The sequence below is a fragment of the Streptomyces sp. NPDC096339 genome (assembly GCF_044762985.1).
GTDB lineage: Bacteria > Actinomycetota > Actinomycetes > Streptomycetales > Streptomycetaceae > Streptomyces.
In genome coordinates, this window is sequence record NZ_JBIWFI010000007.1 from 55,359 (window position 1) to 109,744 (window position 54,386).

The following is a 54,386-nucleotide window of genomic DNA, read 5'->3' on the forward strand; positions in this document are numbered from 1 at the left end:
CGGTGCGCTGCTCGGTTTCGCCGGAGCCGGTCTCGGCGAACCGGCGGTGCCCGCTGATGCACACGGCGGGGACGGCCCGGACCTGGTCGGACCGGCGACAACTCGGACACTCCAGCCGGCGCGCGCCCCCGCCCCCGTCAGGACTCTCGTCGGGCCTCCCGGCCGCGCCCTCGACCTCGCCCCGGTCCGCACGCCCGTCCCTACGACCCGCCGCACGACCGGTCTGGGCCTGCGTCCGCGCGTCCCGCTCCGGTCTGTTGTACTCGATGCCCGCCATGGCTCCCCCATCGCCCCGTGCCGAGTTCGCCGAGCGTAGCCGGACAAGTCCCTTGCGGACAGGGCGATTTCGTCACCGCCCTGTCACAGCGCCGCCTTCGTGGCCGCCGGCCGGCTCAGGCCGTCGGCTCGCGCCAGGTGCCCGTCGTCAGGAGCGTGTCGATGGTCTTCGCGTACGGGGCCAGGTCGAGGCCCTGTTCCGCCAGCCACTGGTCGGAGTAGTACTTGTCCAGGTAGCGGTCGCCCGAGTCGCAGAGCAGGGTGACCACGCTGCCCTTGCGGCCCTCGGCCACCATCTCGGAGACGATCTTCAGAGCGCTCCACAGGCCGGTACCGGTGGAGCCGCCCGCCTTGCGGCCGATCGCCTGCTCCAGCGCACGGCAGGCGGCGACGCTCGCCGCGTCCGGGACCTTCATCATCCGGTCGATGGCGCCCGGTACGAAGCTCGGCTCCATCCGGGGCCGCCCGATGCCCTCGATGCGCGAGCCGCAGTCGCTGGTCGCGTGCGGGTCGTTGTTCGTCCAGCCGTCGAAGAAACAGGAGTTCTCCGGGTCGGGGACACAGATCCGGGTGTCGTACTGCATGTAGTGCACGTAGCGCGCGATCGTCGCGGAGGTGCCGCCGGTACCGGCGGTCGCGACGATCCAGGCCGGTTCGGGGAACGGCTCCAGGCGCAGCTGCTGGTAAATCGATTCTGCGATGTTGTTGTTGCCTCGCCAGTCGGTGGCCCGCTCCGCGTACGTGAACTGGTCCATGTAGTGGCCGCCCGTACGGGCGGCCAGCTCGGCCGACTCCTCGTACATCTTCATCGAGTCGTCCACGAAGTGGCATTCACCGCCGTGGAATTCGATGAGCCGGCACTTCTCCGGGCTGGTGGTCCGCGGCATGACCGCGATGAACGGGACGCCGATGAGCTTCGCGAAGTACGCCTCGGAGACGGCGGTCGAGCCCGAGGAGGCCTCGATGACCGGACGGCCGGGGCGGACCCAGCCGTTGCAGAGGGCGTAGAGGAACAGCGAGCGCGCGAGGCGGTGCTTGAGCGAGCCCGTGGGGTGCGTGGACTCGTCCTTGAGGTAGAGGTCGATGCCCCACGCCTCGGGGAGCGGGAAGCGCAGCAGATGCGTGTCCGCCGAACGATTGGCGTCCGCCTGGACCTTGCGAACGGCTTCCTTCAGCCACGCGCGGTACTCGGCGTCGCTGTGGTCCACGTCGACGGTCGTGGCGGTCGTGACGGTGGCTCCGCTCGTGGCGGTCTTGGCGGCTGCGCCGGTTGTGCCGGTGGTGCTCATGCGCCGTGCTCCTTCGTGCCCGTATCTCATGCCCTGTGCTTTCGCAATGTACCTCGCTCACCTGCGCAAACAGTCGCTTTGGGTTTCCATGCGGATCGCTTTCGGACGCGTTCGGTTGCACTGTGGCGCACCGTGGGTGACCCTGGTGGAGCATTACCGAGGGTGCAGCACCCGTAACACTCATGTCGGGGAGTCGCAGCCGTGATCAGTCATTCCCGCAGGCACTGCGTCGTCGAACTGCAGGCCTTGCCGTCGCGGATCGGCCAAATCCGCAGGATCGTCTCCGCGCAGCTGCGCCACTGGCAGCTCGATCCGCTCATAGACCGGGCTGCGCTCGGCGTGACGGAACTGCTCAGCAACGTCCATCGCCACGCGCAGCCGGACAAGACCTGCACGGTGGAGATCGAACTGCGCCTCGGGCGCCTGACGGTTTCGGTCATCGACAGCGATCCGCGGCTCCCGGTGCTCCGCGATACCCTCCCGCCGACACCGCAGCCACCGGAGGCGCTGGAGACCTGCGGGCGCGGGCTCGCGCTCGTGGCGGCGGTCAGCGAGGCCTGGGGGGCGCGGCACCGGCCCGACGGCCCGGGCAAAGCGGTGTGGTTCTCCCTGCGGGCGGCGCCCGCACCGCAGGCTCCGTCGCAGCCGAGGCGGATCAAGACCATGCCCGTACGAGAGCCTTCGCGAGCGGTGTCCCTCGCCGCGGACCCCGGAACCGTACCGGCAGCCCTGCCGGTGGCGGCCTCGGTCGGCACCGGGCCCGGGTAACGCCCCGCCGCGACACCCCCGCACTCGGCCCCGGGCACTCGGCCCCGGGCACCGCCCCGGAACACCCGCCCCGGGACACCGCTGCCGGCCGCCTCTAGGCCAAGGCTCCCAGCGGGTCGTCGAGCACCGGCTGCCACGCCAGTTCCGCCGCGCCGACCAGGCTGTTGTGGTCGAGGGTGCACGGCAGGATCGGGACTCCCCCGCTGCGGCCCCACAGGCTGCGGTCGGCGACGACCGCGCGCAGCCGGTCCGGGTCGGCGTTGAGCAGTTCGCGGTGCAGGCCGCCGAGGATGATGCGGTCCGGGTTCAGGATGTTGACCAGGCCCGCGAGGCCGAGGCCGAGCCGGTCGATCAGCTCCTCGGTGGCGGCCCGCACCCCCGCCTCGCCGGGCTCGTCGCGCAGCAGGTCACGGGCCTGCTGGAGCAGCGACACCTCCGGGCCGGGCGTGCGCCCCGCCGCGGTGAGGAAGGCCAGCGGGTCGGCCTCCACGTCCAGGCAGCCGCGGCTGCCGCAGTGGCAGGCCCGCCCTTCCGGGTTCACGGTGAGGTGGCCGACCTCCAGGGCCAGGCCCGAACTCCCGCTGTGCAGGCGCCCGTCCAGCACCAGCGCCCCACCGACACCGCGGTGCCCGGTGGCCACGCACAGCAGGTGCTGGGCGCTGCGCCCCGCACCGTGCCGGTGCTCGGCCAGTGCGGCGAGGTTGACGTCGTTGCCGGTCAGGGCGGGGCCGTCGATGCCGGCCGCCTTCACGCACCGCGCGAAGACGGACCGTACGGGAGAACCGGGCGGCCAGGCCAGGTGCAGCGGGTTCAGCGCCGTGCCCTCCGGCTCGGCGACGGCCGAGGGCACCGCGAGTCCGGCGCCGATGCAGCGGCGGCCGCTCTCCTCCAGCAGTCGCGCGCCCGCGTCGACCACCGCGCCGAGCACCTGCGCAGGGTCGGCGGAGACGGTGATCTTGCCGGGGGCGGTGGCGACGATGCGGCCCCCGAGCCCGACCAGGGCCGCGCGGAAGCCGTCCGGGTGCACCTGGGCGGCGAGCGCGACGGGCCCGTCCTCCGCGACCGCGAGCCGGTGCGAGGGGCGGCCCTGGGTGCCGCCGCCGCCCGCGCCGCCGGGCCGGGAGTCGACGCGGATCAGCCCGAGCGCCTCCAGTTCCGCGGCGACGGCCCCGGCGGTGGCCCGGGTGACGCCGAGCTCGGCGGTCAGGACGGCGCGCGTGGGGGCTCGGCCGGTGTGGACCAGCTCCAGCGCCGGGCCCAGCGCCCCGCGGCCGCGCTCCAGCTTGGTCCGTGCGGACGTGGACACCGTGGTCACATCCCTCGCATCCCCCACCCCCGCCGGGGCCCCGTTGCCGTTCATGGCAACGATCCTCGCATGATCGGAGGGCGCCGGACGCCGCCCCTACGTCAGGCTCGGGCCGAGGCCGCCGACGCGGAGGGTGATGTTCAGCCTGCCGGTCAGGCCGAGCCCGTGCGGGCCCGTGCCCGGCAGGACCTTCGGCACGCCGTGGTAGGCCAGACGGCTCGAATCCCCGAAGACGAAGAGATCCCCGCTGCGCAGCTCGACGTCCCGGTACGGGCGGCCGCGCGAGGCGGTGTTGCCGAAGCGGAAGACGCAGCTGTCGCCGAGGCTGAGCGAGACCACCGGAGCCCCGGACCTCTCCTCGGCGTCGCGGTGCATGCCCATGCGGGAGTCGCCCTCGTAGAAGTTGACCAGGGCGATGTCGTAGACCACCTCGGGGCCCGGCACCCGCCCGTAGGCGGCTTCGAGAGCTTCCCGCCCCAGCCCGGCCAGCCAGTGCGGCATGGGCTTGACGGGCGCCCCGTCCCCGTCGACGGCGGTACGCGCGTATCCGTACGGGTACCAGTGCAGCCCGAGACACACCTGCCGGGCGGTCATCACCCCGCCACCGGGGGTCCGTACGGTGCGCAGGCCGGCGGGCGGGCGCGCCCACTCCCGGCAGGCGTCGAGCAGCTCGCGCTGACGGCCCGCCCCCAACCAGTCCGGCACGTGCACGGCACCGGGAGCGATCACGGCCCGCTCGCGCGGGAAGAGTTCCCCGTCCATGGCTCCATTGTCGGCTTCGGCTGCGAGACTCCCGGTATGGAGATCATCGAATACGTGAAGACGGTCGCGCGGGAGGGCGAACTGCTCGCCGACGTGGCCGAACGGGCCGGTACCGAGGTCGCGGTGCCCACCTGTCCGGGGTGGCACGTGGCCGATCTGCTGCGGCACACGGGGGCCGTGCACCGCTGGGCGGCCGGATACGTCGCGGAGGGGCAGTTGGAACCGGTCGGGTTCCCCGATGCCCCCGAGCTGGCGGGCGCCGAATTGCTGAGGTGGTTCCGGGAGGGGCACGCCACGCTGGTGCGCACGCTGACCGAGGCGCCGGCCGACGTCCAGTGCTGGACCTTCCTCCCGACGGCCGCGCCCTCTCCGCTGGCGTTCTGGGCCCGGCGGCAGGCCCACGAGACCTCGGTGCACCGGCTGGACGCGGAGTCGGCGCTCGGCGTGGCGTACTCGCCGGTGGAGGCGCGGTTCGCGGAGGACGGGGTGGACGAGCTGCTGACGGGCTTCCACGCCCGCCCGCGCAGCCGGGTCCGTACCGCGGAGCCCAAGGTGCTGCGGATCCGGGCGGCCGACACGGGCGCGTCGTGGACCGTCCACCTGTCCGCGGAGCCGGCCCGCACGGTCCGCGGCACCACGGAGGAGCCGGCCGACTGCGAGGTGACGGGCACCGCGTCCTGGCTGTACGCGGCCCTCTGGAACCGTCTCCCGCTGGCGGGCCCGGGCGTCACGGGTGACCTGTCGCTGACCCGGCTGTGGGGCGAGACGGCCGGCATCTGATCGGGGACCGGCCGGCCCCCGGCCGGGAACCGGCGGGTCACCAGGTCATCGGGTCACCGGGTCACCGGGTCAATCCCCGAGCGTGGCGGCGTAGGCGGTCTGCGCGCGGTACGGCCAGGCGGGCGCCGCGTTCCAGGGGTTGGGCATGGTCCGGTCCGTCGCGTACGCGTAGCCCGCGCCGCGGGTGAAGGCCGTCTGGAGGGCGGTACGCATCGCGGTCGCGTCCGGGACCTCGTGGACGAGGTGCCAGAACGCCGTGCCGCTCGGGTCGAGTTCGGCCCCGGCGCGGTACCCGCCCACCGGGTCGAAGACGTTCCCCCCGAGCCACCCGCCGCCGGTGTAGGCGGCGTAGGTGTCCTCGTACGTGACGAAGACGTCGGCGGTCCGGTGGCCCGGTTCCAGGTAGCAGTCGGCGATGGCGGTGCCCGGGTTGTCGACGACGAGTTCGGGGACGGACGGGTCGACGGCGTCCATGACGGCCTGCACGTAACGGCGCAGCTCCGCGTAGTGGTCGCGGGTCGCGTTGCCGGGGCCGCAGTCGCGGCTGACCACGTCGAAGAAGATGCCGTCGACGTGGAGGCGGCCGTCGCCGTCGGCGGGTCTGAGGTAGTTGTCGACGGAGGCCTTCACGGCGGCGATGTCGCGGTTGCCGTGGTCGGTGTGGACGTAGCCGAGCACCTTGGTCTTCTCGCCGGTCGCCGTGGTGGCGCGGCGCAGGGCGTCGGCGCGGGACCGCCACGGCGCGTCGAACGGGGCGTCGCCGTTGCCCGGGTTGAGGACGACCACCGAGGGGGCCGGGCGGGTGGCCGCGAGGTCGGTGAGCACGCGGTCGTCCGCCCAGACGTAGGCGGGGACGGCGATCTCCAGGCCCCGCACGCCCGATATCCGGGGCGAGGCGGCCGTGGCCTGGGCGACCTCGGTCGGAGGCGTGTCGCGCGCCGACGCGGTGACGACCGGCGCCGGCGCGGCGAGTAACGCGGTGACGACGATGGCGAAGAGGGCCTTCACGGCGCGGGGCATGAACGTTCCTCCGGCGGCGGCAAGGGGTGGGCGGCCCGAGGAACACTAGCCGGGCAGCCCCCTCTTCAGGCCGGAACCGCCCGCATTCATACGAGGAACAGAAGAACGAACGGGCGGTCACCGCGTCACACCGCGGGCAGCCCCACCTCGTGGGCGAGCCGGCCCGCGGCATGCGTGAAGAAGGCGTCCCGGTCCTCGACGACCCGGTTGAACTGGCCGAACAGCTCGAAGGAGACGAGACCGGCGAGCTGCGCCCAGGCGGCGACCAGGGCGGCGGAGACCTCCGGCGGCAGTCCGGTGGCGAACTCGGCGGTCATCCGTTCGGCCTCGGCACGCAGGGTCGCGGGCAGCGGCGGCAGGGCGAGACCGCGGCCCTCGTGGGCGGCCCGGGCAATCCCGATGAGGGTGTTTCCGACCCGGGAGGCGGGCCCGATGGTGTCCACGGGGGCACTGTAACCGGGCACCGGGGAGCCGTAGATGAGGGCGTACTCGTGCGGGCGCTCCAGCCCCCACGCCCGGACGGCTTCGCAGACCGCGACCCAGCGGGCGCGGGGCGGGGCGCCGGCGGCGAGGGCGTGGGCGTCGGCCTGCTCGGCGGCGGCGCCGAGGCTGTCATACGCGTCGACGATGAGCGCGGTGAGCAGATCGTCGCGGCTGGGGAAGTAGCGGTAGAGGGCGGAGGAGACCATGCCCAGCTCGCGGGCGACCGCGCGCAGGGAGAGTTTGGCGGCGCCCTCGTCCGCGAGCCGACGGCGCGCCTCGTCCTTGATGGCGGCGGTGACCTCGATGCGGGCCCGTTCCCTGGCCCCTCGCACGGTGTTCATGCGGGCCAGTCTGCCACGCAGGCGGAGCACTGCCCAAGAATCGGATCCCCGCTCCATTTCGAGAGCACTGCTCTTGCTTTGGAGCGCCGATCCGTGCACACTGGTCTCAAGCGAGAGCAGTGCTCTCCAAAACGCGAGAAGACCCGGAGGTCACCATGAGCAGCACGCCCACCCCGTACTACTTCCAGGCCGGCCCGGTCGCCACCCGCCTCAACGCCCTCATCGGCAAGCTGGCGCGCCTCGGCATCAGCCTGGCCGGCACCGCCGAGATGTCGGTCCGCGGCCGCAAGTCCGGCGCGATGCAGCGGATCCCGGTCAACCCGCACACGTATGAGGGAGCCCAGTACCTGGTCTCGGCCCGCGGCCACTCCCAGTGGGTCCGCAACATGCGGGTCGCGGGCGGCGGCGAACTGCGCGTGGGCCGCAAGCTGCGGACCTTCACCGCGACCGAGATCACCGACCCGACGGAGAAGGTCGCCATCCTGCGGACCTACCTGGAGAAGTGGGGCTGGGAGGTCAACCAGTACTTCCAGGGCGTGACGGCGAAGTCCTCCGACGCGGAGCTCCAGGCCGCCGCCGACGACCACCCGGTCTTCCGCATCACGGTGTCGAAGTGACCCCCGCGCGGTGGAGGACTTCCAGCACGGCCAGCTCGTCCTCGGACAGGCGCAAGGCGCCCGCGGCCACGTTGGCGGCCAAGTGGTCCGGGTCACCGGTCCCAGGGATGGCCAGCACGTGCGGTCCGCGGTGCAGCGTCCACGCCAGTCTGACCTGAGCAGCGCTCACCCCGCGCTCCCGGGCCACGGCCAGTACCTCCGCGGGCTCGGCCCCGCTCGCGCCGACCGTACGCCCCGTGCCGGCGATCGCGTAGAACGGCACGTACGCGATTCCCTGTTCACCGCAGCCGCGTACGAACGCGTCGTGTTCGGGCCGTACGCCGATGCCGTACGGGTTCTGGACGCAGACCACCGGCGCGATGGACCGGGCCTCGGCGAGTTGGTGGGGGTGGATGTTGGAAAGACCCAGGTGGCGGATGAGTCCCGCCTCGCGCAGCCGCGCGAGGGCGCCGAAGCGCTCGGCGATCGAGTCGGTGCCGACCGTGCGCAGGTTCACCACGTCGAGGTGGTCGCGACCGAGCTGGCGAAGGTTCTCCTCGACCTGGCCGCGCAGCTGTTCGGGAGTGGCGTGCGGCAGCCACTGACCCGAGGGACCGCGACCGGGGCCGACCTTGGTGGTGATGACGAGGTCGTCGGGGTAGGGGGTCAGTGCCCGGTTGATCAGTTCGTTGGCCGAGCGCAGCGGCGAGAAGTAAAACGCGGCGGTGTCGATGTGGTTCACCCCGAGCTCGACGGCGCGGCGCAGCACGCCGATCGCCTGATCCCGGTCACGTGGTACGGCGTCGGCGATGAGCGCCTCCCCCGTCTGCGGCAGGCGCATCGCGCCGAAGCCGATCCGGTTGATCTTCAAGTCTCCGAGCGTCCAACTACCCGATGCCGCTGCGGTGATCGTCTTTGAGGTCATGCCCGGGATGGTCTCCTTCGCCTAGGCTGGCGGCAATTGATTCGGGCATGCGTGAATCCTCGGGGTGGCCGTGGCGGCGGAGCTGGCGTTCTCGACGAGTGACCTGGCGCAGATGCGGTTCGCCGTCTCGCCGATGTGGGAGGTCGGCCCCAGTTTCCGACTGCTCGCTTCCGGCTCCGCGCACCCCGTCCACCGGCCCTGGATCGAGCAGGTGCGACCGCGGGTCGCCGCTGCCGGACTGGACCGGGGCCTGCTCGCCGAGCTGATACCGCCCTCGGGTTACGTGCCCGACTTCCTCAACCCGTCGCCCACCGGCCCGGCCCCCACCCTGGCGGAGGAGCTGGCCGGGATCCTGGCCGCTCCCGACGCCCGCGTACGCCGGGACCTCGACCGCCTGCGGGAGGAGCAGGGGTGCCTGGGTCCCCGGCTACGGGGTCTGTACGCCGAGCCGCAGGCCCGTCGGCAGCGGATCGTGGAAGAGATCGAAACCTACTGGGAGCTGGCACTCGCCCCGTACTGGGCGCGGATCCGGGCCGTGCTCGACGCCGATGTCTTCCATCGGGCCCGCCAGGTCGCCGAGCAGGGTCCCGGCCGCCTGCTGGACGGGCTGCACCCTTCGCTGAGCTGGGACGACAACGCGCTCCGGCTGGCCTGGCGGCAGCGGGAGCTGTCCCGGAAGGCGGCGGGCGCCGGGCTGGTGCTGATTCCCTCGGTCTTCACCGCGCGGGGCCCGTTCACCCGGGTGACCCCGCCGGAGCCGCCACAGCTGGCCTACCCGGCGCGCGGCATCGGCGCGCTCTGGGAACCCCGTACCGCCACCAGGACCGAGGCCGTCGCAGCGGTCCTCGGCCGCTCACGCACCCGACTGCTGGCCGAACTGGAGACGCCCGCCTCCACCACCGAACTGGCCCGCCGTACGGGCCTCTCCCCGTCCGGGGTGTCCCAGTACCTGACGGCGTTGCGCGACGCGGGCCTGGTCAGCGCCCACCGAGCGGGGCGCTCCGTGCTCTACGCGCGCACCTCGGTCGCGGAATCCCTGCTCGCCGGCGGCAGCCCGTAGCACCCGGCCGCCGGCGCCGACCGGCGGGCACGCCGGTCGGCCTGCCCGACGGGCCGGGGCCCGGGAGGCCTGGAGGCCCGGAGGCCCGGAAGGGAGGCCACGGGCCCATCCCGATCCCGGCAGACGGGCCCGCGTGCCCGGCGTCGCGGGGCCGCCCTCCGGGCGACGGCGGGAATTCGACGACGGACCCTAGCCCCGGCCGCCTCCGCGGGCCGCCGCCTGCCTCGCGTCCAGTGCCTGCAGCCCCCGCCGCGCGAGCGGGTGCGTCCGTACCAGGTCCGCCAGCGTCGTGGAGCCGCGCGTGATCCGCGCGAAGGCCCGCCACGCCGGGCGGAAGCCCGTGATCGCCGCGTGCAACAGACCCGGCTTGGCCTCGAACACGGTCAGCATCCGCTGCCCGACGCCCATCTCCACACCCAGCCCGGCCTTCACCGCGAAGGCGTAGTTCAGGGCCTGGCGTCGCGCGTCCACCGCGTCCTGCGCCTCGGAGATCTTCGCCGCCCACTCCCCCGCCAGCCGCCCCGAGCGCAGCGCGAAGGAGATGCCCTCCCGCGTCCACGGCTCCAGCAGCCCGGCCGCGTCACCCGCGACCAGGACCCGGCCGCGCGAGAGCGGCGAATCGGGCTTGCGGCAGCGGGTCAAGTGCCCAGAGGAGACGGCCGGTTCGAAACCCGCGAGGCCGAGCCGGGCGATGAAGTCGTCCAAGTAGCGCTTGGTCGCGGCGCCTTCGCCCTTGGCCGAGATGACCCCGACCGTGAGGGTGTCCCCCTTGGGGAAGACCCACCCGTAACTTCCGGGCAGCGGGCCCCAGTCGATCAGCACCCGCCCCTTCCAGTCCTCCGCGACCGTCTCCGGGACAGGGATCTCCGCCTCCAGGCCGAGGTCCACCTGCTCCATCTCCACGCCGACGTGCGCGCCGATCCGGCTCGCGCTGCCGTCCGCGCCGACGACCGCGCGGGCCAGTACGGTCTCCCCGTCGGCCAGCACCACGGCCACCGTGCGCCGGTCGGGCACCGCGGACCCGTGCTGCTCCACGCGCGCCACGGCGGTACCCGTACGCACCGACGCCCCCGCCTTCTCGGCCTCGGCGACCAACGCGGCGTCGAACTCGGGCCGGTTGATGAGCCCGAACAGCATCTGCTTCGAGCGCCGGGTCCGGGTCAGCCTCCCGTCCAGCGAGAAGGTCACCGCGTGGATACGGTCCTTGAAGGGCAGGACGAAGCCCGGCGGCAGGGCGTCGCGCGAGGGGCCGATGATGCCGCCGCCGCAGGTCTTGTAGCGGGGCAGTTCGGCCTTCTCCAGCAGCAGGACGCTGCGCCCCGCCTTGGCCGCCGCGTACGCCGCGGACGATCCGGCCGGGCCGGCCCCGACCACGACCACGTCCCACACTTCGCCGGTTCCCCGACCGTCCCCGGCCTCACCGGCCGCCCCTGCCTCACCGGCCGCCCCCGACACCTCGTCGGCTTCGCCGGCCACCTCGTCGCCCGGCCTCGGTCCGGACCGCTCCGCGTCCGCCCCGGCGCCTGCGCCCATGCCTGCGCCTTCGCCGTCGCCTTCGCCTGCGCCCGTACCTTCGTCGCGTACGTCGTCGTCGCTGCTCACGATGTGCTGCTGCTCCTGATCACCCGTTGCTCCGATGCCGGGCAAATCCTAGCGAGACGCTCCGTCGCCCCGTTGTGCGAGGATCAGGACTGACTTTCGCCGTACCCGGCATACGCGCACCCCCGCGCATGCGGGGAAGCCGTACACAGAGCACAACGTCGCACCCAAAAGGAGCGTGCCCATGTCCCAGAATCCGATCGCCGAGACCGTCGCCTCGCTGATGCCCCGCGCCAAGCAGGAGCTCACCGAGCTGGTGGCCTTCCAGTCGGTGGCGGACTGGGCACAGTTCCCCCGGAGCGAGAGCGAGGGCGCCGCGAACTGGGTGGCCGACGCGCTGCGCGCCGAGGGCTTCCAGGACGTGGCCCTGCTCGACACCCCCGACGACACCCAGTCCGTCTACGGCTTCCTTCCCGGCCCCGAGGGAGCGCCGACCGTTCTGCTCTACGCGCACTACGACGTGCAGCCGCCGCTGGACGACGCGGCCTGGATCTCCCCCGCCTTCGAGCTGACCGAGCGCGACGGCCGCTGGTACGGGCGCGGTGCGGCCGACTGCAAGGGCGGGTTCATCATGCACCTGCTGGCGCTGCGCGCGCTGAAGGCCAACGGCGGTGTGCCGGTGAACGTGAAGGTGATCGTCGAGGGCTCGGAGGAGCAGGGCACCGGCGGTCTCCAGCAGTACGCCGAGGCGCACCCGGAGCTGCTGACCGCCGACACCATCGTCATCGGCGACGCGGGGAACTTCCGCCTCGGCCTGCCGACGGTGACGGCGACCCTGCGCGGCATGTGCCTGCTCAAGGTGAAGATCGACACGCTGGGCGGCAACCTGCACTCCGGCATGTTCGGCGGTGTCGCCCCGGACGCGCTGGCCGCGCTGATCCGCCTCCTCGACTCGCTGCGCGCGGCTGACGGTTCGACGACCGTGGACGGTCTGGCCTCGGACGCGGTGTGGGAGGGCCTGCAGTACCCGGAGGCCGATTTCCGCTCCGACGCGAAGGTGCTGGACGGTGTCGAGCTCATCGGCGAGGGCACGATCGCGGACCGGCTGTGGGCCCGTCCGGCCGTGACGGTGCTCGGCATCGACTGCCCTCCGGTGGTCGGCGCCACCCCGTCGGTGCACGCGAGCGCGGCTGCGCTGATCAGCCTGCGGGTGCCGCCGGGCGTGGACACCGCCGCGGCCGTCAAGCTGCTGGAGGCGCACCTGGTGGCGCACACCCCGTGGAAGGCGCGGCTGGAGCTGGAGGTCGTGGGTCAGGGCCAGCCGTTCCAGGCGGACACGGACAGCCCGGCGTACGCCTCCATGGCCGCGGCGCTGGGTGAGGCGTACCCCGGCCAGGAGATGCAGGTCGCGGGCATGGGCGGCTCGATCCCGCTGTGCAACACGCTGACGCAGCTGTACCCGGAGGCGGAGATGCTGCTGATCGGGCTGAGCGAGCCGGAGGCGCAGATCCACGCGGTGAACGAGAGCGTGTCGCCGCAGGAGCTGGAGCGGCTGTCGGTGGCGGAGGCCCTGTTCCTCGTCAACTACGCGGAGTCCAAGCGCGGCTGACCCCGCAGTGACGTGCGTGTACGCCCAGGGCGCAGTGCGCTCTGGGCGTACCGCGCTCCCGGCGAAGTGGCGTGTCCCGGGCGCCCGGTCGTGCGTACGTTCGCCGTATGGATCTTGTCGAAGTACTTCCGAACCGGCTCCACATGCTCCGTTTCCCCATCGGCCAGGCCTACCTCTGGCAGGACGACGGAGCCCTCACCCTGATCGACTCGGGCAACGCGCGGTCCGCGGCCGAGATCGAGGGGGCGATACGTTCCCTCGGGCTGGAGCCCGGGCGGCTGGAGCGGATCGTGCTCACCCATTGCCACCGCGACCACATCGGCGCGGCCGGTGAGCTCGCCGCCCGCTGGGGCGCGCGGGTCCTCGCGCACCGGCTGGACGCGCCCGTGATCCGGGGCGAGCTGCCGGTCCCCGAACCGGTGCTGCTGGACTGGGAGGTCCCGCTGTACGAGCACGGCCTGACCGTGCCCGAGGCCCCGCCGACCCCCGTCGACGAGGAACTGGAGGACGGGGACGCGCTGGGCTTCGGGGACGGGGCCTACGCGGTCCACGCCCCGGGCCACACGGACGGCAGCATCGGCGTGCACCTGCCCCGCCACGGGGTGCTGTTCACGGGGGACTGCGTCGCCGCCGTCGGCCCGCTGATGCTGGGCGTCTTCAACGTGGACCGCGCCCGGGCGATCGACTCCTTCCGCCGGCTGGCCGCGCTCTCCCCCGACGTCGCCTGCTTCGGCCACGGCGATCCCCTGACCGCGGACACGGCGGCGGCCCTCGCGAAGGCCGCCGCCGACACCCCGGCCTGACGGGGCCCGTCAGCCGACGGGGACGCCCGCCTCCAGGTACAGGGGGTGCCCCCGCTCGCGGGCGCGCAGGGCCCAGCGCAGGCGCTCGTACCGGTGCTGCGGGAGCAGTCCGGCGGCCTCGGCCTCGGTGACGAAGCGCCAGGCGCGGAGCTCCGGGCCCGGCAGCCGGAGCCGCTGCGCCGCCTCCTCGGTCAGCCGGCCGCCGTCGAAGAGCAGCCGCAGCCCCCCGAACCCGGGGGGCTGCGGAGCCTCCCAGTCGACGACGAGCAGGCCCGGCACGTCGTCCAGTACGAGGCCCAGTTCCTCGGCGACCTCCCGTACGCCCGCCCGGGCCGGAGCCTCGCCGGCTTCGACGACCCCGCCCGGGAACTCCCAGCCCGCCTTGTACGTCGGGTCCACGAGCAGCACCCGGTCGTGCTCGTCGAAGAGCAGCACCCCGGCGGCCACGGTCTCGCGCACGGGTTCCGGGGTCTGCACGATGTCGCAGACGGGGGCCGCCTCGGTACGGACGGCCTCGGCGATCCGCTCGGCGGTCTCCCGCACGGTCAGGGCGCCGTTGTCGACGACGTGCGCGTCGGCGGTGAGCCAGCCGAGGGCCTGCTGGTAGACCGGGATGTGGTCGTAGGCCCACTGGCGGACGTGGAGGTCCACCTCCTGCGGGTCCCCCGGCTCCTCGCGGTTCGCGATCCGCTCCCGCAGGATCGTTTCAGCGGGGGCCAGCAGCACATGGCGCACCGGGATGCGGCGCGCCGCGAGGCCGCCGAAGATCTCGTCCCGGTACTCCTGCCGCAGCAGGGTCATCGGTACGACGAGCACTCCGCCCAGTTCGGCGAGCATCGCCGCGGCGGTGTCCACCACCAACCGGCGCCAGCTCGGCAGGTCCTGGTAGTCGGTCACCTCCGCCAGCCGTTTGCGCGGCAGCAGCACGCGCAGCGCGTCCCCGATGAACTCCGGGTCGAACAGGGTGCTGTCCGGCAGGATTCCGGCCAGTTCGCGGGCCGTGCTGGTCTTCCCGGCGCTGAATGTGCCGTTGATCCAGACAATCACGTCTACCCCTCTCCGCATGGCTCGTCCGGAGCCCCCAGTGGCTTGCCCGCACCACCCTGCCACGGAAACCCGTTAATCAGCCGAGTGCTTATCCTCAAGGTCAGAGCGCTGTCCGCTACCTCCGGAGGTTTTGCAGCCGTGGCCACCAACCGCCGCCCGTCCGACCCCCGCTACGGCAACCGGCCCACGATGAAGGACGTGGCGGCCCGCGCGGGCGTGGGCCTGAAGACGGTGTCGCGTGTGGTCAACGGCGAACCGGGCGTGACCCCCGAGACGGAGAATCGCGTCCAGGAGGCCATCGAGGCGCTCGGATTCCGCCGCAACGACAGTGCGCGCGTGCTCCGCAAGGGCCGTACCGCCACGGTCGGCCTGGTCCTGGAGGACCTCGCCGACCCCTTCTACGGCCCGCTGAACCGGGCGGTGGAGGAGGTGGCGCGGGCGCACGGGGCGCTGCTCATCAACGGCTCCAGCGCCGAGGACCCGGAGCGGGAGCGGGAGTTGGCGCTCGCGCTGTGCGCGCGCCGGGTGGACGGGCTGATCGTGATCCCGGCGGGTGACGACCACCGCTACCTGGAACCGGAGATCCGGGCGGGCGTGGCCACGGTGTTCGTGGACCGGCCGGCCGGCCGGATCGACGCGGACGTGGTCCTCTCGGACAGCTTCGGCGGCGCCCGGGAGGGCGTCGCCCACCTGATCGCGGGCGGCCACCGCCGGATCGGCTTCATCGGGGACCACCCGCGCATCCACACGGCGACGGAACGCCTGCGCGGCTACCGGGATGCGATGGCGCGGGCGGGCCTGCCGGTGGCCGATTCATGGGTCTCCCTCGGCTCCACGCACCCGGAACGGGTGGCGGCCGCGGCCCGCGCGATGCTCGGGGGTCCGGAACCGGTGACGGCCTTCTTCGCGGGCAACAACCGGGTGACGGTCACGCTGGTCCGGGTCCTCGCCGCGCCGGCGCACCCGGTGGCCCTGGTCGGCTTCGACGACTTCGAACTGGCCGACCTGCTGAACCCGGGCATCACGGTGGTCGCCCAGGACGCGGCGGCCCTGGGCCGCGTCGCCACGGACCGCCTCTTCCAACGCCTGGCCGGCGCCGCCCTCCCCCCGACCCGCATCGAACTCCCGACCCGCCTGATCCCCCGCGGCTCGGGGGAACTCCCGCCCACCGGCGCTGTGTGAAACGCCGCGGGGCCCGGCCGGAGGATTCCGGCCGGGCCCCGCAGGGGTGGATCAGGCGGTCGCCGTCAGGGTCGCCGAGCGGCGCGGGATCGCGAAGGCGTCCAGTTCGGCACGGGTCAGGCCGGTGAGGGCGGTGACCTCGTCGGTGCCGACCGCGCCGCAGTCGAGGCCGCGGACCAGGTAGCCGGCCAGGGCCTTGGCGGTGGCGGGCTCGTCCATCACGTCGCCCTCGATCTTGGCCACGTACGCCTTCAGACGCGCGGCGGCGGCTTCGAGGCCCTCGCGGTAGAAGGTGAAGACGGCCGCGTAGCGGGTCGGGAGGTGGCCCGGGTGCATGTCCCAGCCCTGGTAGTAGGCGCGGGCCAGGGCGCGGCGGGTGAGGCCGTAGTGCAGCTTCCAGGCCTCGTGCACCTTCTCCGTGGTGCCGATGGGCAGCACGTTGGTGGAGCCGTCGGAGACGCGCACGCCGGTGCCGGCGGCCGCGACCTGCATGATCGCCTTGGCGTGGTCGGCGGCGGGGTGGTCGCTGGCCTGGTAGGCCGCGGACACGCCGACGCAGGCGCTGTAGTCGAAGGTGCCGTAGTGCAGACCGGTGGCGCGGCCCTTCGAGGCCTCGATCATGCGGGCCACGGTGGCGGTGCCGTCGGAGGCCAGGATGGACTGGCTGGTCTCGATCTGGATCTCGAAGCCGATGCGGCCCGGGCGCAGGCCGCGGGTGCTCTCGAAGGCCTCCAGCAGCTGGACGAAGGCGGTGACCTGCTCGGCGTACGTCACCTTCGGCAGGGTCAGGACCAGGTTGTCCGGGAGGCCGCCGTGGGCGAGCAGGCCGGACAGGAAGACGTCCGTGGTGCGGATGCCGCGGTCGCGGACGTTGGACTCCATGCACTTCATGCGGATGCCCATGTACGGCGCGTTGGTGCCGTTGGAGTACGCCTCGGAGATCAGGCGGGCGGCGCGCGCGGCGGCCTGGTCCTCCTCCTCGTCGGAGCGGACGCCGAAGCCGTCCTCGAAGTCGACGCGGAGGTCCTCGATGGGCTCCGTGGCGAGCTTGGCGCGGACGCGCTCGTAGACCGGTACGGCCAGCTCGTCCGGGATGCCGAGTACCTTGGCGAAGGTGGCGGCGTCCGGGGCGTGCTCGTCCATGGCCGCGAGGGCCTGGTCGCCCCAGGAACGGATGGTGTCCGCCGCGAAGACGTCACCGGGTACGTAGACGGTGTGAATGGGCTGACGGGTGCCGGGGTCGCCCGGGTAATGGCGCGCGAGTTCCGCGTCCACCGGCGCGAGGGAAGCGCTGATGCCCTCGCTGACCGCGCCTGCGAGGCTCGTCGCCACCTTCTCCTGCTGACCCATCGTGCACTCTCCTCTTTTCCGCTTCACGGAAGCTTAGATCCGCATAGCAGAATTTAGTCACGGGGTTCCGCTCCGTCAATGGTCCCTCGGTCGTCCTGGACAAACGACTCGGGGCCGCGCGGTGACAATCACCACACGGCCCCGGAGAAGTGGAGCTTCGAAGAGAAGCGCAGGTCAGGCGATTAGCCCTTGCGCGCCTTGATCTCCTCGGTCAGCTGCGGGACGACCGCGAAGAGGTCGCCGACCACGCCGTAGTCGACCAGGTCGAAGATCGGGGCCTCGGCGTCCTTGTTGATGGCCACGATGGTCTTCGAGGTCTGCATGCCAGCCCGGTGCTGGATCGCGCCGGAGATGCCGGAGGCGATGTACAGCTGCGGGGAGACCGACTTGCCGGTCTGGCCGACCTGGTTCGAGTGCGGGTACCAGCCGGCGTCGACGGCGGCGCGCGAGGCACCGACGGCCGCACCGAGCGAGTCCGCGAGGTCCTCGATGATGTGGAAGTTCTCGGCACCGTTGACGCCGCGGCCGCCGGAGACCACGATCGCGGCCTCGGTCAGCTCGGGGCGGCCGGTCGACTCGCGCGGGGTGCGGGAGGTGACCTTGGTGCCGGTGGCCAGGGCGCCGAAGGTGACGGCGAGCGCCTCGACGGCGCCGGCGGCCGGAGCGGCCTCGACCGGGGCCGAGTTCGGCTTCACGGTGATGACCGGGGTGCCCTTGGAGACACGGGACTTGGTGGTGAAGGACGCGGCGAAGGCGGACTGCGTCGCGACCGGGCCCTCGTCACCCGCCTCCAGGTCGGTGGCGTCGGTGATGATGCCGGAGCCGATGCGCACGGCCAGGCGGGCGGCGATCTCCTTGCCCTCGGCGGAGGACGGGACGAGCACGGCGGCCGGCGAAACGGCCTCGTACGCGGCCTGGAGCGCGTCCACCTTCGGTACCACGAGGTACTCGGCGAACTCGGGGGCGTCGGCGGTCAGGACCTTGACGGCACCGTGCTCGGCGAGCGCGGCGGCGGTGTCGGCGGCGCCGGCGCCCAGCGCGACGGCGACGGGCTCGCCGATGCGGCGGGCCAGCGTCAGCAGCTCGAGGGTGGGCTTGCGGACGGCGCCGTCCACGTGGTCGACGTAGACGAGAACTTCAGCCATGGGACTGCTCTCCTGCTGTTGCGAAGTGTCTGGGGACTGTGAGGGGTTGGCCGAAGCTCTTAGATGAACTTCTGGCCGGCCAGGAACTCGGCCAGCGCCTTGCCGCCCTCGCCCTCGTCCTTGACGATCGTGCCGGCGGTGCGCGCCGGACGCTGCGCCGCGGCGTCGACCGCGGTCCAGGAGCCCTCGAGACCGACCTCGTCGGCCTCGATCTCCAGCTCCTCCAGGTCCCAGGACTGCACCGGCTTCTTCTTGGCGGCCATGATGCCCTTGAAGGACGGGTAGCGGGCCTCGCCCGACTGGTCCGTCACCGAGACGAGCGCGGGGAGGGAGGCCTCCAGCTGCTCGCTCGCGGTGTCGCCGTCACGGCGGCCGGTCACGACGCCGTCCTCGACCTTGACCTCGGAGAGCAGGGTGACCTGCGGGACGCCCAGGCGCTCGGCCAGGATCGCCGGCAGCACGCCCATCGTGCCGTCGGTCGACGCCATGCCCGTGATGACCAGGTCGTAGCCGGCCTTCTCGACGGCCTTGGCGAGCACCAGCGAGGTGGCCATGACGTCGGAGCCGTGCAGGTCGTCGTCCTCGACGTGGATGGCCTTGTCGGCGCCCATCGAAAGCGCCTTGCGCAGCGCGTCCTTGGCGTCCTCGGGGCCCACCGTCAGGACGGTGATCTCGGCGTCGTCGGCCTCATCGGCGATCTGCAGCGCCTGCTCGACGGCGTACTCGTCGAGCTCCGACAGCAGGCCGTCGACGTCGTCGCGGTCGACGGTCAGGTCATCGCCGAAGTGCCGGTCGCCGGTGGCGTCGGGCACGTACTTCACACAGACAACGATCCTCAGGCTCACGCCGGCTCTCCTACCGCATCGTCTTTTTCTGATACCGCCTTGTGCAGGCAGCATAGGCGCCTTGTCGGGCGGATCCCGGTCGGGGCGGCCCGCGCTCCGAAGGGAATGTTACTCGTCAGTACACCTTGGGTTCCGCCAACCCGCAAGGCTGGTGAACTGTGATCTGTCCAACGCCGCGCAACTGCTCCCAACAGGGACGATTCAGTCGCGCAACGCGTTGAAGCGTCCTTGGTGGTAGAGGAGGGGCCGGCCCACGCCGGTCGGATCCCCCGCCGGGTCGCCGGCGACCGCCTCCGCGATGATCACACGATGCTCTCCGGCGGGCACGCGTGCCACCACCCGGCACACCAGCCACGCCAGTACGCCGTCCAGCACGGGGACCCCGTGCGGGCCGACGCTCCAGTCGGTGGCCGGACCGAAGCGGTCGGCTCCGCTGCGGGCGAACAGGCCCGCCAGCTCCTTCTGGTGCTCGCCGAGTATGTGGACGCCGAGGTACTCGCTGTCGCGCACCGCGGGCCAGCTGGAGGAGCCCGTGCCGGTCGTGAAGGACAGCAGGGGCGGCTCGGCGGAGACGGAGTTGAGCGAGGTCGCGGTGAAGCCGACCGGGCGCGCCCCGTCCGCGGCGGTGATCACGGCGACGCCGGCGGCGTGCCGGCGGAAGACGGAGCGCAGGAGGTCGGGCGAGCCCGGGAGGGCGGCCGCGAGGCCGGGGGACGGTGCCGTCGGGGCGGTCATGAGTCTTCCTTCTGCCGCGGCGAACGCGGGCACGGGTCGGCGATCAGGGGTCGGGGCGTTCACTGATCCCAACAGAGCGCGCTCGCGTGGCGGACGAGGTCTATGTGGACCCGGCCGAAGAGCAGGAGTTCGTACCGCATGCCGCCAGCCTGGCGATCTCTCGTGTACACAGTCAAGCGAGACGAGACAGATGTCAGGCGCGTCACGCTGCGTGCGGGCGCGTGCACCGGCGCGTCCGGGGCCCTCCGACGCCCCGCCACGGGGTCATACGGCGGCACCCAGGGCCGCGATCACGTCCACCTTGCGGGGCATGCCGGCCGCCCGCCGCACCTCGCGGCCCGCCGAGTCGAGCACGAGCACGGTCGGGGTCTTCTCGATGCCGAGGGCCCGTACGAGGTCCAGCCGCTCCTCGGCGTCGATCTCTATGTGCGCGACCCCCTCGACCATCTCCGCGACCTCGGCGAGGATCCGCCGGGTGGCCCGGCAGGGCTGGCAGAAGGCGCTGGAGAACTGCACCAGGGTGGCCCGTTCCCCCGGTGCCTCGCCCAGCTCCGCCGCACCCAGCATCGTCGGCCCGTCCGTTCGCCCGAGCACGCGCACTCCCGTCTCACGCCCGTCTTCGTCCGCGTACATCATCGCCGTACGCTCGTACGAGGATCGGAGCACTGCCCGGACCTGCACCATTCCCGGCGTGACGAGAATCTCCCCCGGCACGGGCGTCTGGACTGGCCAGCAGGCCGAGTATGGGGCACCATCCCCCATGGCCGCGTACCTACGCTGCCGTAACTTCCGGCCGGGAGCACCTCCCCAGGCAGAAAGCGGGGTCTCCGCACCATGGCTGAGCTCGTCTACCCCCCGGTGATCGGCGCCGCGCACACGTTGTTCCGGGCGCTCGACATCCGCATCGACATGAAGGGCACCGAGAACATCCCGCGCAAGGGCGGGGCGGTCCTGGTGTCGAACCACATCGGATACCTCGACTTCATCTTCGCCGGTCTGACCGCGCGGCCGCAGAAGCGGCTCGTGCGCTTCATGGCGAAGGAATCGGTCTTCCGGCACCGGGTGTCGGGCCCGCTGATGCGCGCGATGAAGCACATCCCGGTGGACCGCGCGCAGGGTGAGACCGCGTACCAGCACGCCCTCGAATCGCTGCGCTCCGGCGAGATCATCGGGGTGTTCCCCGAGGCGACGATCTCCCAGTCGTTCACCCTCAAGAGCTTCAAGTCGGGTGCGGCGCGCATGGCGCAGGAGGCCGGCGTCCCGCTGATCCCGGTCGCGCTGTGGGGCACCCAGCGGCTGTGGACCAAGGGGCGTCCGAAGAACCTGAAGCGCAGCCACATCCCGGTGACGATGCGCGTCGGCGAGCCGATCGAGGCGCCCACCGACCAGTACGCCGGCGCGATCACGCGCAGGGTGCGCGAGCGGGTGCAGGAGCTGCTCGAGTCGGCGCAGCGCGCCTATCCGGCCAAGCCGAAGGACGCCGCCGACTCCTGGTGGCTCCCGGCGCACCTGGGCGGCACCGCCCCGACGGCCGCGGAGGTCAAGGAGCGGGGCTGACCCCGCCGACACCGTGCGCGACGGCCTCCGGGACCAGCACCTGGTCCCGGAGGCCGTCGGCGTGCCGCAGGCCCCGTCAGTTGGGGTTCTCGGCGTGGGTCAGGGTCTCCCAGGCCTCGAAGTGGTTCTCGGTGCCCGCGGGGCGCCGTCCCTCGGTAAGACGGCGCGTGTTCTCCATCGTGACGCCGAGCCGGGTGTGCAGGGCGTTGTAGCCGACCTCGGTGGCCGGGCCGATGCCCTTGGTCAGGCGCCCGCCGCACAGCCAGGAGGGCACGGGCTCGCCCAGTTCGTACTTGGCGTGGAAGCCGAGGGCGTGCCGGAAGCGGTCCTTGAACTGCGGGTAGAGGTCACGTCCCTGGATCCGTGAGGTCTCGGCGACGTGCAGGGCGGCCGCGATGCCCATGCCGGTGTGGCCGAAGTCCCGGCAGGTCTCCTGGGCGAGGCCGTCCACGAAGGTGCTCTGGCCGTGCCAGTAGTCGATCAGCTCGCCGCGGGTGTCGATGCTCGAACGCGGCGGGTAGACGGGCTGCGCGCCGTCCGACGCGAGGTAGAAGTAGGCGGGGACGCGGCCGAGGTAGATGCCCATCGCCTTGTCGTAGCTCGCGCGGTCGTCGAGGTGTACGGAGATGCCGACTGCGGCGTCCATCATGATCAGTTCCCAGTTGCCGTTGCTGTTCGGCTTCCCGCCGATCACCTCGGGCAGGTACACCTCGCGCAGCATGGTGGCGAAGCGCCCCTGGTTCGGCCAGCCGCCGGTGTAGGTGTGCTTCACGATCTCGGCGGCGCGCGGCCAGGTGGAGCCGGCCCAGCCGCTCTGCAGCGGGGCGTTGCTGTTGGTGTGGTCCTTGATGACCGCGGACCAGGCGTCCATCAGCTCGATGGACTTCCTCGCGTGCGCGGGGTCCTTGGTGATGTACCAGGCGAGTGCGTGGCTGTAGGCGGCTATCGCGTCCTCGCGCTCGTCGGAGCAGCCGATGTCCGGGTTCGAGTACGAGCCGCATTCGACGACGGCGCGCGGCTTCGCGGTGCGGGTCGGCGAGGCGTACTCGCTCGCCAGCATCTGGTCGTACGCCGCCTTCCACGGCTGCCGCCCGGCCAGTACCTGGGTGCGTACGAACTCCAACTGGGCGCGGCTGCTGAGCACTCCGGGGTGCGCGAACCGCGCGGGCGCGGCCGGGGCGGGGACCGGGGCCGAGACCGGGGCCGAGACCTGGGCGGGGGGCGCTGCCTGGGTGGGGCCTGGCAGCAGGGTCACGGTCAGGCCGAGGGCCAGGGCGGCGAGTCCCGCGGGGATTCCGAAACGCATGGGGGGCCTTCCGGTGGGAGGGGTTCCGGTGGGCCGAAGATACTCATGCCCATGCCAAGCCGACAACGGCGTCCGACAAGAAAGTTTCCTATCAGCAGGCGGGCCGCCGGGGTCAACCCTCGCGCTTGCGGCGGCGGTGGGCCGCGACCCTCGCGCGGGTGGCGCACGTGGTGGAGCAGTACCGGCGGGTGCTGCCCGGCCCGGTGGCCAGGAAGAACCGACCGCAGCCCGCGGCGGCGCAGGCCCCCCAGGCGATCCGCCCGTATTCGGTGAGCAGTCCGGCGAGGGCCAGGGCGCCGGAGGCCAGGAACCAGTCGCCCCAGCCGGCCCCCTCGCCCCGGTCCACGTGCAGGTGCCAGGGGTGGCCGTCGTGCCGGGTCAGCCGGGGGCGTGTGGCGCACTCCGCGAACAGCGCGTTGAGCGCCTCGGCGGCCCGGTCCTCGTCGCCCTCGGCGAGCACCTCCCCCATCCGCCGTGCCGCGGCGCGCAGTTCCGCCGCGCCCGCCTCGGAGAAGGCCTCCTCGGTGAGGTCGGCCGGACGCTCCCCGTGTGCGGCGAGCAGCTCCGCGAGGCCGGCTCGCGGCAGGTCGGGGGCGGTCCGGACCGCCTCGGCGAGGTCGATCAGCCGCCGGACCGCCGAAAAGCCCCCTCGGGAGTCCACCACGCCTGGATCCTTTCCCCGTACACTCGAATGACGTAACGTCTTGTCCACCTATCACGTTACACAACGCGGGGGGCCGGAATGGGCGGGTTCGGGCGCTACCTGGCGGCGGCGCTGGCCGCACGGTTCGCCAACGAGGGCATGGGCATGGCCGTGGTGCTGCTCGCCCTGGAACGCACGGGGAGCGCGGCGCACGGGGCGTTCGTGCTGACGGCCTGGCTGGTTCCCAACGTGCTGGCGGCCCCGCTCGCGGGCGCCGCGGCGGCACGGACCCGCAGGCCCCGGCTGTTCCACGTGGGCGCGCTGGCCGGGTTCACGGCAGCCGTGGCGGCGCTGGCCGTACTGCTGGGCCGGGCCCCGCAGGCGCTGGTGTTCGCGGTGGCGGTGCTCGGCGGGACCTGCGGACCGATGGTGACGGGCGGCCTGTCCAGCCTGGTCACCGCACTGGTCCCGGCGGGGCCCGGGCGGGACCGGGCGTACGGCTGGGACGCCTCCACCTACAACGCCGCGGCGGTCACGGCCCCGGCGGTGGTGAGCCTGGTCGCGGCGACGGTCTCGGCCGGACCGGCGATGGGGGTCCTGGCGGCGGCCGCGGGGGCCGCGGCGGCGCTGGCCGCGACCCTCCCGTACGAGGACCGGAACGCGGGCGCCCAGCCGTTCGGGCCGCCGGCCGGAGCGGCGGCGGGGCTCGCGGCGCTGTGGCGGGTACGGGAGCTGCGGGCGGTCACCGCGGCGACGACCCTGGCCTTCGTGGGCATAGGCTCGCTCACCACCACCTCGGTACTGCTGGCCACCGGGCTCGGCAGCCCGGGCGCCGGCGGCGTGCTGATGACGGCCTTCGCGGTGGGCGCCCTGGCGGGCTCGCTCACGCTGGGCCGGATGACGTCGGTGGCGCCGGGTCGGCTGGTGCGCTGGGCGATGGTCGGTACGGGCGCGGCCCTGACGGCGGCCGCGTTCACGCCGTCCGTCGCGGTCACGGCGGCGCTGTTCGCGGTGGCCGGGGTGTGCGACGGACCGCTGCTCACGGCGACGCTGCGGATCCGCGCGCAGTACGCCCCGGACGGGGTCCGGACCCAGGTGTTCACGCTGGGGGCGGGGCTGAAGATGACGGCGGCGGCGGCCGGCGCGGCCCTGGTGGGGCTCGCGGCCGACGCGCCCGCGGGATTGCTGCTGGCCGGGATCGCCGGGCTTCAGTTCGCGGCGGCGCTGGTGCACGTACTGACGGTGGGGCGGAGGCCCGCGCCCGCCGGGGCCGTCACAGAGCCGTCGGCAGGTTTCGCCACAACTCCGGCCGGTCGGCGGAGCTCTGGAGCGCCTTGAGGGCGGCCGGGTGCGGGGCGGCGTAGAGCTCGGGGTAGTCGATCTCGCCGAGCTCCGGGCGCACGGGGAAGGCCAGTTGCTCGGCCTCCAGGCTGAACTGGGCGTCCACACCCGGCATGTTGCCCCGCGGGTCGACCCGGGCCCAGCTCTCGCCGCCGGGGAGCCGGAGCGCGACCAGCCCGTGGATCGCGGGGTTCGAGCCGTCGTCGTCGGCGAGGCGCTGGTAGCACAGGCCCGCCGGGATGCCCTGGGCGCGCAGCAGGGCGACGAGGGCGTGGGATTTGGCGTAGCAGATGCCGTTGCGCGTGGCGATGACGTCGGAGGCCTGCCAGGAGACCCGCATGTCACCGGAATCGGCCGAGTGCGGGATGGTGTCGCGGACGAACTCGAAGGCCGTCTTGGCGTATGAATATGCGTCGCCGGTGGCGGACCAGAGGGCGTCGGCGGTTTCCTGCACCAGGGGGTGCCAGTGGTCGATCGCCTCATCCGATGCCAGATAGGCGTGGATGTCGGGGTTCTGTTGGATCAGCTGCATGCGCCGGAGCATAGACAGACCTCCGATCGAAGATCAATAGATTTCCGATCGGAGGTATATCCATGCACCGTTCAGCGGTGAGCTGGGGTCAGCGGGCCATCTCTTCCTTCAGGGCTTGGAGGAAGGCGTCGACGTCCTCTTCCTGGGTGTCGTAACTGCACATCCAGCGGACATCGCCGGCGCTCTCGTCCCAGAAGTAGAAGCGGAAACGCTTCTGCAGCCGTCGGGACACCTCGTGCGGCAGCCGCGCGAACACCCCGTTCGCCTGCACCGGATAGAGGATCTCCACGCCGTCGGTCTCACGGACGCCCGCCGCCAGCCGCTGCGCCATGGCATTGGCGTGCCGGGCGTTGCGCAGCCACAGGTCCTTCGCGAGCAGGGCCTCCAGCTGCACGGACACGAACCGCATCTTGGACGCCAGCTGCATCGACATCTTGCGGATGTGCTTCATCTGCCGGACCGCGTCCGGGTTCAGCACCACCACGGCCTCGCCGAACATCATGCCGTTCTTCGTGCCGCCGTAGGACAGCACGTCCACGCCGACCGCGTTGGTGAAGGCGCGCATCGGCACGTCGAGCGAGGCCGCGGCGTTGGCTATCCGGGCGCCGTCGAGGTGCACTTTCATGCCCTTGGCGTGCGCGTGCTCGCAGATCGCGCGGATCTCGTCGACCGTGTAGAGGGTGCCGAGCTCGGTGTTCTGGGTGATCGACACGACCTGCGGCATGGCACGGTGCTCGTCCTCCCAGCCCCAGGCCTGCCGGTCGATGAGCTCGGGGGTGAGCTTGCCGTCCGGGGTCGGGACGGTGAGCAGCTTGATGCCCGCCATCCGCTCGGGCGCGCCGCCCTCGTCGACGTTGATGTGCGCCGTCTCGGCGCAGATCACGGCGCCCCAGCGGTCCGTCATCGCCTGGAGGGCGGTGACGTTCGCGCCGGTGCCGTTGAAGACCGGGAAGGCTTCCGCGTACGGGCCGAAGTGGCTGCGGAAGACCTTCTGCAGGTGCTCGGTGTACTCGTCGTCGCCGTAGGAGACCTGGTGGCCGCCGTTGGCGAGCGCGATGGCGGCCAAGACCTCCGGGTGCACCCCCGCGTAGTTGTCGCTCGCGAATCCGCGCACCTCGGGGTCGTGGTGGCGGCGGGCGTCGGTCTTACCCGTATCGGTTCTCACGGTTGCGGAGTGAGCCACAGACGCTGTCCGTTCACATCGATTGCGGACCGCTCCCAGACGCCGGCGATGGCCTCGGCCAGCTCCTTCACGTCGGTGAAGCCCGCGAACTTCGCATTGGGACGCTCGGCGCGCATGGCGTCGTGCACCAGTGCCTTGATCACCAGGATCGCAGCCGCGGCGCCGGGGCCGTCTTCCCCGCCGATCTTGCGGAAGGAGTCGGCCATGGCGAGCGTCCACGCCTCGGCCGCCGCCTTGCCCGCGTTGTACGCGGCGTTGTTGGCGACCGGCTTGTGCGCGCCGGACTGGCTGACCAGGACGAAGCGGCCGCGGTCGCTGCGCAGCAGTCCGTCGTGGAAGGCGAGCGAGGTGTGCTGGACGGTGCGGATGAGGAGCTTCTCCAGGAAGTCCCAGTCCGCGAGGTCGACGTCGGTGAAGGTCTTGCTTCCGCGCCAGCCGCCGACCAGGTGGACGAGACCGTCGATCCGGCCGAACTCCTTCTCGGTCCGTTCGGCCCACGCCTTGGTCGCCTCGAGGTCGAGCAGGTCCACGGTGTCACCGATGACGGTGGCTCCGCCGTGGGCGTAGCGCGCCGCGTCCACGGCCTCCGCCAGCCGTGCCGCATCGGCGTCGGAGGCGACGACCGTCGCCCCCGCGTCGGCGAGGCGGAGCAGGGTGGCGCGGCCGGCGGGCCCGCCGGCCCCGGCCACCGCCACCACCGCTCCGTGCAGCTTTCCGTTGTTGCCGTTCCCGGAGCCGTTCATCTGTGCAGCCTCCTGTGGGCGAGCGCTCACGCGGCGACTCGCTCGGCCTGATCGGCGTTGAGGGCGGTGATGCCCTTGGTGGAGGCGATCGTTCCCTTGAGCTTCTTGGCGAGCGCCTCAAAGAACATGCTCAGCGGAAACTCGTCGGGAAGCACGTCGTCGACCAGCTTGCGCGGCGGCTGCGTCAGGTCCAGGGCGTCGGGACCCTTGGCCCACTTGGAGCCCGGGTGCGGGGCGAGGTACGTCGAGACCAGCTCGTACGCCTTGAACCAGTGCACGAGCTTCGGACGGTCGATGCCCGCCCGGTAGAGCTCCTCGATCTCGGCGCACAGCTGGTTGGTGACCTGCGGGGCACGCATCCAGTCGATCTTCAGCTTGTTGTCCGTCCAGCGCACGACGTCGTGCTTGTGGAGGTACGCGAAGAGCAGCTGGCCGCCGAGCCCGTCGTAGTTGCGGTTGCGGTCACCGGAGACGGGGAAGCGGAACATCCGGTCGAAGAGGACGGCGTACTGCACGTCACGGCCGTGCTCGTTGCCCTCGGACTCCAGCTTCACGGCCTCCTTGAAGGCGGTGAGGTCACAGCGCAGCTCCTCCAGGCCGTACATCCAGAACGGCTGGCGCTGCTTGATCATGAAGGGGTCGAACGGCAGGTCGCCGTGGCTGTGGGTGCGGTCGTGGACCATGTCCCACAGGACGAAGGCCTTCTCGCAGCGCTCCTGGTCGGTGACCATGGCGGCGATGTCCGCGGGCAGCTCGACGCCGAGGATGTCGACGGCGGCCGAGGTGACCTTGCGGAAGCGCGCGGCCTCGCGGTCGCAGAAGATGCCGCCCCAGGTGAAGCGCTCGGGGGCCTCGCGCACGGCGATGGTCTCCGGGAAGAGCACGGCGGAGTGGGTGTCGTAGCCCGCGGTGAAGTCCTCGAAGGTGATGCCGAGGAAGAGCGGGTTGTCGTACCGGGTGCGCTCCAGCTCGGAGAGCCACTCGGGCCACACCATCTTCAGCGCGACGGCCTCCAGGTTGCGGTCCGGGTTGCCGTTCTGCGTGTACATGGGGAAGACGACGAGGTGCTGGAGCCCGTCGGCGCGCTCGGCGGCCGGGTGGAAGGCCAGCAGCGAGTCGAGGAAGTCGGGCACCTGGAAGCCGCCCGCGGCCCACTTGCGCAGGTCGCTGACGAGCGCCTCGTGGTACGCCGTGGCGTGCGGGAGCAGCGGGGAGAGCTCCTCGACGGCGCGGATCACGCGCCCGACGGCAGCTTCGGCCGTGTGCTGGGCGGGTGCGCCCTCGGCCTCGAAGTCGATCGACCCGTCCTTGGACTGCCAAGGACGGATCTCCTCCACGGCGGCCTTGAGCTCGGGCCACGCGGGGTGGTCGACCACCCGCGCCCCGGCGGTTATTGCGGCCCCGCCGATGCCCGGCACAAGAGTTTCCGTCATGTCACTTCCTCCACAGGAGAACCTCACGTCAAGGCAGCGTATGCATATGAGGCTCTCCCGTTCAAGAGGTGAAGCGGGAAATTATCCTGCGTCACCCCCCGCTTCACCGGAAGTCTTCCCGTCCGAAAGGGTGGAACGGATAGCTCCGCCCAACCCCTCCAACGCCGCGCGGGCCTCCGGCAGTACGCCGGCCAGTGCCAGGAAGCCGTGGAACAGCCCGGGACGGCCGTCGAGGACCGATGTGATCCCGCTCTCGTTCAGCCGCCGGTGGTACGCGGCTGCGTCGTCCCGCAGCGGATCGCATCCCGCGACGACCACGTGGGCCGGTGGCAGCCCGGCCGGCTCCGCCCGGAGCGGCGAGGCCAGGGGATCGTCCGCGCGGCCGTCCGGCCCGAGGTACTGCGCCCAGAACCAGCGCATGTGCGCGGCGGTCAGGAAGCAGCCCTCCGCGTCGTCCCGGTACGAGGCGCTGTCCTGGGCCGCGTCCAGGGCGGGGTAGACCAGCACCTGGAGCGCGACGGCCGGTCCCCCGCGCTCGCGGGCGAGGAGCAGGGAAGCGGCGGCGAGGTTGCCGCCCGAGCTGTCTCCTGCGACCACCAGGGCCTCGGGGGCGCCTCCCAGCTCGTCGAGGTGGCCGCCGGCCCAGCACAGGGCCGCGTGGACGTCCTCCAGGGCGGCCGGGAAGCGGTGCTCGGGGGCCCGCCGGTAGTCGACGGAGACCACCGCGGCGCCGGCCGCGCGGGAGATGTTGCGGGCGGTGGTGTCGTAGGTGTCGAGGTCGCCGAGCACCCAGCCCCCGCCGTGGCTGAACACCACGGTCGGGCGGGGTCCGGGCCACTGCTCCGGATCCGGCAGGTAGACCCGTACGGGGACCGGCGGGGCCCCCGGCGGGCCCGGCACGCTCCGGTCCTCCACGGCACCGACCCGGGGCCGCGCGGCGGCCGGGCGCGGCGCGGCCGCGAGGATCCGCCGCGCCTCGTCGGCGTCGGTGACGCGCCCGCCGACATCGGGGAAGGCCGCGGCGAGGACGTCCAGGTAGGGCCGCGCGGCGGGGTCGAGGCGCGCGGAGACCGGCCCGGGGCGGACCCCGACGCCCGCGCGACCGACGGCGGGCCCGGCGTCGACGCGGGCAGCGTCGGCGCGGGCAGCGGCAGGCCCGGCGTCTGAGAGGGCAGCAGCCGCAGGCCCGGGGCGGTCCTCGGTGTCCGTGTGGAGAGCGGCGGCGGGGTCGGTCATCACGCCCCCCGGAAGTGCGGGATGACCTTCTCGCCCCACTGCCGCAGGGTCTCCAGGCAGGCCTCCTGCTCCACCGTCCCCATCTGGATCAGGCACATGATCTCGTCGGCCCCCGCCGCCCTGAGCCGCTCCACGTACGCGATGGCGTCGTCCGCGTTCCCGTAGGCGTGGTCGGCGTTGAAGGTGGCCGTGGAGGTGGGTCGCACGGGGATGTCCAGCTCGTGCAGCCGGGCCACCACCTGCTCCGCCGCCCGGCGCATCTCCGCGGCCTCGTCGGCGCCCGCCACCACCGCCTCGTCCGGGATGCCGGCCCCGCCGTACCAGTGGCCGATGGACTGCGCGAAGAACCGCTGTCCCCGGATGCCGATCCGCCGCGCCTCCTCGCGGTCGTCGAGCACGATGGTCGGGCAGAGCACCGAGAAGTGGTCGTTGACGACGGTGGACACGAACCGGCCGCCGTCCCGCCCGGCGATCGCCGCGTCGTAGACGCTCCGCATCCCCGCGATCGACTCGGGTCCGGCGAAGCCCATCACCAGGGCCCCGATCCCCAGCTCGGCCGCCTGCACGAGGGTCTCGCCCCGGCTGCACGCGAGGAACAGCGGCGGATGCGGCGTCTGCTTCGGCCTCGGCAGGATCGGGTGCGGATCGATGTCGATCAGCTCGCCGTGGTATTCGAGCTCCTCCTCCTGCCAGGCCTTGCCGATGATCCGCAGGGCCTCCTCGACCTCCGCAGTGGTCCGGTCCCGGTCCACCCCGCAGAGCGAGGTCTCCTGCTCGGTGCCCCCGCGCCCGGCCCCGAGGTCCAGCCGCCCGCCCGAGAGGAGGTCGAGCATGGCGGCCCGCTCGGCGACCCGCGCCGGGTGGTTGAAGTTGAAGGGCATGCACACGACGCCGTGCCCGATGCGTATGGTGTTCGTCCTGGCCGCGACCCAGGTCAGGAAAATCTCGGGAGCACTCATGTGTGCGTACCACTTGAGCGAGTGGTGCTCCACGGCCCAGATCCGGTCGAAGCCCATGCGCTCGGCGAGCACGGCCTGCTCGACGCAGTCGTGGATGACCTGGTGCTCCCGTTCCACCGTCGGGTCCGCAAGCTGAGCTTCGAAGATCACGGAGAATTTCACTGTGCCTCCAGGGTTGCGTCCGGTGCCCGGCCTCACTTCAATTCGAAATATGACTAGTAGTCAGGAGTCGAAGAAGCAAGAGCTGCCGCCTACCGCGTGGGCCATGCTCGGCCTCCTCTCCTTCCCGGGGGAGCGCACCGGCTACGAGCTGAAGAAGTGGGCGGACTCCTCCCTGCGCTTCTTCTACTGGTCACCGGCGATCAGCCAGATCTACGCGGAACTGCGCCGCCTGGAGGATCTGGGGTACGCGTCCTCCGCGCGCTCGGGGCCCGAGGAGGCGCGGGCCAAGCGGCGCTACGCCATCACCGACGCGGGCCGCGAGGCGCTCGCCGGCTGGGCCGCCGACACGGCCGAGGCCGGGCCGCCGGTGCTCAAGCACGGGCTGATGCTGCGGATCTGGCTCGGTCACCTCGCCGAGCCGGAGCGGCTGCGCACGATGGTCGTCGAGCACGTGGAGCGCACCCGGGGCGAACTGGCCGCCGTCCGCGAGGCCATGGAGCACGCGGCCGACGTACCGGAATGGGCGTTCCCCGCCCTCGCGCTGCGCTGGAGCGAGCGGCAGCACCTCGCGGAACTGGACTTGGCCGAGGCCCTGCTCACCGACCTGGCGGAGCTCGACGCGGGCGGTCCGGCGGCCGGCCCGGCCGTTCGTCAAGCCGGCGGGGACTCGCCCACGCCCGGGTGACGCGATCACGCCACCGTCGGCCTCGAAGGACCGTACGACCCGTGCGGGAAGCGGCCGGAGCGCCACATTCAGGGCGCTGCACGGGCGGTCCCTTCGCACCGCGGGCGCACTAGCATGCGTCCTCAATCGCGCGGGGCCGGTCGGGACACCGCGACCGCGCGGGGAGCCGCCGTCGACGGAAGCGAGAGAACCTTGACTTTCCTCACCATCGGTCACCGCGGGGTCATGGGTGTCGAACCGGAGAACACCCTGCGGTCCTACCTGCGAGCGGAACGTTCGGGCATGGACGTCATCGCCCTCGACCTGCGACTGAGCAAGGACGGCGCCCTCGTCGCCCTGCACGACCCCGAGGTGGACCGGACCACCGACGGGTCGGGGGCCGTCGTCGACCTAACCCTGGCCGAACTGCGCGGGCTCGACGCCGGGCAGGGCGAGCGCGTGCCGGTCTTCGAAGAGGTCCTGGACGCGGTCCGGGCCCCGCTCCAGGTCTCCGTACGGGACCACGGGGCCGTCGGGGCGCTCGCGGAGCTGCTGCTGCGCCGCGATCTGACCGCGCGGGTGGAAGTGGCCTCGTTCGACGACGAAGTCCTGGGCGAGGTGGCCCGGCTGGCGCCGGGGGTGCGGACCAGCCTGTACGCGGACCGGCCCGAAGCGGCCCGCAGGCCCCTCGTGGACCGGGCCCTCGCCGTCCGCGCCGGCTCCGTCGCCCTGGACATCCGCCGGCTCACCCTGGAAACCGTCGAGGACGCGCACGAGGCCGGTCTGCGGGTCATCGGCAGGGAGGTCAACACCCTGGACCTGCTGCGGCTCGCGCGGGCGCTCGGGCTGAACGGCGTGGTCACCGACTTCCCGGAGATCCGCAGCACGGGCCGCTTCACCGCCTGACGAGGCGACCTGACACCTGACGAGACGACCTGACGAGGCGTCCTACAGCGGCTTGACCAGCAGCTCGAAGGCCAGGTCGTCACGGAGCGGGACGCCGAAGCGCTCGTCACCGTAGGGGAAGGGGCTCAGTTCGCCGGTGCGCCGGTAGCCGCGGCGCACGTAGTAGGCGATGAGCTCCTCCCGTACGTTCACCACCGTCATCCGCATCTCGCGGACGCCCCACGTCTCGCGGGCCCGGCGTTCGGCCTCGGCCAGGATCTCCTTGCCGAGGCCGCCGCCCTGGAGGCCGGGGCGGACGGCGAACATGCCGAAGTAGGCGTGGTCACCGCGGTGTTCGAGGTGGCAGCAGGCGACCATCTCGTCCGCGCGCTCGACGACGAGCAGGGTTCCCTCGGGCGCGTCGACGATCTGGCGGACCCCGTCCTCGTCCGTGCGCTGGCCCTCCAGGTAGTCGGCCTCGGTGGTCCAGCCGCCGCGGCTGGTCTCGCCGCGGTACGCCGACTCGACGAGCGCCACCAACTCGGCCACGTCCGCCTCCCCGGCGTCGCGGAAGCTGAGGGGGGCGGGCTGGGCGGTCGACATCGGGCGCTCCGTTCTGTACGACGTGCTGTACGGCGATCTGTGCTGCGTTCTGTACGACGTTCATGCGATGGCATATGACATGCCGGTCAGTGCACCGAGAGCCTAACCCGGGACCGCGTGAGGATGCCGTGAAGCGGGAATCCCTTCCCCTGACCGTCTCTTCGGTGACGCCGGAGAGCGCCGACATCCCGGGGGCCCCGCCGTGCACGGTTCCGCCATGTCCCTCTCCGCATCCGTCTCCGCGTGGCTGCTGGTGCTCCTGTGCGCGGTGAGCGGCGCGTACTGCCTGGGACGGGTGCGCAGAGCGGGCGGCGCCGCGGCCGGGGAAGCCGTGATGGGCTTCGGCATGGCGTTGATGGCGGTTCCGCTCGGGCACGGCGACGGGTGGCAGGCCACGGCCCTGGGGCTGGTGTTCTGCGCCACGGCCCTGCACGCCGTGTGGCTGCTGCGCGAGGGGGCGCACCACGCCCACCACCTGGTGGGCTCGCTGACGATGGTCTACATGGCGGTGGCGGCCGGGTACGGATCCGGGCACGGCGGCGGGCTCCCGCTGCTGACCGGGGTGCTGCTCCTCTACTACGCGGGCTACGTGGTCCTCGGCGGGGCGCGCCTGATCACGGCGGGCACCACGGCGGGCGCCACGATCCGGCACCCGGCCGGTGCCGCGACCGCGAGGCCGGCCGGCCCGGCGGGGTCCGCCGAGCTGACCCGGGCCTGCCGACTGGCCATGGGAATGGGGATGTTGGCCATGCTGCTCGCCATGTGAGGGTGCGGGCCCACGTGTCCTGCGTCACCAATGTCCCGAGGCCGTACCCGCAGGTAGCCACGGCTCATAGGGTGAAGACCATGATGGTCCCCGCCGCACTGCTGCTGCTCGGCGCCCTGACCGCGGTGCTCGCTCCCCGCCTGCTGGCCCGGGCCCGATGGCCCGAACGAGAACCGGTCGTCGCCCTGTGGGTGTGGCAGTGCGTGGTCGGCGCGGTGCTGCTGTGCTTCGGGCTGTCAATGCTGCTGAGTGCGGCGGCCGCCTGGCAGGCGGTCCGGGGTTGGCTCTTCGCCTCCGCCCCGCACGGGGTGGCCGACGCCTACGCCCTCGGCTCCTCCGGCGGCCCCTGGGCTGCCGGTACGGCGCTCGCGCTGGCGGGAGGCGCCCTGTGGACGGGGGCGATGCTGACGCGGGAGGTGCTGCGGGCTCGGGCCCGGCGGCGCGCGCAGGACAGCCAACTGCTGGTGCGGGCCCCGCTGCTGCCCGGGGAGGACCCGGTGGGCGCTCGGCTCGTCGTACTGGAGGGCCCGCGGCCGGACGCGTGGTGGCTGCCGGGGCCGGCGCCGCGGCTGGTGGTGACGACGGCGGCGCTCGGGCGGCTGAAGGGGAGCCAGCTGGACGCCGTACTGGCGCACGAGCAGAGCCACACGGCGGCCCGGCACGACTGGCTGCTGCACTGCTCGCGGGCACTGTCCGGGGGGTTCCCGCAGGTGCCGGTCTTCGCGGCGTTCGAGGCGGAGATGCACCTCCTCGTCGAGCTGGCCGCCGACGACGCGGCCTCCCGTCGCTACGGGCGGCTCACGGTGGCGCTGGCGCTGGTCGGGCTGAACGAGGACCGGGGGGCGTTCGGGCCCGGCGCCACGCCCGACGCGCACGTCCATCAGCGGGTGCGGCGGCTGCTGACGGCCGAACCCCGCCTGCCCGCCGGCCGCAGGCTCCGGCTGACGGCACTGGCCACGCTGCTCCCGGCGGTACCGCTGCTCGTCGCCTTCGTACCGGGGCTGACCGCGCTGGCCTGAGGCGTTGAGGACCCCCGGCGTGCGCGGGTGCGAGGATCACCCGCATGCGGAACGATCACTTGCGATGGGCGGGCATCGGCTGCGCGCTGCTCGCGGCAACGCTGACGGTGCTGGTGGTGCTCGAGTGGCCGCCGCTCCTGGCCCTCGACGAGCAGGTCGCGCGGGACCTGCACGCCCATGCCGTCACCCACCCCGGTGTCACCCGGCTGATGCTGGTGCTGACCGACTGGCTTTGGGACCCCTGGACCATGCGTGCGCTGGCCGCCCTCGCGTGTGCGTGGCTGTGGTGGCGCGGCGACCGGGAGCGCGCATGGCGGGTGGGCCTGGCGACGGTGGCGGCCGCGGCGGTGAACCAGGGGCTGAAGGCACTGGTGGGCCGGGAGCGGCCGGTGTGGCCGGACCCGGTGCACTCCTCGCAGTACGCGGCCTACCCGTCCGGGCATGCCATGACGGCCGCGGTGGTGTGCGGGCTGCTGCTGTGGCTGCTGCCCCGCTCGACGGCTCCGGCGGCGGTGGCGGCCGCCTGGGCGCTGGCCGTGGTGTCGGTGGCCGGGGTCGGATTCACCCGGATCTACCTGGGGGTGCACTGGCTGTCGGACGTGATCGGGGGCTGGCTGCTGGGCGTGGCCCTGGTGGCCCTCGCGGTGTGCCTGCCGGTCCGCCGGCCCGGGTCCGGCGCCGTCCTGCGGTGAAGGTGCGGGTGTGCCTGCCCTGGGCGATCCCCCGTGTCACCCAGAGCAGGCCGACCCGTGCGCTGAGTATATTGGCTCCGAGCCAGTCAACGCAGGAGTAAGCATGTCCCCGCGTAGCCCATCGGTCAATGAAGAATTGCGCAGACGTTCCCGGGAGCGGCTGCTGCAGGCCACGGTCGAGCTCGTCGCCGAACGCGGGTACGAGGCGACGACGCTCGGCGACATCGCGGACCGGGCGGGTGCGGCGCGCGGCCTGGTCTCGTACTACTTCCCGGGCAAACGGCAGTTGCTGCAGTCCGCCGTGCACCGGCTGATGCACCTCACCCTGCACGCGGCGCTGGAGCGGGAGCCGCGCAGCGACGACGGGCGGGAGCGGCTCGCGCGCGCGATCGACGCGATCCTCGGGCTGGCCCGGGACCGGCCGCTGCTGATGCGCACCCACATGGCGGGCATCCTCACGGCCGAGGGTTTCGTGCAGTGCCCGGAGCAGCAGCGACTGGCGGAGCTGCTGCGGGACACGGTCGCGCGGTACGGCTCGCGGGACGTGGACGCGGACTACCCGCTGCTGCGCGCACTGCTGATGGGTGCGGTGGTGGCGGTGCTGCTGCCGGGGGCGCCCATGCCGTCGGCGAGGCTGCGGGCGGAGCTGTTCCAGCGCTACGGTCTGGACTGGGAACTCGGTGTTCCGCCGGCCGGCGGGCCGCCCGGCGGAACGATTCGCTAGGTCACGGCCGTCAGTGGTACTCGGGCTGGCTCTGCACGTTGAGCCGGTCCAGCCAGACCCACTTCGCGCTCTCGGTGCGCCAGTCGTCGAGCCGCAGCACGTCCAGGCCCTTGGCGATGTCGTTCGAGTAGACGTGCCCGTTGTAGTAGTACGCCGACCAGGAGCCGCCCAGGCCGAGTTTGTCGGTCGTCAGGGGTCCGCGCTCGAAGTACGCGATCTCCTTGGGCCGTGCGGAGTCGGTGAACTCCCACACCGAGATCCCGCCCTGGTACCAGGCCTGCACCATGATGTCGCGGCCGCCGCCGACCGGGATCAGCGAGCCGTTGTGGGCCACGCAGTTCTCGGTGTCGGCCTGGTGGCGCGGGATCTTGTAGTAGCTGCGGAAGACGAGCTTGCGCTGGTCTCCGCTGCCGGTGATGTCGTAGATCCCGTCCGCTCCCCGGTTGGGACCGGTGGCCTCGTTGCAGGTGGCGGCGCCACCGCCGCCGAGCTCGTCGGTGAACACCACCTTGTTCGCCTGCTCGTTGAAGGTGGCCGAGTGCCAGAACGCGAAGTTGACGTTGTCCTGCACCCGGTCGATGACCCGCGGCTGCTCGGGCTTGCTGATGTCGAAGAGGATGCCGTCGCCCATGCAGGCTCCGGCGGCCAGGTTCTTCGAGGGCAGCACGGTGATGTCGTGGCAGCCGGTGGTCTTGGAGACGCCGGGGTTGGTGGGTGCGCCCGGGTTGCCGCCGTCGGGGAAGAGGACCGGGAAGGCGACGACCGCGGCCTGGGTCGGCGCCTTCTTCGGGACCTTCACCACCGAGATCCCGTCGTGCGGCGGCTTGCAGTCGGGGAAGGCCTCGTTCGGGGAGTACGAGGCGACGTAGAGGTAGATGTCACGGCCGCTCGGCACCAGGGTGTGGGTGTGGGAACCGCAGGCCGTCTCGACGGACTTGATGTACTTGGGGTTCTTCTTGTCCTTGATGTCGAAGATCTTGATGCCCTCCCACGAGGACTTCTCCGTCGCGGGCTGCGAGACGCTGTTGCAGGAGTCGTCGCTGCGGGAGGAGTCGGTGGAGAGGAAGAGCAGGTCGCCGCTGACGGAGATGTCGTTCTGACCGCCGGGGCAGAAGACCTGGGTGACGGTCTTCGGGGCCTTCGGGTTGGCGATGTCGTAAATCGTGAAACCGTTGTAGTTGCCCGCGTAGGCGTACCTGCCCTGGAAGGCGATGTCCGAGTTGATCACCGCGGGGTCGGCCGAGGGGATGTTGGCCAGGGGCTTGATGTTGGCGCTGTGCACGATCTCGTCCTGCCCGGGGATCTCCCCGGGGGCGAGCTCCCGTCCGGCCGCGAGGCCCGCACCGCTGGGCTGGGTGCCGGTGCCCGGTGATAAGTCGCCCGGGTCGGGGGTGGCTGCCGCCGGTCCGGCGGCGAGGAGTGCGCTGAACAGCCCGGCCGCCAGGGCGACCGCTCCCATCCTCCCTTTTCGCACTCTCCTGTGGTGTAGCGAGGTCACTGTGCCCTCCCTTGGAAGTCCGGTCGATTCCGTTCGGGGTGGGAACGGAACCAGGACCCCGGCAGTATGGTCCTCCGCATGGACATGGCAACAGCCCCCCGTGGCCTCATGGCCTTATCGGTTCGGCTCCGCCGCTTCACCGGCGCGGCCGCCATCACAGGTCTCCTGCTCGTCCTCACCTCCTGCGACTCCGACGGCGGGACGGACAGCGCGCAGGACGGGCGGCCCGTGGTGATCGCGCCCGGCAGACCGGGCGAGGCGGCCCGGACGCTCACGCCCGAGCAGGCCGCGAAGGAGAAGCCCGACGACAGCCCGAACGCCGCCGACCACGCCTACGTGCGGAACATGATCGAGCACCACCGACAGGCCCTGACGATGAGCGCCCTGGCCCCGCAGCGGGCCTCGGCGGACGGGGTGCGGCGGCTGGCGGAGCGGATCACGGCCGCGCAGCAGCCCGAGATCGGGGCGATGGAGAAGTGGCTGGCCCTCCACCCGGCGCCGCCGGCGGCCCCCGGCGGGCACGCCCACGACCACTCCGCGATGCCCGGCATGGCGACCGAGCAGCAGCTGGCGGAACTGACCGCGGCCACGGGCACCGATTTCGACCGGCTCTTCCTGAAGCTGATGACCGCCCACCACGAGGGCGCGCTGAAGATGGCCGGCGAGGCCCTGGCCGGCGGCAACAACGTGGCGGTCGAGGAGATGGCCACCGAGGTGGTGGCCACCCAGACGGCCGAGATCCACCGGATGCGCGCGATGGGCTGACGGGCGGGAAGGCCGGTGTCATGCTGGGACCACCTGCGGGAGGAGCTCCGCCGTGCTTCGAATCGCCGTCGTCGGATCGGGCCCCAGCGGGGTCTACGCGGCCCAGACGCTGGTCCAGCAACGCGAGGTGCCCGGGGTGCTCGTCGACGTGCTGGACCGGCTGCCCGCACCGTACGGGCTCGTGCGGTACGGGGTCGCACCGGACCACGAGAAGATCAAGTCCCTCCAGGGCAGCCTGCGCACGGTGCTGGAGGACGAGCGGATCCGCTTCCTCGGCAACGTCGAAGTGGGCGGGCCCGCCCTGCCCACGCAGCGGCTGCTGGAGCTGTACCACGCGGTGGTCTACTGCGTGGGAGCCGCCCGGGACCGGCTGCTCGGGATCCCGGGCGAGGAACTGGCCGGGGTGCACTCCGCGACCGCGTTCGTTTCCTGGTACAGCGGGCACCCCGACGCGGTCGACGAGAGCTTCGGCCTGTCCGGGGTGGATTCGGCGGTGGTGGTCGGCGCGGGCAACGTCGCCGTGGACGTGACGCGGATCCTGGCCCGCGGCCCCGCCGAACTGGAGCCGACGGACATGCCGCAGCCGGCGCTCGGCGCGCTCGCGCGCAGCGGGGTGCGGCGGGTGGCGATGGTGGCCCGGCGGGGGCCTTCGCAGGGGAAGTTCACCACCAAGGAGCTGCGGGAGCTGGGCACGCTGCCGGGGGTGGACACGGTGGTCGACCCGGCCGAGCTGGCCATCGACCCGATGTACACGGACCCTGCCGCGGCCGCCGCCCTGCCCGCGGTCGCGCGGCGGAACCTGGAGGCTCTGCGCGGCTGGGCCGAGGCCGGGCCGGGCGGGTCCGAGCGCAGGATCGCGCTGCGGTTCTACCTGCGCCCGGCGGAGATCCTGGGCGGACCCGACGGCCGGGTCACCGGGATGCGCTTCGAGCGGACCGCCCCGGACGGGCGGGGCGGGGTGACCGGGACGGGCGTCTACGAGGACGTCGAGGCCCAATTGGTGCTGCGCTCCGTGGGATACAAGGGCGTTCCGCTCGCCGGGCTGCCCTTCGATCCGGCGAAGGGTACCGTCCCGCACGCGGCGGGGCGGGTCCTGCGCGCGGGCCGGGCCTCGGTCGGCGAGTACGTGGCGGGCTGGATCAAGCGCGGCCCGACGGGCGTGATCGGCACCAACCGCCCCTGCGCGAAGGAGTCCGCTTCCTCGCTGCTCCAGGACGCGGGCGTGCTGGCCCGGCGGGAGCTGTCGGGGGACCCCCTGGACGCGCTCCGGGCGGCCGGGCTGCACCCGGTGGAATGGCCGGGCTGGCTGGCCATCGAGGCGGCCGAGACGGACCTGGGCCGCTCCTTCGGCCGGGGATCGGTGAAGATCCCGGACTGGGCGGGCCTGTTGGGGGCGGCGGGCCTGGCATAGCGTGGTCCGGACGGCGCGCCGGATCAAGGGAGTTGTGCGGGTGGGACGCGGGATCGCTCTGATACTGACGGTGGTGGCCTGCGCCGCCGCCCTGACGGCATGCACGGACCCGGACCCACGGTCGCCGACCGGCCTCCTGGCCGGCCCCACGGCGACGAGCACGGCGGCGCCGCCGGAGGCCGCGGCGCTGGCCGACCGCTACCGGCAGGCCGGCGGGGACGCCGACGTGTACGGCATCGAGCCGAACTTCAAGCGGGAGGGCTATCCGCCGCACATCGTCGTCCACACCCGCAATCCGGATACGGGCAACGCCCTCTTCCAGAAGCAGGCGGCCTCGATCACCTCCTTCCTGACCGGCAAGGAGGGCCTCACCCTCGGCGGCGGCTACACGATGGACGTGTACGGCCCCGACGGCCGCCTGCTCCACCGCTGGGACGCCACGATCTAGTGCTGTGACCGGAAAGGTTCACCGGGTCACAGCACTGGAACGGCCTGGCCGATCCGCCCCGCCTCGGCCGCCGCCGCCGTCAGGACGGCGTCGAGCAGGCCGGGGAAGAGGGACTCCAGCTCCTCGCGCCGCAGGGCGTTGAGCTTCGTGGTGCCGCGGTAGGTCTGGCGTACGACACCGCTTTCGCGCAGCACGCGGAAGTGGTGCGTGGTCGTCGACTTGGTGACCGGCAGGTCGAAGTACGAGCAGGCCAGCTCCGCCGCCGAGGCGTCGAGGTCGCGGACGATGGACAGCCGGACCGGGTCGGAGAGCGCGTGCAGCACGCCCTCCAGGCGGATCTCCGCCGCCTCGGGGTGGTCGAGGGTGCGGGCCGCGTCCCGTTCCGTCATGTCCTTGGCTCCGCTCACTCGGGTTGCTCTGCCCGCCATCGTACGAGAACCATCGTATGACCGGCGTTCACCAGGAGCGGTGGTACTGGTCGGGGGTGCGCGGCTCCCCGCCCAGTTCGGCGGCCGCGCGGCGGGCCCAGTACGGGTCGCGGAGGAGTTCGCGGCCCAGCAGGATCGCGTCGGCCTCGCCGTTCGCGAGGATCTTCTCCGCCTGCTCCGGTTCGGTGATCAGGCCGACGGCCGCCACCGGCAGGGAGGTCTCCGCCTTGACCCGGGCCGCGAAGGGCACCTGGTAACCCGGTCCGAGGGGGATCGTGACCCCGGGGGCGAGGCCGCCGGTGGAGACGTCGAGGAGGTCCACTCCGTGCTCGTGGAGGAGGGCGGCCAGCCGGACCGTCTCGTCGGCCGTCCAGCCGTTCTCCTCCAGCCAGTCGGTGGCGGAGATCCGGAAGAACAGCGGGAGTTCCTCGGGCCACACCGCCCGCACGGCGTCCACGACCTCGAGGGCGAGGCGGGTGCGGTTCTCGAAGGAGCCGCCGTAAGCGTCGGTGCGCTCGTTGCTGTGCGGGGAGAGGAACTCGCCGATGAGGTAGCCGTGTGCGCCGTGGATTTCCAGGACCTCGTAGCCCGCGTCCAGCGCGCGCCCGGCGGCGGCAGCGAACTTCTGCGTGATGTCGGCGATCTCATCGAGCGTCAGCTCGTGCGGCACCGGGTGGCCCTCGGCGAACGGGACCGCGCTCGGGGCGACCGGCTGCCAGCCGTGCGCCTCCGGTCCCACCGGGGCGCCGCCCTTCCAGGTGCGGTCGGTGGACGCCTTGCGGCCGGCGTGCGCGATCTGGATGCCGGGGACCGAGCCCTGGGCCTTGACGAAGGCGGTGATCCGGCGCAGCGCCTCGACCTGGGTGTCGTTCCAGATGCCGAGGTCGTAGGGGGTGATCCGGCCTTCCGGGGAGACCGCGGTGGCCTCCTGGATGATCAGGCCGGTGCCGCCGACGGCGCGGGCCGCGTAGTGCGCGAAGTGCCACTCGCCCGCCACGCCCGCGTTCGGGCCGAAGGCCTCGGCGCTGTACTGGCACATGGGGGCCATCCACACGCGGTTGGGGATGGTGACCGAGCGGAGGGTGTGCGGTGCGAACAGGGCGGCGAAAGCGGCGGGGGCGGCAGGGGCGGCGGAGGCAGCACTCATCAGGGATCTCCAGATGTCACCGGGCGCGCCGGGGATCGGCGGCTAAGTACGAGAGACACCGTACTACGAAATCTCTCGTACTACGAGACCTGTCGTACAAGCTCGTCCAGCTCCGCACGGAGCGCCCCGGCCAGGGCCTCCAGGTCCGGGACCGCGGCCGCGTCGCCGACCAGGCCGTAGTGGACCGTGCCCTGGTAGGTGGAGACCGCGACGGCCAGGGACTGGCCGCAGGCCAGCGGGGCGAGCGGGTAGACCTCGCGGACCCGGCTCCCGCCGAGGGTGAAGGTGAGACCGGGCAGCGGGACGCTCGTGACCAGGATGTCGAAGAGCAGCCGGGCCGCCTGGGCGACGAGCGGGCCACCGAGCCGGTGGCCCAGCGGGTGGACGTGGTCGGCGAGCAGCGCCACCGCCCCGGCGCCGCGCGCGGGGCCCGCGTCCTTGTTTCGGTCCATGCCGGTGCGTACGGAGTCCAGGCGGCGCAGCGGGTCGGCCTCGGAGAGCGGGAGCCGCAGGAGGTAGCCGGAGAGCCGGTTCCCGCCGCCGGTCCCGGGCCGGCCCCGACGGGACACGGGGATCAGGGCGCGCGGGCCCGGCCCCTGCGGCGCGGGCTCGCCGCGCCCGGCCAGCCAGCGCCGGAGCGCGCCGGCGACCAGGGCGATCAGCACGTCGTTGACGGTGCCGCCGGCGCCCTTGCGGACCAGGTTGACCTCGTCCAGGTCGAGCGCGAGGCCCGCGACGGTACGGGTACCCGCGCTCTCGGGGCCGGCGACGAGGGCCGCGGGGACCCCGAGGGGCAGGCCGGAGCGGGCCACGGCGGCGCCGATCTCCAGGGCCTGGCCGACGTCCTGGACCCGGGCCGCCAGGGCGCCGGGGAGCCTGCGCAGGGCGGAGCCGACCCGCTGCTCGGGCACCGGAGGCGCGGGAGTGCGTACGGCGTGCTCCTGGTCGAACCCGTCGAACAGGGAGGCCGCCAGGGCGAGGGCGCCCATGCCGTCGGCGAGGGCGTGGTGGAACTTGAAGAGCACCGCGAAGCGCTCCGGGTCGGGCCCGGCCAGCACGTGGGCCTCCCACGGCGGCAGGTCCCGGTCCAGCGGGCGCGCCATGAGCGGACCGGCGGCGGTGTGCGGGTCGGCGCAGTCCGTCCGTACGAGGAACACGTGGCGCGCGGGGTCGAAACCGGGGTCCGGCGACCAGGCGGCCGCGCCGACCGGCAGCAGCACGTCGCGGATCCGGCGGCGCAGGCCCGGCACGGCCGCGCAGCGGGCGGCGAGCAGCGCGGACGCGAACTCGGCGGCGGACTCGGCCTCGGAGTCGTCGGCGGCGGATCCGAGGGGGCCGGCCGCCTCGAAGACGGCCAGCGCGCCGAGGTGCATGGGGTGGGCGGCGGATTCGATCCGCCAGAAGGCGAGGTCGAGCGGGGAGAGGTGCTCGGTGACCACGTACGTCCTCTCGCGGGTGGCGGTGATGGCCTGAAGTCAACCCATTACAAACACCTACATGCAAGTAGCAATGATTTCCTGTCGGTAAACGATCAGTATCGATCAGCTAATCCGGACCCCGGGCCGCCCGCGGGGCCACTGTCAGTGGACGGGTGCAGACTGGCCGGAAAGAACCGGAAATGCACCGGGAAGAAGCGCAAGAAGAGGTCCGAGTCCGGAGGTGCCGGCCATGGCCGAGGTACTGCTGCTCGTGGGAACCCGCAAAGGACTGTTCATCGGTCGTCGCCGCGATGACGGTCCGTGGGAGTTCGACGGACCCCATTTCAACGCGGAGGCCATCTACGCGGTGGCCGTCGACCGGCGGGGCACGGCGCCCCGGCTGCTCGTCGGCGCGGACAGCTCCCACTGGGGGCCGTCCGTCTTCACCTCCGACGACCTCGGCGCGACCTGGCGGGAACCCGCGTCGCCCGCCGTGAAGTTCCCCAAGGACACCGGTGCCTCGCTGGAGCGGGTCTGGCAGCTCCAGCCGGCCGGCCCGGAGGCCCCCGACGTGGTCTATGCGGGGACGGAGCCCGCGGCCCTGTTCCGCTCCACCGACCGGGGCGAATCCTTCGAGCTGGTCCGCCCCTTGTGGGAGCACCCGAGCCGCGGGAAGTGGGTGCCGGGCGGGGGCGGTGAGGGCCTGCACACGGTGATCACCGACCCGCGCGACGCGGACACGGTGACCGTGGCCGTGTCCACCGCCGGGGTGTTCCGCACCGAGGACGGCGGGGCCAGCTGGTCCCCCTCCAACGAGGGGGTCTCGGCGGTGTTCCTGCCGGACCCGCACCCCGAGTTCGGCCAGTGCGTGCACAAGATCGCCCGGGACGCCGGGGACACGGACCGGCTGTACCTGCAGAACCACTGGGGGGTCTACCGCAGCGACGACGCGGGCGCCCGGTGGACGGACATCGGCGGCGGGCTGCCCTCGGACTTCGGCTTCGCGGTGGCCGCCCACCCGCACCGGGCGGACACCGCGTACGTCTTCCCCCTCAACGCCGACTCCGACCGCGTCCCCGCCGAGCACCGCTGCCGGGTCTTCCGGACCCGGGACGCGGGCGCCACGTGGGAGCCGCTCTCCAAGGGGTTGCCGGCCGGGGACCACTACGGCACGGTGCTGCGCGACGCCCTGTGCACGGACGACGCGGACCCGGCGGGGGTCTACTTCGGCAACCGCAACGGCGAGCTGTACGCCAGTCATGACGACGGCGAGAGCTGGCAGTTGCTCACCGAGCACCTGCCGGACGTCCTGTGCGTGCGGGCGGCCGTGGTGGCGGGGTAGGCCCCGGCGGGGGACCGTTCGCCACCGTTCGGACCGCCCGCCGGCGCGTCAGCCCGTCAGCCCGTCAGCCGCCCGGCCTGTCGTACGGCCTGCGACAGCTGCCGTACGGCGGGGTCCTCGGTACGGCCGGCCAACCGGTCCGCGTGCTCCGCGAGGCCGGCCAGCGAGACCGCGCCCGGCACCCGCTCCCAGCCGCCGCCCCGTTCGCGCAGCGCCGAGGCGAAGTACGCGGCCACCGCGCTGACCTGGAGGCGCGCCGGCGCCTCGGTCCACAGGTCCCCCGCCAGCGCGGCCGCCTCCACCCGGCCCGACTCCTCGTGCGGAGCCCGTGTGTTCGGGTCCAGCCAGCGCACCGTCGCCGTCGCCACGTGCCCGCCGGCGCCGGGGCGCAGCCGTACCGCGTACAGGGCGGTCACCGTGTGCCCGGAGCCGACCTCTCCCCCGTCCACGGTGTCGTCGCGGAACGCGTCGTCGGCGACCCGGCGGTCGTCGTAGCCGATCAGCCGGAACCGCTCGACGGTCGCCGGGTCGAAGGAGACCTGGGCCTTGGCGTCGCGCGCCCGCAGTTGCACCTGCGCCGGGAGGTCCTCGCAGAAGACCTTGCGGGCACCCTCGGTGTCGGAGACGTAGGTGGTGTGGCCGTCTCCCTTGTCGGCGAGCCGTTCCATGAAGGCGTCGTTGTACTCGCTGCCCACTCCCACCCCGAAGAGGGTGATCCCGTGCTCCGTCCGCGCCGAGGCGACCCGCTTCAGGATGGTGTCGGCGGAGGTGGAACCGGTGTTGGCGAGGGCGTCGGACAGCAGGACGACCCGGTTGGTGGCGCCGGGCCGCAGCCCCTTCACGGCCTCGTCGTACCCGCGCGTGACGCCCGCCTCCACATTGGTGGAATCGGCGGTGCGCAGTGCGTCGACCACCCCGTGGATCCGGTCGCGGTGGCCTTCGACCCGGGTCATGGGCAGCCGGGTCTGGGCGGTGGCGCTGAAGGTGACGACGGCGACCGAGTCGTCCTCGCGCAGCCGGTCGGTCATCAGGTTCATCGAGGTGCGGGCGAGGTCGAGGCGTCCGGGTTCGGCCATCGACCCGGAGACGTCCACGACGAAGGTGAGGGCGGCGGGCGGCCGCCGTTCCGCGTCCGCCCCGTCTCCCGCGGCCCGGGTGGCGAGGCCCACGCGGACCAGGGACCAGCTCGGGTCGGTGGTACGGGCCCCGTCGACGGTGACCGCGAAGCCGTCGCCGTCGGGCTGCCGGTAGTCCTGGCGGAAGCTGTTGACGAACTCCTCGGGGCGCACGTTCGCGGCGTCGGGCAGCCGGCCTTCGGCGAGGGTGCGGCGGGCGTAGCCGTAGCTCGCGGTGTCCACGTCGAGCGCGAAGGTCGAGAGGTAGTCCGCGGGCGGCTTCGTCGCGCTCCGCCCGTCGCTCTCGCCCTCCGGGGCGCCCCCGCCGGGGAACGAGGCGGCGGGCCTCGGCCGGGAGTCCGCGCCGTTCGCGGCCCGATCGATGGGCCGGTTCTCGCCGCCGTATCCGCACCCGGCCAGCAGGACGCCGCCCGCGGCGAGCGCGGCGATCAGCCGGCCGCGGGGTCTCCTGCGGGCCGTGCCGGCCGTGCCGGCTGTTCGGGACGTGCGGGACGTGCGGTCATCCTGATGAGGCGTCATGCCGTCTCCCTCGGAGCGTCGTCGGTGTTGAATCTGACGCGCGGGAAGGGGCGTTGGAGCCTTCGGAGGGATTGCGAACGGGTATCGAAGCGACAACGGCATGCGGAATGTCAAGGTCGGATGTCGATTGCGGCGACATCCCGCATCGACCGGGCCCCCCGGGTTCGGGGTCCGCTAGGGCAGGCGCCAGTCGACCGGCTGGGCTCCCTGGCGGGCCAGCAGGTCGTTGGTCCGGCTGAACGGCCGCGATCCGAAGAAACCGCGGTCCGCCGACATCGGCGACGGGTGGGCGGACTCGATCGCCGGGAAGTCCTGGAGGAACGGCCGCAGGTTGCGGGCGTCACGCCCCCACAGCACGGACACCAGCGGCTTGCCGCGGGCGGCGAGCGCGCGGATGGCCTGCTCGGTCACTTCCTCCCACCCCTTGCCCCGGTGGGCCCCGGGGTTGCGGGGCGCGGTGGTGAGCGCCCTGTTGAGGAGCAGCACGCCCTGCCGGGTCCACGGCGTCAGGTCGCCGTTGGAGGGCCTGGGCAGTCCGAGGTCGGTGTTCAGCTCGCGGAAGATGTTCTCCAGGCTCCCCGGCAGCCGGCGCACGTCGGGTGCGACGGCGAAGCTGTGGCCGATGGCCATACCCGGGGTCGGGTAGGGGTCCTGTCCCACGATCAGGACGCGCACCTCGTCGAAGGGCTGTTGGAAGGCGCGCAGGACGTTCGCCCCGGCCGGAAGGTACGTACGACCTGCGGCGATCTCGGCGCGCAGGAAGTCGCCCATGGCTGCGATGCGGCCGGCCACGGGGCTCAGCGCCTCGGCCCAGCCGGGCTCGACGAGTTGGTTCAACGGGAGAGCTGCCACAAAGGATCACTCTACTGGCGCAGCCGCCCCGTTCCCGAACCCGGGCGACGGGATAAAGTACGACCGCTCGGTTTTCGGCTCCGGTGGGCTGACCGTATCTGATATTCCTCGGATAAATACGGACAGATGCCGCCCTGACAGGCCCTCCCGAACACCAGGTTCCGATAAGCCAGTAGCATGCGGCGCCATGAGCTCCCCCACTGGGCCCGACAATGGCCTGCCCGTACGAATGCCGCGACCCCGCCAGACCGGACGGCACCGCCGGCCCGAGCCCGCGGCGGCGCCAGAGGGCGCGCCCGCGCTGGTGCTCGCCGTGCCGGGTACCCCGTCGGCCGCCTCGCGGGGGCTGGCGGAAGAGATCATCAGCATCGGCCGTTCCGAGCTGCCGGGCCTGGACGCCCGCATCGGCTTCCTGGACGGTGACGACGAGTCCGAGTTCCCCTCGCTGTCCGGTGTGCTGACGGCCGTCGCGACCGAGCGTGCCGAGCGCGCCGAGTTCGCCCGTGCCGCCGGTCACGAGGTGCCCGCGCCGACCGGCCCGGACGCCGTGGTCGTGCCGCTGCTCGCCGGCCCGGACGGCGATCTGCTGCGCCGGATCCGCCAGGCGCTGATGGACTCCTCGGCCGCCGCCGAGCTGGCCGACGTACTCGGCCCGCACCCGCTGCTCGCCGAGGGCCTGCACGTGCGGCTCTCCGAGGCGGGGCTGGCCCGCGCCGACCGCGCGCGGCTCTTCACCGTGACCACCGCCGCCGACGGCATCGTGCTGGCCACCACCGGTGGCGAGGAGGCCGTCCAGGCCGCCGGCATCACCGGCATGCTGCTCGCCGCCCGCCTCGCGGTGCCGGTGAAGGCGGCCGCTCTCGACGAGGAGGGCTCGGTGGCCGCGGTCGCCGAGCAGCTGCGCCGCGAGGGTTCCACCCAGCTCGCGCTCGCCCCGTACCTGATCGGCCCGGAGGCCGCCGACGGGCTGCTGGACACCGCCTGCAAGGAGGCCGACTGCGCCACCGCCGAGGTGCTCGGTGCCTACGGGGCGCTCGGCAAGCTGGCCGTCGCCCAGTACTCCGCGGCGCTCGGGATCACCCTGGGCGCCCCCGTGCACTGACGGCGACCCGCACACGCGTGCGTGAGGCCCCGTTCCCCGATCGGCGCATGCCAGGGGGCGGGGCCTCGCGCACGAGCCGGACGGACCCTAGGCGAAGAGCACGCAGGTGGCGGCGGGGACGGGCAGTGAGCCGGCGCGGCGGGGCTGCCCGGTGGCCGGGTCCACGTCGAACCAGGTGACGTCCCCCGAGTGCTCGTTGGCCGCGTAGAGGCGGTCGCGCCAGACGTCGAGGGCGAGGTCGCGGGGCCAGCGGCCGCCGCAGTCCACCGCGCCCGCGCGCCGGGGCTCCTCGGCGCCGCCGGCGAGCGAGAACGTGACGAGGACGTCCGCGCCGCGTACGGCGACCCAGACGAAGCGGCCGTCCCGGGCGACCGCGATCGCGGAGGGATAGGCCCTGACGTCCCCCCGGCCCGCCTCCGGGACGGCCCCTGGGGCGGGCTCCAGGGCGATCGGAACCTCCGCGACCGGTTCCAGTGTGCCCGCCTCCGCGTCCCACCGGCAGACGGTCAGCAGCGGCCGCAGCTCGTTCACCACGTACGCCACCTCCCCGTCCGGGTGGAAGGCGAGGTGGCGCGGGCCGTTGCCGGGGGTCAGCGCGGTCTCGGAGTGCGGACGCAGCGTGCCGGTGTGCTCGTCCAGCGAGCAGACGCGCACGGAGTCGGTGCCCAGGTCCACGCTGAGCACCCAGTTGAGGCTCGGGTCGGCCAGCACGTGGTGGGCGTGCGGGCCTTCCTGGCGCGCGGGGTCCGGGCCCGATCCGCGGTGGTGCAGCACGTGCGGGGGCCCGGTCAGGGATCCGTCGTCGGCGATGGCGAGCGCCCCGACACCGCCGGAGGTGTAGTGGGCGGTGAGCAGCCACGGCCAGGCGACGTCGAGGTGGGTGGGGCCCGCGCCGCCCACCGGTACGGGGGCTCCGAGCAGCCGAAGCCCCCGGCCCTCCGCGACGAAGGCGCCGGCCGCTCCCTCGGCGCTCTCGCTCACCGCGTAGAGGACCCCCTCGTGCACACCCTCCACGAGGTACGAGGGGTCGGCCAGGACGTCGGTCGTGGAGAGCTCCGTCAGGGCTCCGGTCTCCGGGTCGAGGGCCGCGGTGGTGATGCCGCGCCCGCCCGACGAGGTGAACGAGCCGATGTAGACCCGGTGTTCCGCCGCGTCGGCCGTCCTGTCGCCCATGCCCGTGCCCTCCGTCGATCGGTCCCGAGCCGACCGTAACAGAAGGTCTAGACCAAGTCGCGCCCTTGTGCCCTTTCCTGTGCGCCGGGATGGTGGACGTACGCGGTGCTGCTCGGCCGGTCCTCGTAGGTGCGGTGGAAGACCGGGGTCGCGGAGCCGGAGATCGGCGGCACGATCCACGACCAGTCCGCGCCCACCTCGCGCCCCTTGCGCTCCTCCCGTTCCATGTGGGACAGGAAGCGCCGGGACTCGGTGTGGTGGTCGGCGATCGTGACGCCCGCGCGGTCGAAGGAGTGCAGCACCGCCCGGTTGAGCTCGACGAGCGCGCGGTCCTTCCACAGCGAGCGGTCGCTGCCGGTGTCCAGTCCGAGGCGGCGGGCGACGGCGGGCAACAGGTTGTAGCGGTCGATGTCGGCCAGGTTGCGGGCGCCGATCTCGGTGCCCATGTACCAGCCGTTGAACGGGGCCGCCGGGTAGTGGATGCCACCGATCTCCAGGCACATGTTGGAGATGGCGGGTACGGCGTGCCAGCGCAGCCCCCAGTCCGCCCAGCCGTCGCCCTCGGGGTGCTCGATCGGCACCTCCAGCACGGCGTCCGCGGGGAGGTCGAACCAGCGGGGTTTGTCGTCGACCCCCTGGACCACGAGCGGGAGCGGGTCGAACGGGGTGCCGGCGCCGCCGGCCCAGCCGAGCCGCAGCAGGGCTTCGGTGAGCGGCGCGTTGCGGGCGTCGCCGACGGTTATCGACGGGTGGTCGCCGTAACCGGCGTAGCGGACGAGCTGCTCGCTCCAGATCAGCGGCCCGGGGCTCTGCGGGGTGTCCGGGGCGAAGACGGTGATGGTGGGCCGGACCCGGCCGCCGTTGGTGGCCTCGCGCAGGTGCTCGAAGCATTCGGAGGCGATCGCGTCGGCCTCGGTGAGACCCCGCCGGTCGCGGACCCGCAACGAGTTCCAGTAGAGCCGGCCTATGCATCGGTTGCTGTTGCGCCAGGCGACCCGGGCCCCGTGGACCAGTTCCGCGTGGGTGTGCCGGTAGGTGCCGGTCTCCGCGAGCTCGGCCCGCACCTCGGCGAGCCGGGCGCGGGGGTCACCCGCGTCGGCGTGCTCCCTGTGGAAGAGTCGGATGAACTCCTCGGCCGCTTCCCACACCTGAGCGGTGGTGGAGCGCTGTTGAAGAATTTCCATTCCGGGCGGTTACCCCCTGTCCGACCAGATCCACCCTGTACATGCCGGATGAATGTGCAATAAACAATCACCCTTTGTACATGCCGCAGGTCAGCGGCGTGTGGCAGGCGCGCCCGGAACACTCCTCCGTGTGTTCTTCGACGATCGGGCTGCGGGGCGGAACCGATGGGGCGTACGATTCGTCAACCGCAGGGCCTGGCCATGAAAAGCGCCCGTTCGCCGGCCGCGGGCGTGCCCCCGTACAGCGTGGTGTCGAGACCGCACAGGACGAACCCCATGCGCCGATAGGCGTGCACCGCCGGGGCGTTGACGGAGCTGACCTCCAACCACAGGTGCTCGGCGCCCCGTTCGCGGGCGAACTCCGCCGCGCACTCCATCAGCGCCCGCCCGATGCCCCGTCCCCGGCGGTCCGGCGCGACCTCGATGTCCTCGATGGTCAGCCGCCGGTTCCAGGCGGCATAGCCGGCGGCGACGAACCCGCACACGCGCTCGCCGTCGAGGGCCACGTACGTACGCCCGTCCGCGTCGGCGCCCGAGCCGCGGCCGAGCCCCTGCTCGTCGTGCTCCTCGGGCGGGAACTCCTTGTACACCGGCGGGTCCGCGGGGACCTCGCGGAGGACGAAGCCGAGGCCCCCTTCGGCGGGGCCGACCTCGAAGACCGTGGCGGTGGTGAAGGAGCCGTCCAGCGCTTCGATGGCGCCCGCGTCCTGGGGTCGGGCGGGGCGGTAGACGATGCCGTCGGCGGAGCCGTGTGCGATGGTCATGAGATCCACGGTACGCAAAAAATCCCCCGGCCGAATTCGCTGCCGAGGGAGAGGAGGGCGTATATTGATTGATTCACGCCTTGCCTGAAAACAACAGCGTGGACAACCTTACGAGGACACTGTAGCGCGGTGGGAGTGCAATTGTCAACCGAGGAATTCCGGAAAGAGCAGCAATTCGTCACGGACCTCTATCGGCGCCTCGACGACCTGCGTGACCAGGCAGAACACGCCGTGGCAGGGGCATTGCGCGAGGTCGGGAACGGGGCCCAGGCCCGGCTGGAGCGCGATGTTCTGGTCGCCGAGCAGTCCGGTCTGCTGTCCGCTCTGAATGCCGGGGAGAACGGTCTCTGTTTCGGCCGTCTGGAGTTCTCCGACGGCCGTGACCACCACATCGGAAGGATCGGAATCCGGGCAGACGACGCGGAGCGCACACCGCTCGTCCTGGACTGGCGCGCCGACGTGGCCCGGCCCTTCTACCTCGCCACCGGCCACACCCCCATGGGGCTGCGGCGCCGCCGGCACATCAGCAGCCGGGGGCGGGTGGTCACCTCCCTGCACGACGAGATCCTCGACCTGACCGACACCGAGCGCACCGGCCACGAGGGCGCCGATGCCGACGCCGTGCTGCTCGCGGCGCTCGACGCCGCGCGGACCGGCCGGATGCACGACATCGTGCGCACCATCCAGGCCGAGCAGGACCGGATCATCCGCTCCACGCACCGCGGGGTGCTGGTGGTCGAGGGCGGGCCGGGCACCGGGAAGACGGCGGTCGCGCTGCACCGGGCCGCGTACCTGCTCTACGCCCACCGGGAGTTGCTGGCCAAGCGCGGTGTGCTGATCGTCGGCCCGGGCCCGGCCTTCCTCGGGTACATCGGCGGGGTGCTGCCCGCGCTCGGCGAGACGGGCGTCCTGCTCGCCACTCCGGGCGAACTGTTCCCCGGGGTGCACGCCACGGGAACCGACCGCCCCGGTGCCGCCGCCGTGAAGGGCCGGGCCGAGATGGCCGAGGTGCTGGCCCGGGTGGTCGCCGACCGGCAGTGCCTGCCGGAGACGCTGCCGGCGGACACCGGCGAGGAGTACGACGCCGTCCCCGAGCCCGCGCTGGAGATCGGCCACGACGACTACGGCACCCTGCTGCTGGACCGCACCATGGCCCACGAGGCCCGGGACCGGGCCCGCGCCACCGGACTGCCGCACAACCAGGCACGTCCCGCCTTCGCCTTCCCGATCATCGACGCGCTCACGGCGCAGCTCGCCGACCGGCTGGGCGCCGATCCGTACGGCGGCCCCAACCTGCTCGGTTCCGACGACATCGCCCAGCTCGGCAAGGAGATCGCGATGAGCCCCGCCGTGCACGCGGCGATCGACTCGCTGTGGCCCTCCCTCACCCCCCAGCAACTGGTCGCCGACTTCCTCGCGGAGCCGACGCACCTGCCCCCGCACGAGGCCGAGCTGATCCGGCGCGCGCCCTCGGCGAGGCCGGAGTGGACCCCGGCCGACGTTCCGCTGCTGGACGAGGCCGCCGAGCTGCTCGGCGAGGACGACTCCGCGCGACGGGCCGAGGAGGAGCGGGCGCGGGCGCGGCGCATCGCGTACGCGCAGGGGGTGCTGGACCTTTCGCAGGGCTCGGAGTCGTACGAGTTCGAGGACGAGGAGAACGAGTACCTCGCGGCGCACGACATCATCGACGCCGAACGGATGGCCGAGCGGTACGAGGAGGCCGACCACCGCAGCACGGCCGAACGGGCGGCGGCCGACCGCACCTGGGCCTTCGGGCACGTCATCGTCGACGAGGCGCAGGAGCTGTCGGAGATGGCCTGGCGGCTGCTGATGCGCCGCTGCCCGACCCGGTCGATGACCCTGGTCGGCGATCCCGCGCAGACCGCGGAGGAGGCGGGCTGCGGTTCCTGGGAGCGGATCCTCTCCCCGTACGTGGGCGGGCGCTGGGAACTGGTGCGGCTGGGGGTCAACTACCGTACGCCCGCCGAGATCATGGAGGTGGCGGCGGCCGTGCTCCGCGAGCGGGACCCCGGCTTCCGGCCGCCGAGTTCCGTACGGTCCACCGGAGTACGGCCCTGGGCGCGCGCCGCGGCGGAGCTGCCCAGGGCGCTCGCGCGGGCCGTGGAGGCGGAGCGGCCCGCGGAGGGCCGGCTCGCGGTGATCGCCCCACGGGCGCTGCACGCGGAGCTGGCGTCCGCGCTGCCGGGGGTACGGGCGGGCGCAGCGCCGGATCTGGCCCAGGAGGTGGTCCTGCTGGACCCGCGCCAGGCCAAGGGGCTGGAGTTCGACACGGTGATCGTGGTGGAACCGGCCGACTTCCAGCCCAGCGACCTGTACGTGGCCCTGACCCGCGCCACGCAGTCCCTCGGAGTCCTGCACGGCCCCGGTCGGCTCCCGGCGGGGCTGCACGGGCTCCGGTCCGGCGAGCTCGCGGAGGGCTGATCCCCGTCCCTCCCTCAGGAGGGACGGGGGGCCGCGCCCGCCCGGTGCCCGCGGGCCGCGTGCACGTCCAGCACGGCCTGGAACTGCTCGCGCGCCTCGCGGACGCGTCCGGCCGCCGTGTAGGCACGGCCCAGGCGGCTGCGGATGTCCATCTCCAGCCAGTCGTAGCCGGGTTCGGTGAGCGGGGACAGCAACCGGTGCTGCAGGAGGGCCTGGTGGTGCAGGGCGATGGCTGCGCCCGGGTCTCCCCCGCCCTGGCGCGCCGTGCCCAGCCGGGTCAGGCTGCGCGCGCAGAGGAAGACGTCCCCGCCCTGCGCGACCAGGTCGACCGCCGTGCGGAGCAGTTCCTCGGCCTCCGCGTGCCGGCCGAGGCGGAGATGGATGTCCGCGGCGCAGCTCAGGACCCGGCCGGTCATGCGCGGCCGGCCGGCCGCCTCCGCATGGGTGC

The 54,386-nt window shown here is 72.8% G+C and carries 54 protein-coding genes (2 of these 54 cut by a window edge); 21 read left to right on the forward strand and 33 right to left on the reverse strand.

Going from position 1 to position 54,386, the window contains the following annotated elements:
- Positions 1–277, reverse strand: the beginning of a protein-coding gene (locus ACIQ5Y_RS12715) for a hypothetical protein (protein WP_403878946.1). The gene continues 500 nt to the left of window position 1, outside the view; 277 of the gene's 777 nt are visible here — the first part of the coding sequence; the start codon lies at positions 275–277; its stop codon lies beyond the left edge, outside the window.
- A 115-nt stretch (positions 278–392) separates the two neighbouring features.
- Positions 393–1,565: a PLP-dependent cysteine synthase family protein gene (locus tag ACIQ5Y_RS12720; protein ID WP_403878949.1), complete on the reverse strand. Its 1,173-nt coding sequence runs from the start codon at positions 1,563–1,565 to the stop codon at positions 393–395.
- Between the two features lie 201 nt (positions 1,566–1,766).
- On the opposite strand from ACIQ5Y_RS12720, the gene ACIQ5Y_RS12725 reads away from it, so the two are divergent.
- Positions 1,767–2,333 carry an ATP-binding protein gene (locus ACIQ5Y_RS12725; RefSeq protein ID WP_403878952.1) on the forward strand — a complete coding sequence of 189 codons (567 nt, stop codon included), beginning with the start codon at positions 1,767–1,769 and terminating at the stop codon, positions 2,331–2,333.
- A gap of 94 nt (positions 2,334–2,427) precedes the next feature.
- Here ACIQ5Y_RS12725 and ACIQ5Y_RS12730 read toward each other — a convergent pair whose 3' ends face one another.
- The gene (locus ACIQ5Y_RS12730; protein ID WP_403878955.1) at positions 2,428–3,693 is read right to left on the reverse strand and encodes an ROK family protein; all 1,266 of its coding nucleotides are present in this window, start codon (positions 3,691–3,693) and stop codon (positions 2,428–2,430) included.
- A gap of 42 nt (positions 3,694–3,735) precedes the next feature.
- On the reverse strand, positions 3,736–4,401 hold the full coding sequence (locus ACIQ5Y_RS12735; RefSeq protein WP_403878958.1) for an alpha-ketoglutarate-dependent dioxygenase AlkB family protein: 666 nt from the start codon (positions 4,399–4,401) through the stop codon (positions 3,736–3,738).
- A 36-nt stretch (positions 4,402–4,437) separates the two neighbouring features.
- Here ACIQ5Y_RS12735 and ACIQ5Y_RS12740 point away from each other — a divergent pair, with 36 nt between their 5' ends.
- The gene (locus ACIQ5Y_RS12740) at positions 4,438–5,181 is read left to right on the forward strand and encodes a maleylpyruvate isomerase family mycothiol-dependent enzyme (protein ID WP_403878961.1); all 744 of its coding nucleotides are present in this window, start codon (positions 4,438–4,440) and stop codon (positions 5,179–5,181) included.
- Between the two features lie 69 nt (positions 5,182–5,250).
- Here ACIQ5Y_RS12740 and ACIQ5Y_RS12745 read toward each other — a convergent pair whose 3' ends face one another.
- Positions 5,251–6,201: a spherulation-specific family 4 protein gene (locus tag ACIQ5Y_RS12745; RefSeq protein WP_403878964.1), complete on the reverse strand. Its 951-nt coding sequence runs from the start codon at positions 6,199–6,201 to the stop codon at positions 5,251–5,253.
- 125 nt (positions 6,202–6,326) lie between these two features.
- Positions 6,327–7,025 (reverse strand): TetR/AcrR family transcriptional regulator, encoded by a 699-nt coding sequence (locus ACIQ5Y_RS12750; protein WP_403878966.1) that lies wholly within the window; start codon positions 7,023–7,025, stop codon positions 6,327–6,329.
- 155 nt (positions 7,026–7,180) lie between these two features.
- Between ACIQ5Y_RS12750 and ACIQ5Y_RS12755 the strand changes: the two genes are divergently transcribed.
- A complete protein-coding gene (locus ACIQ5Y_RS12755; protein ID WP_403878968.1) occupies positions 7,181–7,642 on the forward strand; it encodes a nitroreductase/quinone reductase family protein in 462 nt (153 codons plus the stop codon).
- Here ACIQ5Y_RS12755 and ACIQ5Y_RS12760 read toward each other — a convergent pair.
- The gene (locus tag ACIQ5Y_RS12760) at positions 7,626–8,546 is read right to left on the reverse strand and encodes an oxidoreductase (protein WP_403878970.1); all 921 of its coding nucleotides are present in this window, start codon (positions 8,544–8,546) and stop codon (positions 7,626–7,628) included. The two genes, ACIQ5Y_RS12755 and ACIQ5Y_RS12760, sit on opposite strands and share 17 nt — an antisense overlap.
- Before the next feature lie 112 nt (positions 8,547–8,658).
- Between ACIQ5Y_RS12760 and ACIQ5Y_RS12765 the strand changes: the two genes are divergently transcribed.
- Complete coding sequence (locus ACIQ5Y_RS12765; protein ID WP_403879229.1) at positions 8,659–9,606, forward strand: DUF5937 family protein; 948 nt, start codon at positions 8,659–8,661, stop codon at positions 9,604–9,606.
- 189 nt (positions 9,607–9,795) lie between these two features.
- On the opposite strand, the gene ACIQ5Y_RS12770 is transcribed toward ACIQ5Y_RS12765, so the two are convergent.
- On the reverse strand, positions 9,796–11,253 hold the full coding sequence (locus tag ACIQ5Y_RS12770) for a geranylgeranyl reductase family protein (protein WP_403878972.1): 1,458 nt from the start codon (positions 11,251–11,253) through the stop codon (positions 9,796–9,798).
- A gap of 136 nt (positions 11,254–11,389) precedes the next feature.
- Between ACIQ5Y_RS12770 and ACIQ5Y_RS12775 the strand changes: the two genes are divergently transcribed.
- Complete coding sequence (locus ACIQ5Y_RS12775) at positions 11,390–12,754, forward strand: dipeptidase (protein ID WP_403878974.1); 1,365 nt, start codon at positions 11,390–11,392, stop codon at positions 12,752–12,754.
- A 107-nt stretch (positions 12,755–12,861) separates the two neighbouring features.
- Positions 12,862–13,557: an MBL fold metallo-hydrolase gene (locus ACIQ5Y_RS12780; protein WP_403878976.1), complete on the forward strand. Its 696-nt coding sequence runs from the start codon at positions 12,862–12,864 to the stop codon at positions 13,555–13,557.
- A gap of 9 nt (positions 13,558–13,566) precedes the next feature.
- Here the strand turns inward: ACIQ5Y_RS12780 and ACIQ5Y_RS12785 are convergent, their stop codons facing one another.
- Positions 13,567–14,604: an NUDIX domain-containing protein gene (locus tag ACIQ5Y_RS12785; protein ID WP_403878978.1), complete on the reverse strand. Its 1,038-nt coding sequence runs from the start codon at positions 14,602–14,604 to the stop codon at positions 13,567–13,569.
- A gap of 189 nt (positions 14,605–14,793) precedes the next feature.
- Between ACIQ5Y_RS12785 and ACIQ5Y_RS12790 the strand changes: the two genes are divergently transcribed.
- Complete coding sequence (locus ACIQ5Y_RS12790; protein WP_403879231.1) at positions 14,794–15,786, forward strand: LacI family DNA-binding transcriptional regulator; 993 nt, start codon at positions 14,794–14,796, stop codon at positions 15,784–15,786.
- A gap of 51 nt (positions 15,787–15,837) precedes the next feature.
- Here the strand turns inward: ACIQ5Y_RS12790 and ACIQ5Y_RS12795 are convergent, their stop codons facing one another.
- The 5 genes from ACIQ5Y_RS12795 to ACIQ5Y_RS12815 all read right to left on the reverse strand — a co-directional run bounded on the left by ACIQ5Y_RS12795 (position 15,838) and on the right by ACIQ5Y_RS12815 (position 20,428).
- Positions 15,838–17,136 (reverse strand): DUF6986 family protein, encoded by a 1,299-nt coding sequence (locus tag ACIQ5Y_RS12795; RefSeq protein WP_403878980.1) that lies wholly within the window; start codon positions 17,134–17,136, stop codon positions 15,838–15,840.
- A 182-nt stretch (positions 17,137–17,318) separates the two neighbouring features.
- A complete protein-coding gene (locus ACIQ5Y_RS12800; RefSeq protein WP_403878982.1) occupies positions 17,319–18,281 on the reverse strand; it encodes an electron transfer flavoprotein subunit alpha/FixB family protein in 963 nt (320 codons plus the stop codon).
- A gap of 59 nt (positions 18,282–18,340) precedes the next feature.
- Positions 18,341–19,126: an electron transfer flavoprotein subunit beta/FixA family protein gene (locus ACIQ5Y_RS12805; protein WP_403878984.1), complete on the reverse strand. Its 786-nt coding sequence runs from the start codon at positions 19,124–19,126 to the stop codon at positions 18,341–18,343.
- Positions 19,127–19,327: 201 nt separating this feature from the next.
- Positions 19,328–19,861: a flavin reductase family protein gene (locus ACIQ5Y_RS12810; RefSeq protein WP_403878986.1), complete on the reverse strand. Its 534-nt coding sequence runs from the start codon at positions 19,859–19,861 to the stop codon at positions 19,328–19,330.
- A 264-nt stretch (positions 19,862–20,125) separates the two neighbouring features.
- Positions 20,126–20,428 (reverse strand): thioredoxin family protein, encoded by a 303-nt coding sequence (locus ACIQ5Y_RS12815; RefSeq protein ID WP_403879233.1) that lies wholly within the window; start codon positions 20,426–20,428, stop codon positions 20,126–20,128.
- 267 nt (positions 20,429–20,695) lie between these two features.
- Here ACIQ5Y_RS12815 and ACIQ5Y_RS12820 point away from each other — a divergent pair, with 267 nt between their 5' ends.
- Positions 20,696–21,418, forward strand: coding sequence for a lysophospholipid acyltransferase family protein (locus tag ACIQ5Y_RS12820; protein ID WP_403878988.1), 723 nt, complete (start codon positions 20,696–20,698; stop codon positions 21,416–21,418).
- Between the two features lie 76 nt (positions 21,419–21,494).
- Here ACIQ5Y_RS12820 and ACIQ5Y_RS12825 read toward each other — a convergent pair whose 3' ends face one another.
- Positions 21,495–22,724 (reverse strand): alginate lyase family protein, encoded by a 1,230-nt coding sequence (locus ACIQ5Y_RS12825; RefSeq protein ID WP_403878990.1) that lies wholly within the window; start codon positions 22,722–22,724, stop codon positions 21,495–21,497.
- 112 nt (positions 22,725–22,836) lie between these two features.
- Positions 22,837–23,388, reverse strand: coding sequence for a CGNR zinc finger domain-containing protein (locus ACIQ5Y_RS12830; protein WP_403878992.1), 552 nt, complete (start codon positions 23,386–23,388; stop codon positions 22,837–22,839).
- A 78-nt stretch (positions 23,389–23,466) separates the two neighbouring features.
- On the opposite strand from ACIQ5Y_RS12830, the gene ACIQ5Y_RS12835 reads away from it, so the two are divergent.
- A complete protein-coding gene (locus ACIQ5Y_RS12835) occupies positions 23,467–24,705 on the forward strand; it encodes an MFS transporter (RefSeq protein WP_403878994.1) in 1,239 nt (412 codons plus the stop codon).
- Here the strand turns inward: ACIQ5Y_RS12835 and ACIQ5Y_RS12840 are convergent.
- The 6 genes from ACIQ5Y_RS12840 to ACIQ5Y_RS12865 all read right to left on the reverse strand — a co-directional run bounded on the left by ACIQ5Y_RS12840 (position 24,641) and on the right by ACIQ5Y_RS12865 (position 30,956).
- Positions 24,641–25,240, reverse strand: coding sequence for a transglutaminase family protein (locus ACIQ5Y_RS12840; RefSeq protein WP_403878996.1), 600 nt, complete (start codon positions 25,238–25,240; stop codon positions 24,641–24,643). The two genes, ACIQ5Y_RS12835 and ACIQ5Y_RS12840, sit on opposite strands and share 65 nt — an antisense overlap.
- 88 nt (positions 25,241–25,328) lie before the next feature.
- Positions 25,329–26,423: a threonine aldolase family protein gene (locus ACIQ5Y_RS12845; protein ID WP_403878998.1), complete on the reverse strand. Its 1,095-nt coding sequence runs from the start codon at positions 26,421–26,423 to the stop codon at positions 25,329–25,331.
- Positions 26,402–27,166 (reverse strand): SDR family NAD(P)-dependent oxidoreductase, encoded by a 765-nt coding sequence (locus tag ACIQ5Y_RS12850; protein WP_403879000.1) that lies wholly within the window; start codon positions 27,164–27,166, stop codon positions 26,402–26,404. Before ACIQ5Y_RS12850 ends, ACIQ5Y_RS12845 begins: the two co-directional genes overlap by 22 nt.
- Before the next feature lie 26 nt (positions 27,167–27,192).
- Entirely contained in the window at positions 27,193–28,599 is a 1,407-nt protein-coding gene (locus ACIQ5Y_RS12855; RefSeq protein ID WP_403879001.1) for a DUF6421 family protein, read from the reverse strand.
- Between the two features lie 81 nt (positions 28,600–28,680).
- Entirely contained in the window at positions 28,681–29,835 is a 1,155-nt protein-coding gene (locus ACIQ5Y_RS12860; RefSeq protein WP_403879003.1) for an alpha/beta hydrolase, read from the reverse strand.
- Entirely contained in the window at positions 29,835–30,956 is a 1,122-nt protein-coding gene (locus tag ACIQ5Y_RS12865) for an LLM class flavin-dependent oxidoreductase (RefSeq protein WP_403879005.1), read from the reverse strand. The genes ACIQ5Y_RS12860 and ACIQ5Y_RS12865 overlap by 1 nt, the downstream gene beginning before the upstream one ends.
- A gap of 49 nt (positions 30,957–31,005) precedes the next feature.
- Between ACIQ5Y_RS12865 and ACIQ5Y_RS12870 the strand changes: the two genes are divergently transcribed.
- Together ACIQ5Y_RS12870 and ACIQ5Y_RS12875 are read left to right on the forward strand one after the other, a co-directional pair.
- Positions 31,006–31,641, forward strand: a complete 636-nt coding sequence (locus ACIQ5Y_RS12870; RefSeq protein WP_403879007.1) for a PadR family transcriptional regulator — start codon at positions 31,006–31,008, stop codon at positions 31,639–31,641.
- Positions 31,642–31,833: 192 nt separating this feature from the next.
- Positions 31,834–32,526 (forward strand): glycerophosphodiester phosphodiesterase, encoded by a 693-nt coding sequence (locus ACIQ5Y_RS12875; RefSeq protein WP_403879009.1) that lies wholly within the window; start codon positions 31,834–31,836, stop codon positions 32,524–32,526.
- A 42-nt stretch (positions 32,527–32,568) separates the two neighbouring features.
- Here the strand turns inward: ACIQ5Y_RS12875 and ACIQ5Y_RS12880 are convergent, their stop codons facing one another.
- Positions 32,569–33,108: a GNAT family N-acetyltransferase gene (locus ACIQ5Y_RS12880; protein WP_403879011.1), complete on the reverse strand. Its 540-nt coding sequence runs from the start codon at positions 33,106–33,108 to the stop codon at positions 32,569–32,571.
- A 217-nt stretch (positions 33,109–33,325) separates the two neighbouring features.
- Between ACIQ5Y_RS12880 and ACIQ5Y_RS12885 the strand changes: the two genes are divergently transcribed.
- The 4 genes from ACIQ5Y_RS12885 to ACIQ5Y_RS12900 all read left to right on the forward strand — a co-directional run bounded on the left by ACIQ5Y_RS12885 (position 33,326) and on the right by ACIQ5Y_RS12900 (position 36,309).
- On the forward strand, positions 33,326–33,874 hold the full coding sequence (locus ACIQ5Y_RS12885) for a DUF5134 domain-containing protein (protein WP_403879013.1): 549 nt from the start codon (positions 33,326–33,328) through the stop codon (positions 33,872–33,874).
- Between the two features lie 80 nt (positions 33,875–33,954).
- Positions 33,955–34,893 (forward strand): M56 family metallopeptidase, encoded by a 939-nt coding sequence (locus ACIQ5Y_RS12890; protein ID WP_403879015.1) that lies wholly within the window; start codon positions 33,955–33,957, stop codon positions 34,891–34,893.
- A 44-nt stretch (positions 34,894–34,937) separates the two neighbouring features.
- The gene (locus tag ACIQ5Y_RS12895; RefSeq protein WP_403879017.1) at positions 34,938–35,585 is read left to right on the forward strand and encodes a phosphatase PAP2 family protein; all 648 of its coding nucleotides are present in this window, start codon (positions 34,938–34,940) and stop codon (positions 35,583–35,585) included.
- Between the two features lie 103 nt (positions 35,586–35,688).
- Positions 35,689–36,309 (forward strand): TetR/AcrR family transcriptional regulator, encoded by a 621-nt coding sequence (locus ACIQ5Y_RS12900; protein WP_403879019.1) that lies wholly within the window; start codon positions 35,689–35,691, stop codon positions 36,307–36,309.
- Between the two features lie 10 nt (positions 36,310–36,319).
- Here the strand turns inward: ACIQ5Y_RS12900 and ACIQ5Y_RS12905 are convergent, their stop codons facing one another.
- Positions 36,320–37,768: an LVIVD repeat-containing protein gene (locus tag ACIQ5Y_RS12905; RefSeq protein WP_403879021.1), complete on the reverse strand. Its 1,449-nt coding sequence runs from the start codon at positions 37,766–37,768 to the stop codon at positions 36,320–36,322.
- Between the two features lie 117 nt (positions 37,769–37,885).
- Here ACIQ5Y_RS12905 and ACIQ5Y_RS12910 point away from each other — a divergent pair, with 117 nt between their 5' ends.
- From ACIQ5Y_RS12910 to ACIQ5Y_RS12920, 3 genes are read left to right on the forward strand one after another with little or no spacing between them, the layout of a single operon-like run.
- Positions 37,886–38,572: a DUF305 domain-containing protein gene (locus tag ACIQ5Y_RS12910; protein ID WP_403879023.1), complete on the forward strand. Its 687-nt coding sequence runs from the start codon at positions 37,886–37,888 to the stop codon at positions 38,570–38,572.
- A 52-nt stretch (positions 38,573–38,624) separates the two neighbouring features.
- Positions 38,625–39,983, forward strand: coding sequence for an FAD-dependent oxidoreductase (locus ACIQ5Y_RS12915; RefSeq protein ID WP_403879025.1), 1,359 nt, complete (start codon positions 38,625–38,627; stop codon positions 39,981–39,983).
- Between the two features lie 40 nt (positions 39,984–40,023).
- Entirely contained in the window at positions 40,024–40,431 is a 408-nt protein-coding gene (locus ACIQ5Y_RS12920; protein ID WP_403879027.1) for a hypothetical protein, read from the forward strand.
- A 26-nt stretch (positions 40,432–40,457) separates the two neighbouring features.
- Here the strand turns inward: ACIQ5Y_RS12920 and ACIQ5Y_RS12925 are convergent, their stop codons facing one another.
- From ACIQ5Y_RS12925 to ACIQ5Y_RS12935, 3 genes are all read right to left on the reverse strand, one after another.
- Positions 40,458–40,820: an ArsR/SmtB family transcription factor gene (locus ACIQ5Y_RS12925; RefSeq protein WP_403879234.1), complete on the reverse strand. Its 363-nt coding sequence runs from the start codon at positions 40,818–40,820 to the stop codon at positions 40,458–40,460.
- 67 nt (positions 40,821–40,887) lie between these two features.
- Positions 40,888–42,006 carry an NADH:flavin oxidoreductase/NADH oxidase gene (locus tag ACIQ5Y_RS12930; protein WP_403879029.1) on the reverse strand — a complete coding sequence of 373 codons (1,119 nt, stop codon included), beginning with the start codon at positions 42,004–42,006 and terminating at the stop codon, positions 40,888–40,890.
- Between the two features lie 80 nt (positions 42,007–42,086).
- On the reverse strand, positions 42,087–43,445 hold the full coding sequence (locus ACIQ5Y_RS12935) for a wax ester/triacylglycerol synthase family O-acyltransferase (protein WP_403879031.1): 1,359 nt from the start codon (positions 43,443–43,445) through the stop codon (positions 42,087–42,089).
- Between the two features lie 229 nt (positions 43,446–43,674).
- Between ACIQ5Y_RS12935 and ACIQ5Y_RS12940 the strand changes: the two genes are divergently transcribed.
- On the forward strand, positions 43,675–44,766 hold the full coding sequence (locus ACIQ5Y_RS12940; protein WP_403879033.1) for a WD40/YVTN/BNR-like repeat-containing protein: 1,092 nt from the start codon (positions 43,675–43,677) through the stop codon (positions 44,764–44,766).
- 56 nt (positions 44,767–44,822) lie between these two features.
- On the opposite strand, the gene ACIQ5Y_RS12945 is transcribed toward ACIQ5Y_RS12940, so the two are convergent.
- Both ACIQ5Y_RS12945 and ACIQ5Y_RS12950 read right to left on the reverse strand, forming a co-directional pair.
- Positions 44,823–46,421: a von Willebrand factor type A domain-containing protein gene (locus ACIQ5Y_RS12945; protein WP_403879035.1), complete on the reverse strand. Its 1,599-nt coding sequence runs from the start codon at positions 46,419–46,421 to the stop codon at positions 44,823–44,825.
- Between the two features lie 174 nt (positions 46,422–46,595).
- Positions 46,596–47,273: a uracil-DNA glycosylase gene (locus ACIQ5Y_RS12950; RefSeq protein ID WP_403879036.1), complete on the reverse strand. Its 678-nt coding sequence runs from the start codon at positions 47,271–47,273 to the stop codon at positions 46,596–46,598.
- 187 nt (positions 47,274–47,460) lie between these two features.
- On the opposite strand from ACIQ5Y_RS12950, the gene ACIQ5Y_RS12955 reads away from it, so the two are divergent.
- On the forward strand, positions 47,461–48,375 hold the full coding sequence (locus ACIQ5Y_RS12955) for a sirohydrochlorin chelatase (protein ID WP_403879038.1): 915 nt from the start codon (positions 47,461–47,463) through the stop codon (positions 48,373–48,375).
- Positions 48,376–48,462: 87 nt separating this feature from the next.
- Here the strand turns inward: ACIQ5Y_RS12955 and ACIQ5Y_RS12960 are convergent, their stop codons facing one another.
- The 3 genes from ACIQ5Y_RS12960 to ACIQ5Y_RS12970 form a co-directional block, all read right to left on the reverse strand.
- Complete coding sequence (locus tag ACIQ5Y_RS12960; RefSeq protein ID WP_403879040.1) at positions 48,463–49,548, reverse strand: lactonase family protein; 1,086 nt, start codon at positions 49,546–49,548, stop codon at positions 48,463–48,465.
- Between the two features lie 47 nt (positions 49,549–49,595).
- Positions 49,596–50,732 (reverse strand): nitric oxide synthase oxygenase, encoded by a 1,137-nt coding sequence (locus tag ACIQ5Y_RS12965; protein ID WP_403879041.1) that lies wholly within the window; start codon positions 50,730–50,732, stop codon positions 49,596–49,598.
- Between the two features lie 182 nt (positions 50,733–50,914).
- Positions 50,915–51,496 (reverse strand): GNAT family N-acetyltransferase, encoded by a 582-nt coding sequence (locus ACIQ5Y_RS12970; RefSeq protein WP_403879043.1) that lies wholly within the window; start codon positions 51,494–51,496, stop codon positions 50,915–50,917.
- Positions 51,497–51,637: 141 nt separating this feature from the next.
- Between ACIQ5Y_RS12970 and ACIQ5Y_RS12975 the strand changes: the two genes are divergently transcribed.
- Positions 51,638–53,938, forward strand: a complete 2,301-nt coding sequence (locus ACIQ5Y_RS12975; protein ID WP_403879045.1) for a HelD family protein — start codon at positions 51,638–51,640, stop codon at positions 53,936–53,938.
- A 14-nt stretch (positions 53,939–53,952) separates the two neighbouring features.
- On the opposite strand, the gene ACIQ5Y_RS12980 is transcribed toward ACIQ5Y_RS12975, so the two are convergent.
- On the reverse strand, positions 53,953–54,386 hold the 3' end of the coding sequence (locus tag ACIQ5Y_RS12980; protein WP_403879047.1) for a BTAD domain-containing putative transcriptional regulator. Its footprint extends 2,455 nt past the window's final position; the window shows 434 of its 2,889 coding nt (coding positions 2,456–2,889); its start codon lies off the right edge, out of view; it ends in the stop codon at positions 53,953–53,955.

Bases quoted from the DNA above. Each gene is read 5' to 3' on its own strand.
- ACIQ5Y_RS12885 (WP_403879013.1), top strand. From the start codon at position 33,326: ATGTCCCTCTCCGCATCCGTCTCCGCGTGGCTGCTGGTGCTCCTGTGC.
- ACIQ5Y_RS12910 (WP_403879023.1), top strand. From the start codon at position 37,886: ATGGACATGGCAACAGCCCCCCGTGGCCTCATGGCCTTATCGGTTCGG.
- ACIQ5Y_RS12840 (WP_403878996.1), bottom strand. From the start codon at position 25,240: ATGCAGCTGATCCAACAGAACCCCGACATCCACGCCTATCTGGCATCG.
- ACIQ5Y_RS12745 (WP_403878964.1), bottom strand. From the start codon at position 6,201: ATGCCCCGCGCCGTGAAGGCCCTCTTCGCCATCGTCGTCACCGCGTTA.
- ACIQ5Y_RS12735 (WP_403878958.1), bottom strand. From the start codon at position 4,401: ATGGACGGGGAACTCTTCCCGCGCGAGCGGGCCGTGATCGCTCCCGGT.
- ACIQ5Y_RS12970 (WP_403879043.1), bottom strand. From the start codon at position 51,496: ATGACCATCGCACACGGCTCCGCCGACGGCATCGTCTACCGCCCCGCC.
- ACIQ5Y_RS12775 (WP_403878974.1), top strand. From the start codon at position 11,390: ATGTCCCAGAATCCGATCGCCGAGACCGTCGCCTCGCTGATGCCCCGC.
- ACIQ5Y_RS12790 (WP_403879231.1), top strand. From the start codon at position 14,794: ATGAAGGACGTGGCGGCCCGCGCGGGCGTGGGCCTGAAGACGGTGTCG.
- ACIQ5Y_RS12895 (WP_403879017.1), top strand. From the start codon at position 34,938: ATGCGGAACGATCACTTGCGATGGGCGGGCATCGGCTGCGCGCTGCTC.
- ACIQ5Y_RS12850 (WP_403879000.1), bottom strand. From the start codon at position 27,166: ATGAACGGCTCCGGGAACGGCAACAACGGAAAGCTGCACGGAGCGGTG.
- ACIQ5Y_RS12905 (WP_403879021.1), bottom strand. From the start codon at position 37,768: ATGGGAGCGGTCGCCCTGGCGGCCGGGCTGTTCAGCGCACTCCTCGCC.
- ACIQ5Y_RS12855 (WP_403879001.1), bottom strand. From the start codon at position 28,599: ATGACGGAAACTCTTGTGCCGGGCATCGGCGGGGCCGCAATAACCGCC.
- ACIQ5Y_RS12810 (WP_403878986.1), bottom strand. From the start codon at position 19,861: ATGACCGCCCCGACGGCACCGTCCCCCGGCCTCGCGGCCGCCCTCCCG.
- ACIQ5Y_RS12960 (WP_403879040.1), bottom strand. From the start codon at position 49,548: ATGGGCGACAGGACGGCCGACGCGGCGGAACACCGGGTCTACATCGGC.
- ACIQ5Y_RS12890 (WP_403879015.1), top strand. From the start codon at position 33,955: ATGATGGTCCCCGCCGCACTGCTGCTGCTCGGCGCCCTGACCGCGGTG.
- ACIQ5Y_RS12815 (WP_403879233.1), bottom strand. From the start codon at position 20,428: ATGCTGGGTGCGGCGGAGCTGGGCGAGGCACCGGGGGAACGGGCCACC.
- ACIQ5Y_RS12945 (WP_403879035.1), bottom strand. From the start codon at position 46,421: ATGACGCCTCATCAGGATGACCGCACGTCCCGCACGTCCCGAACAGCC.
- ACIQ5Y_RS12870 (WP_403879007.1), top strand. From the start codon at position 31,006: ATGACTAGTAGTCAGGAGTCGAAGAAGCAAGAGCTGCCGCCTACCGCG.
- ACIQ5Y_RS12720 (WP_403878949.1), bottom strand. From the start codon at position 1,565: ATGAGCACCACCGGCACAACCGGCGCAGCCGCCAAGACCGCCACGAGC.
- ACIQ5Y_RS12880 (WP_403879011.1), bottom strand. From the start codon at position 33,108: ATGTCGACCGCCCAGCCCGCCCCCCTCAGCTTCCGCGACGCCGGGGAG.
- ACIQ5Y_RS12760 (WP_403878970.1), bottom strand. From the start codon at position 8,546: ATGACCTCAAAGACGATCACCGCAGCGGCATCGGGTAGTTGGACGCTC.
- ACIQ5Y_RS12900 (WP_403879019.1), top strand. From the start codon at position 35,689: ATGTCCCCGCGTAGCCCATCGGTCAATGAAGAATTGCGCAGACGTTCC.
- ACIQ5Y_RS12925 (WP_403879234.1), bottom strand. From the start codon at position 40,820: ATGACGGAACGGGACGCGGCCCGCACCCTCGACCACCCCGAGGCGGCG.
- ACIQ5Y_RS12930 (WP_403879029.1), bottom strand. From the start codon at position 42,006: ATGAGTGCTGCCTCCGCCGCCCCTGCCGCCCCCGCCGCTTTCGCCGCC.
- ACIQ5Y_RS12965 (WP_403879041.1), bottom strand. From the start codon at position 50,732: ATGGAAATTCTTCAACAGCGCTCCACCACCGCTCAGGTGTGGGAAGCG.
- ACIQ5Y_RS12755 (WP_403878968.1), top strand. From the start codon at position 7,181: ATGAGCAGCACGCCCACCCCGTACTACTTCCAGGCCGGCCCGGTCGCC.
- ACIQ5Y_RS12765 (WP_403879229.1), top strand. From the start codon at position 8,659: ATGCGGTTCGCCGTCTCGCCGATGTGGGAGGTCGGCCCCAGTTTCCGA.
- ACIQ5Y_RS12730 (WP_403878955.1), bottom strand. From the start codon at position 3,693: ATGAACGGCAACGGGGCCCCGGCGGGGGTGGGGGATGCGAGGGATGTG.
- ACIQ5Y_RS12825 (WP_403878990.1), bottom strand. From the start codon at position 22,724: ATGCGTTTCGGAATCCCCGCGGGACTCGCCGCCCTGGCCCTCGGCCTG.
- ACIQ5Y_RS12795 (WP_403878980.1), bottom strand. From the start codon at position 17,136: ATGGGTCAGCAGGAGAAGGTGGCGACGAGCCTCGCAGGCGCGGTCAGC.
- ACIQ5Y_RS12940 (WP_403879033.1), top strand. From the start codon at position 43,675: ATGGCCGAGGTACTGCTGCTCGTGGGAACCCGCAAAGGACTGTTCATC.
- ACIQ5Y_RS12835 (WP_403878994.1), top strand. From the start codon at position 23,467: ATGGGCGGGTTCGGGCGCTACCTGGCGGCGGCGCTGGCCGCACGGTTC.
- ACIQ5Y_RS12780 (WP_403878976.1), top strand. From the start codon at position 12,862: ATGGATCTTGTCGAAGTACTTCCGAACCGGCTCCACATGCTCCGTTTC.
- ACIQ5Y_RS12955 (WP_403879038.1), top strand. From the start codon at position 47,461: ATGAGCTCCCCCACTGGGCCCGACAATGGCCTGCCCGTACGAATGCCG.
- ACIQ5Y_RS12860 (WP_403879003.1), bottom strand. From the start codon at position 29,835: ATGACCGACCCCGCCGCCGCTCTCCACACGGACACCGAGGACCGCCCC.
- ACIQ5Y_RS12820 (WP_403878988.1), top strand. From the start codon at position 20,696: ATGGCTGAGCTCGTCTACCCCCCGGTGATCGGCGCCGCGCACACGTTG.
- ACIQ5Y_RS12750 (WP_403878966.1), bottom strand. From the start codon at position 7,025: ATGAACACCGTGCGAGGGGCCAGGGAACGGGCCCGCATCGAGGTCACC.
- ACIQ5Y_RS12740 (WP_403878961.1), top strand. From the start codon at position 4,438: ATGGAGATCATCGAATACGTGAAGACGGTCGCGCGGGAGGGCGAACTG.
- ACIQ5Y_RS12800 (WP_403878982.1), bottom strand. From the start codon at position 18,281: ATGGCTGAAGTTCTCGTCTACGTCGACCACGTGGACGGCGCCGTCCGC.